55 protein-coding genes and 2 pseudogenes (1 of these 57 cut by a window edge) are annotated in these 55604 nt (G+C 74.7%); 25 read left to right on the forward strand and 32 right to left on the reverse strand.

What is annotated here, in order from left to right; all coding sequences use genetic code 11:
• The 11 genes from ACIQTO_RS30795 to ACIQTO_RS30845 all read right to left on the reverse strand — a co-directional run.
• Positions 1-1528: glycosyl hydrolase family 18 protein (locus ACIQTO_RS30795; RefSeq protein ID WP_402394872.1), on the reverse strand; the 1528-nt coding region annotated here is incomplete at its 3' end.
• Between the two features lie 531 nt (positions 1529-2059).
• Entirely contained in the window at positions 2060-2641 is a 582-nt protein-coding gene (locus ACIQTO_RS30800) for a hypothetical protein (protein WP_402394875.1), read from the reverse strand.
• 381 nt (positions 2642-3022) lie between these two features.
• A complete protein-coding gene (locus ACIQTO_RS30805; protein WP_402394877.1) occupies positions 3023-3646 on the reverse strand; it encodes a hypothetical protein in 624 nt (207 codons plus the stop codon).
• Positions 3647-3717: 71 nt separating this feature from the next.
• The gene (locus ACIQTO_RS30810) at positions 3718-4674 is read right to left on the reverse strand and encodes an ABC transporter substrate-binding protein (protein ID WP_402394880.1); all 957 of its coding nucleotides are present in this window, start codon (positions 4672-4674) and stop codon (positions 3718-3720) included.
• Positions 4675-4751: 77 nt separating this feature from the next.
• On the reverse strand, positions 4752-5456 hold the full coding sequence (locus ACIQTO_RS30815) for an ABC transporter permease (RefSeq protein WP_402394882.1): 705 nt from the start codon (positions 5454-5456) through the stop codon (positions 4752-4754).
• On the reverse strand, positions 5453-6121 hold the full coding sequence (locus ACIQTO_RS30820) for an ABC transporter permease (protein ID WP_402394885.1): 669 nt from the start codon (positions 6119-6121) through the stop codon (positions 5453-5455). Before ACIQTO_RS30820 ends, ACIQTO_RS30815 begins: the two co-directional genes overlap by 4 nt.
• Positions 6111-7274 (reverse strand): ABC transporter ATP-binding protein, encoded by a 1164-nt coding sequence (locus ACIQTO_RS30825; RefSeq protein ID WP_402394888.1) that lies wholly within the window; start codon positions 7272-7274, stop codon positions 6111-6113. The genes ACIQTO_RS30820 and ACIQTO_RS30825 overlap by 11 nt, the downstream gene beginning before the upstream one ends.
• A gap of 382 nt (positions 7275-7656) precedes the next feature.
• On the reverse strand, positions 7657-8043 hold the full coding sequence (locus ACIQTO_RS30830) for a rhodanese-like domain-containing protein (RefSeq protein ID WP_402394891.1): 387 nt from the start codon (positions 8041-8043) through the stop codon (positions 7657-7659).
• On the reverse strand, positions 8037-8588 hold the full coding sequence (locus tag ACIQTO_RS30835; RefSeq protein WP_402394893.1) for a cysteine dioxygenase: 552 nt from the start codon (positions 8586-8588) through the stop codon (positions 8037-8039). Before ACIQTO_RS30835 ends, ACIQTO_RS30830 begins: the two co-directional genes overlap by 7 nt.
• Before the next feature lie 175 nt (positions 8589-8763).
• The gene (locus ACIQTO_RS30840) at positions 8764-8841 is read right to left on the reverse strand and encodes a putative leader peptide (RefSeq protein WP_101948289.1); all 78 of its coding nucleotides are present in this window, start codon (positions 8839-8841) and stop codon (positions 8764-8766) included.
• A 47-nt stretch (positions 8842-8888) separates the two neighbouring features.
• Positions 8889-12110 (reverse strand): hypothetical protein, encoded by a 3222-nt coding sequence (locus tag ACIQTO_RS30845; protein ID WP_402394896.1) that lies wholly within the window; start codon positions 12108-12110, stop codon positions 8889-8891.
• Between the two features lie 464 nt (positions 12111-12574).
• On the opposite strand from ACIQTO_RS30845, the gene ACIQTO_RS30850 reads away from it, so the two are divergent.
• The 3 genes from ACIQTO_RS30850 to ACIQTO_RS30860 all read left to right on the forward strand — a co-directional run bounded on the left by ACIQTO_RS30850 (position 12575) and on the right by ACIQTO_RS30860 (position 15932).
• Complete coding sequence (locus ACIQTO_RS30850; protein ID WP_380571403.1) at positions 12575-13417, forward strand: nitrilase-related carbon-nitrogen hydrolase; 843 nt, start codon at positions 12575-12577, stop codon at positions 13415-13417.
• A gap of 14 nt (positions 13418-13431) precedes the next feature.
• Entirely contained in the window at positions 13432-14844 is a 1413-nt protein-coding gene (hydA, locus tag ACIQTO_RS30855; protein ID WP_402394899.1) for a dihydropyrimidinase, read from the forward strand.
• A 74-nt stretch (positions 14845-14918) separates the two neighbouring features.
• The gene (locus ACIQTO_RS30860; protein WP_402394902.1) at positions 14919-15932 is read left to right on the forward strand and encodes a TIGR03842 family LLM class F420-dependent oxidoreductase; all 1014 of its coding nucleotides are present in this window, start codon (positions 14919-14921) and stop codon (positions 15930-15932) included.
• Positions 15933-16016: 84 nt separating this feature from the next.
• Here ACIQTO_RS30860 and ACIQTO_RS30865 read toward each other — a convergent pair whose 3' ends face one another.
• The gene (locus ACIQTO_RS30865) at positions 16017-17255 is read right to left on the reverse strand and encodes a glycosyltransferase (RefSeq protein ID WP_402394905.1); all 1239 of its coding nucleotides are present in this window, start codon (positions 17253-17255) and stop codon (positions 16017-16019) included.
• 137 nt (positions 17256-17392) lie between these two features.
• On the opposite strand from ACIQTO_RS30865, the gene ACIQTO_RS30870 reads away from it, so the two are divergent.
• Complete coding sequence (locus tag ACIQTO_RS30870) at positions 17393-17659, forward strand: GlsB/YeaQ/YmgE family stress response membrane protein (protein ID WP_402394908.1); 267 nt, start codon at positions 17393-17395, stop codon at positions 17657-17659.
• 179 nt (positions 17660-17838) lie between these two features.
• Here ACIQTO_RS30870 and ACIQTO_RS30875 read toward each other — a convergent pair whose 3' ends face one another.
• The 6 genes from ACIQTO_RS30875 to ACIQTO_RS30900 form a co-directional block, all read right to left on the reverse strand.
• Positions 17839-18774 (reverse strand): ADP-ribosylglycohydrolase family protein, encoded by a 936-nt coding sequence (locus tag ACIQTO_RS30875; protein ID WP_402394911.1) that lies wholly within the window; start codon positions 18772-18774, stop codon positions 17839-17841.
• 169 nt (positions 18775-18943) lie between these two features.
• Positions 18944-19531 carry a TetR family transcriptional regulator gene (locus tag ACIQTO_RS30880; protein WP_402394913.1) on the reverse strand — a complete coding sequence of 196 codons (588 nt, stop codon included), beginning with the start codon at positions 19529-19531 and terminating at the stop codon, positions 18944-18946.
• A gap of 168 nt (positions 19532-19699) precedes the next feature.
• Entirely contained in the window at positions 19700-20635 is a 936-nt protein-coding gene (locus tag ACIQTO_RS30885) for an aldo/keto reductase (protein ID WP_402395060.1), read from the reverse strand.
• A gap of 350 nt (positions 20636-20985) precedes the next feature.
• A complete protein-coding gene (locus tag ACIQTO_RS30890) occupies positions 20986-21432 on the reverse strand; it encodes a (4Fe-4S)-binding protein (protein ID WP_402394915.1) in 447 nt (148 codons plus the stop codon).
• On the reverse strand, positions 21432-21734 hold the full coding sequence (locus ACIQTO_RS30895) for a GNAT family N-acetyltransferase (RefSeq protein ID WP_402394917.1): 303 nt from the start codon (positions 21732-21734) through the stop codon (positions 21432-21434). Before ACIQTO_RS30895 ends, ACIQTO_RS30890 begins: the two co-directional genes overlap by 1 nt.
• Positions 21735-21781: 47 nt before the next feature.
• Positions 21782-22627: a class I SAM-dependent methyltransferase gene (locus ACIQTO_RS30900; RefSeq protein WP_402394920.1), complete on the reverse strand. Its 846-nt coding sequence runs from the start codon at positions 22625-22627 to the stop codon at positions 21782-21784.
• 153 nt (positions 22628-22780) lie between these two features.
• On the opposite strand from ACIQTO_RS30900, the gene ACIQTO_RS30905 reads away from it, so the two are divergent.
• The 3 genes from ACIQTO_RS30905 to ACIQTO_RS30915 all read left to right on the forward strand — a co-directional run bounded on the left by ACIQTO_RS30905 (position 22781) and on the right by ACIQTO_RS30915 (position 27229).
• Positions 22781-24298: a sensor histidine kinase gene (locus ACIQTO_RS30905; protein WP_402394922.1), complete on the forward strand. Its 1518-nt coding sequence runs from the start codon at positions 22781-22783 to the stop codon at positions 24296-24298.
• On the forward strand, positions 24295-24954 hold the full coding sequence (locus tag ACIQTO_RS30910; protein ID WP_402394924.1) for a response regulator: 660 nt from the start codon (positions 24295-24297) through the stop codon (positions 24952-24954). Before ACIQTO_RS30905 ends, ACIQTO_RS30910 begins: the two co-directional genes overlap by 4 nt.
• Before the next feature lie 817 nt (positions 24955-25771).
• Entirely contained in the window at positions 25772-27229 is a 1458-nt protein-coding gene (locus tag ACIQTO_RS30915) for a M20/M25/M40 family metallo-hydrolase (protein ID WP_402394928.1), read from the forward strand.
• 206 nt (positions 27230-27435) lie between these two features.
• Here ACIQTO_RS30915 and ACIQTO_RS30920 read toward each other — a convergent pair whose 3' ends face one another.
• On the reverse strand, positions 27436-28005 hold the full coding sequence (locus tag ACIQTO_RS30920) for a winged helix-turn-helix domain-containing protein (protein WP_402394930.1): 570 nt from the start codon (positions 28003-28005) through the stop codon (positions 27436-27438).
• A 421-nt stretch (positions 28006-28426) separates the two neighbouring features.
• Between ACIQTO_RS30920 and def the strand changes: the two genes are divergently transcribed.
• From def to paaE, 6 genes are all read left to right on the forward strand, one after another.
• Positions 28427-29116 (forward strand): peptide deformylase, encoded by a 690-nt coding sequence (gene def, locus ACIQTO_RS30925; RefSeq protein WP_402394933.1) that lies wholly within the window; start codon positions 28427-28429, stop codon positions 29114-29116.
• Positions 29117-29434: 318 nt separating this feature from the next.
• The gene (gene paaA, locus ACIQTO_RS30930) at positions 29435-30601 is read left to right on the forward strand and encodes a 1,2-phenylacetyl-CoA epoxidase subunit PaaA (protein ID WP_402395062.1); all 1167 of its coding nucleotides are present in this window, start codon (positions 29435-29437) and stop codon (positions 30599-30601) included.
• The gene (gene paaB, locus ACIQTO_RS30935; RefSeq protein WP_329490494.1) at positions 30598-30891 is read left to right on the forward strand and encodes a 1,2-phenylacetyl-CoA epoxidase subunit PaaB; all 294 of its coding nucleotides are present in this window, start codon (positions 30598-30600) and stop codon (positions 30889-30891) included. The genes paaA and paaB overlap by 4 nt, the downstream gene beginning before the upstream one ends.
• A 17-nt stretch (positions 30892-30908) precedes the next feature.
• Positions 30909-31790 (forward strand): 1,2-phenylacetyl-CoA epoxidase subunit PaaC, encoded by an 882-nt coding sequence (gene paaC, locus ACIQTO_RS30940; protein ID WP_402394937.1) that lies wholly within the window; start codon positions 30909-30911, stop codon positions 31788-31790.
• Positions 31784-32293 carry a 1,2-phenylacetyl-CoA epoxidase subunit PaaD gene (gene paaD / locus ACIQTO_RS30945; protein ID WP_402394940.1) on the forward strand — a complete coding sequence of 170 codons (510 nt, stop codon included), beginning with the start codon at positions 31784-31786 and terminating at the stop codon, positions 32291-32293. The genes paaC and paaD overlap by 7 nt, the downstream gene beginning before the upstream one ends.
• A complete protein-coding gene (paaE, locus tag ACIQTO_RS30950) occupies positions 32294-33448 on the forward strand; it encodes a 1,2-phenylacetyl-CoA epoxidase subunit PaaE (RefSeq protein ID WP_402394943.1) in 1155 nt (384 codons plus the stop codon).
• On the opposite strand, the gene ACIQTO_RS30955 is transcribed toward paaE, so the two are convergent.
• Together ACIQTO_RS30955 and ACIQTO_RS30960 are read right to left on the reverse strand one after the other, a co-directional pair.
• On the reverse strand, positions 33436-34518 hold the full coding sequence (locus tag ACIQTO_RS30955) for an NAD(P)-binding domain-containing protein (RefSeq protein ID WP_402395064.1): 1083 nt from the start codon (positions 34516-34518) through the stop codon (positions 33436-33438). The two genes, paaE and ACIQTO_RS30955, sit on opposite strands and share 13 nt — an antisense overlap.
• A 196-nt stretch (positions 34519-34714) precedes the next feature.
• Entirely contained in the window at positions 34715-35086 is a 372-nt protein-coding gene (locus tag ACIQTO_RS30960; protein ID WP_380571384.1) for a YbjQ family protein, read from the reverse strand.
• 122 nt (positions 35087-35208) lie between these two features.
• Here ACIQTO_RS30960 and ACIQTO_RS30965 point away from each other — a divergent pair, with 122 nt between their 5' ends.
• From ACIQTO_RS30965 to ACIQTO_RS30975, 3 genes are all read left to right on the forward strand, one after another.
• Positions 35209-36144: a hypothetical protein gene (locus ACIQTO_RS30965; protein ID WP_402394946.1), complete on the forward strand. Its 936-nt coding sequence runs from the start codon at positions 35209-35211 to the stop codon at positions 36142-36144.
• An 83-nt stretch (positions 36145-36227) separates the two neighbouring features.
• Positions 36228-36749: a hypothetical protein gene (locus tag ACIQTO_RS30970; protein WP_402394949.1), complete on the forward strand. Its 522-nt coding sequence runs from the start codon at positions 36228-36230 to the stop codon at positions 36747-36749.
• Positions 36750-36849: 100 nt separating this feature from the next.
• Entirely contained in the window at positions 36850-37584 is a 735-nt protein-coding gene (locus ACIQTO_RS30975) for a peptidyl-tRNA hydrolase (RefSeq protein WP_402394951.1), read from the forward strand.
• Positions 37585-37700: 116 nt separating this feature from the next.
• Here ACIQTO_RS30975 and ACIQTO_RS30980 read toward each other — a convergent pair.
• Positions 37701-38112, reverse strand: a pseudogene (locus ACIQTO_RS30980) (IS5/IS1182 family transposase); the annotation flags it as partial.
• A gap of 219 nt (positions 38113-38331) precedes the next feature.
• Between ACIQTO_RS30980 and ACIQTO_RS30985 the strand changes: the two are divergent.
• Positions 38332-39909, forward strand: a complete 1578-nt coding sequence (locus tag ACIQTO_RS30985) for a hypothetical protein (RefSeq protein ID WP_402394953.1) — start codon at positions 38332-38334, stop codon at positions 39907-39909.
• Positions 39910-40088: 179 nt separating this feature from the next.
• On the opposite strand, the gene ACIQTO_RS30990 is transcribed toward ACIQTO_RS30985, so the two are convergent.
• Together ACIQTO_RS30990 and ACIQTO_RS30995 are read right to left on the reverse strand one after the other, a co-directional pair.
• Complete coding sequence (locus ACIQTO_RS30990; protein ID WP_402394956.1) at positions 40089-41288, reverse strand: MFS transporter; 1200 nt, start codon at positions 41286-41288, stop codon at positions 40089-40091.
• A gap of 127 nt (positions 41289-41415) precedes the next feature.
• Positions 41416-42012 carry a TetR/AcrR family transcriptional regulator gene (locus tag ACIQTO_RS30995; protein ID WP_402394959.1) on the reverse strand — a complete coding sequence of 199 codons (597 nt, stop codon included), beginning with the start codon at positions 42010-42012 and terminating at the stop codon, positions 41416-41418.
• Between the two features lie 216 nt (positions 42013-42228).
• On the opposite strand from ACIQTO_RS30995, the gene ACIQTO_RS31000 reads away from it, so the two are divergent.
• Both ACIQTO_RS31000 and ACIQTO_RS31005 read left to right on the forward strand, forming a co-directional pair.
• A complete protein-coding gene (locus ACIQTO_RS31000) occupies positions 42229-43146 on the forward strand; it encodes a sensor histidine kinase (protein ID WP_402394962.1) in 918 nt (305 codons plus the stop codon).
• A pseudogene (locus ACIQTO_RS31005) lies at positions 43146-43813 on the forward strand (response regulator). Before ACIQTO_RS31000 ends, ACIQTO_RS31005 begins: the two are co-directional and overlap by 1 nt.
• Positions 43814-43856: 43 nt before the next feature.
• Here the strand turns inward: ACIQTO_RS31005 and ACIQTO_RS31010 are convergent.
• From ACIQTO_RS31010 to modA, 3 genes are all read right to left on the reverse strand, one after another.
• The gene (locus tag ACIQTO_RS31010) at positions 43857-44924 is read right to left on the reverse strand and encodes an ABC transporter ATP-binding protein (protein ID WP_402394965.1); all 1068 of its coding nucleotides are present in this window, start codon (positions 44922-44924) and stop codon (positions 43857-43859) included.
• 94 nt (positions 44925-45018) lie between these two features.
• Entirely contained in the window at positions 45019-45900 is an 882-nt protein-coding gene (locus ACIQTO_RS31015) for an ABC transporter permease (RefSeq protein WP_402394968.1), read from the reverse strand.
• The gene (modA, locus tag ACIQTO_RS31020; protein WP_402394971.1) at positions 45897-46754 is read right to left on the reverse strand and encodes a molybdate ABC transporter substrate-binding protein; all 858 of its coding nucleotides are present in this window, start codon (positions 46752-46754) and stop codon (positions 45897-45899) included. Before modA ends, ACIQTO_RS31015 begins: the two co-directional genes overlap by 4 nt.
• A 401-nt stretch (positions 46755-47155) precedes the next feature.
• Between modA and ACIQTO_RS31025 the strand changes: the two genes are divergently transcribed.
• Entirely contained in the window at positions 47156-47341 is a 186-nt protein-coding gene (locus tag ACIQTO_RS31025) for a hypothetical protein (protein ID WP_402394974.1), read from the forward strand.
• A gap of 94 nt (positions 47342-47435) precedes the next feature.
• Here ACIQTO_RS31025 and ACIQTO_RS31030 read toward each other — a convergent pair whose 3' ends face one another.
• Positions 47436-47807: a hypothetical protein gene (locus tag ACIQTO_RS31030; RefSeq protein WP_402394976.1), complete on the reverse strand. Its 372-nt coding sequence runs from the start codon at positions 47805-47807 to the stop codon at positions 47436-47438.
• Positions 47808-48088: 281 nt separating this feature from the next.
• Between ACIQTO_RS31030 and ACIQTO_RS31035 the strand changes: the two genes are divergently transcribed.
• On the forward strand, positions 48089-48832 hold the full coding sequence (locus ACIQTO_RS31035) for an RNA polymerase sigma factor (protein WP_402394979.1): 744 nt from the start codon (positions 48089-48091) through the stop codon (positions 48830-48832).
• Positions 48833-48901: 69 nt separating this feature from the next.
• Positions 48902-49858 carry a hypothetical protein gene (locus ACIQTO_RS31040; RefSeq protein ID WP_402394981.1) on the forward strand — a complete coding sequence of 319 codons (957 nt, stop codon included), beginning with the start codon at positions 48902-48904 and terminating at the stop codon, positions 49856-49858.
• A gap of 152 nt (positions 49859-50010) precedes the next feature.
• On the opposite strand, the gene ACIQTO_RS31045 is transcribed toward ACIQTO_RS31040, so the two are convergent.
• The gene (locus ACIQTO_RS31045; RefSeq protein ID WP_402394984.1) at positions 50011-51441 is read right to left on the reverse strand and encodes a cation:dicarboxylate symporter family transporter; all 1431 of its coding nucleotides are present in this window, start codon (positions 51439-51441) and stop codon (positions 50011-50013) included.
• 173 nt (positions 51442-51614) lie between these two features.
• On the opposite strand from ACIQTO_RS31045, the gene ACIQTO_RS31050 reads away from it, so the two are divergent.
• Together ACIQTO_RS31050 and ACIQTO_RS31055 are read left to right on the forward strand one after the other, a co-directional pair.
• Positions 51615-53300 carry an ATP-binding protein gene (locus ACIQTO_RS31050; protein WP_402394987.1) on the forward strand — a complete coding sequence of 562 codons (1686 nt, stop codon included), beginning with the start codon at positions 51615-51617 and terminating at the stop codon, positions 53298-53300.
• Positions 53297-54040, forward strand: a complete 744-nt coding sequence (locus ACIQTO_RS31055) for a response regulator (RefSeq protein WP_402394990.1) — start codon at positions 53297-53299, stop codon at positions 54038-54040. The genes ACIQTO_RS31050 and ACIQTO_RS31055 overlap by 4 nt, the downstream gene beginning before the upstream one ends.
• Here ACIQTO_RS31055 and ACIQTO_RS31060 read toward each other — a convergent pair.
• From ACIQTO_RS31060 to ACIQTO_RS31070, 3 genes are read right to left on the reverse strand one after another with little or no spacing between them, the layout of a single operon-like run.
• Positions 54021-54398 carry a type II toxin-antitoxin system VapC family toxin gene (locus tag ACIQTO_RS31060; protein ID WP_402394992.1) on the reverse strand — a complete coding sequence of 126 codons (378 nt, stop codon included), beginning with the start codon at positions 54396-54398 and terminating at the stop codon, positions 54021-54023. The genes ACIQTO_RS31055 and ACIQTO_RS31060 overlap by 20 nt on opposite strands.
• A gap of 14 nt (positions 54399-54412) precedes the next feature.
• Positions 54413-54724 carry a hypothetical protein gene (locus ACIQTO_RS31065; protein ID WP_402394995.1) on the reverse strand — a complete coding sequence of 104 codons (312 nt, stop codon included), beginning with the start codon at positions 54722-54724 and terminating at the stop codon, positions 54413-54415.
• 28 nt (positions 54725-54752) lie between these two features.
• The gene (locus tag ACIQTO_RS31070) at positions 54753-55403 is read right to left on the reverse strand and encodes a class I SAM-dependent methyltransferase (RefSeq protein WP_402394998.1); all 651 of its coding nucleotides are present in this window, start codon (positions 55401-55403) and stop codon (positions 54753-54755) included.
• Between the two features lie 158 nt (positions 55404-55561).
• On the opposite strand from ACIQTO_RS31070, the gene ACIQTO_RS31075 reads away from it, so the two are divergent.
• Positions 55562-55604: the 5' end (the start) of a diaminobutyrate--2-oxoglutarate transaminase gene (locus ACIQTO_RS31075; RefSeq protein ID WP_402395000.1), read on the forward strand. Its footprint extends 1343 nt past the window's final position; 43 of the gene's 1386 nt are visible here — the first part of the coding sequence; it begins with the start codon at positions 55562-55564; the stop codon falls past the right edge of the window.

The raw sequence follows: 55604 nt of genomic DNA on the forward strand, positions 1-55604 counted from the left end.
CGCTGCCGGGGGTGACGGTGGCGGTGACGCCGGCCGGGGCGCCGGTGACGGTGAGGTTGACGCTCTGCGCGGAACCGGCCGTGACGGCGGTGGAGACGGTCGCGCTGGTGGAGGAACCAGCGGCCACCGTGCCGGAGTTCGGGTTCACCGCGACCGAGAAGTCGTTGCCGGGCTGGGTGCTCGTCACCTTCAGCGAGTAGCTGCCGGTGTGGGTGCCCGAGGCCCCGCTGCCGGTGATGGTGAGCGGGTACGTGCCCGCCGCGGCCGAGGCCGTGGTGGTGATGTTCAGGGTGGCGGTGCCGCCGGCGGTGACGCTGCCGGGGGTGACGGTGGCGGTGACGCCGGCCGGGGCGCCGGTGACGGTGAGGTTGACGCTCTGCGCGGAACCGGCCGTGACGGCGGTGGAGATCGTCGCGCTGGTGGAGGAACCAGCGGCCACCGTGCCGGAGTTCGGGTTCACCGCGACCGAGAAGTCGTTGCCGGGCTGGGTGTTGCTGGTGTACTGGGAGAAGATGTGGCTGAACTCCCAGGTGCCCTGGCTGATCCCGGAGCAGTCGTCCCGGCCGCCGGTGCCCGGGCAGCCGCCGTTGTCACGCTGGAGGGCCCAGAACGAGAGCGTGTTGATGCCCTTCGAGACCGCCCAGTTGTACACCGTGGTCGCGTTGGCCACCGTGAAGGTCTCCGCCGCGCCGAAGTCGTCGATGCCGACCATCTCGGTGATGCCGATCGAGCCCCACAGCTGGGCGGGGGTCCTGGTGGGGTAGAGCTTGGCCAGCTGGTTGTAGAGGCCGGTCGCCGCGGTCTGGGTGTCGGCGGCCATGTCGTGCGCGGCGTTGTCGTAGTAGTCGAAGGTCATCAGGTTGACGACGTCGATCCGCGCGTTGTTGGTGACCGCGTTCTTCAGCACCGCCAGGCCGCTGGAGGCCAGGCCGCTGGTGGTGGTCGGCAGCGTGTAGGAGAACTGGATCGAGCGGCCGTTGGCGGCGGCCCAGTCCTGCACCAGCTTGATCGCCTTGTTGCGGCGGTCGATGCCCGCCGTGTTGGTCAGCGAGTTGTCCTCGATGTCCAGGTCGATCCGGCTGATGTCGTAGGTGGTGATGACGTTCTCGAAGGCGGCCGCGATCTGGTTGACATCGGTGCAGCTGTCGGCCAGTTCGGTGCCGGTGTTGTCGGCGGTGTAGCCGCCGAACGACGGGATCACGTCGCCGCCGTTGGCCCGGATGGTGGCGATGTCCGCGCCGAAGGAGGACGAGGAGACCGGCAGCGAGCTGTCGCCGTTCCAGTAGGGGGTGCAGGAGCCCTTGGTGGCGGCCTGCAGGAACGCCATCGTGAGGTGCTTGGCACCGGACTGAGCGGCCAGCGCGGCCGGGCTCTGACCGGTCCAGGCCTCGAAGTACGGGGCGAACACCCGGGTCGGCAGCGGGGTCGCGGCCTCGGCCGAGGCCGTCCCGACGGCGACCAGGCCGGCCGACGCGGCCAGCGTGACACAGGCCGTCAGGGCAGCCTGGATCGTTCTGCGTAGACGCATGAAATTCTCCAACAGACGTGGTGGGGCAGGACGTTGGTGAAGTACTGGGGTGCGCTGCGGAACTGTGGAGCGGTGGAACTGTTGACCGCGGAGCCGCGGATCGGTGGCCGCGCGGTCGTCGAGCTGCGGAGCGGTGAACTGCGGAACGCGGTGGGGGCGTGCGGGCAGGCGGGCGTGCGGAACCCCGTGGACACGCGGAACGGACGGACGACGCTGCGTGGGCACGCGTACGCCGTGCGGGTCGGGGGCGGTGTGGAGCAGGGCAGGGCGATGCCTCAGCCGCCGGTGGTCACACCCCCACAGTGCATCCCGGTCGGATCGACATGCTTATGGTTGGACTAGACCACTCGTCTGTCAAGGCTCCTAACAGTTCGTCGGCGGAGTGATCCGGTCGTCGCGGGGCGAACCATCCGGTGCTGACGGGCGATGCCGCTCCGGCGTGACCGGCCCCGCGACTTCGCCGGAAAGGCGCGCCCGTCGGCCGGGCGGGACGGGTCCGGGCCGACGGGCGCCGTGCCGGCTGAGTGGACGTCAGGGAGTCCGGGAGAGAAGCCCGTCGACGATCTCGACGGCTTCGCTCGGACTGCGCCACCGGAAGGTGAAGTGGTGCTCCGCCATCCGGTGGACGGCGGAGGTCAGCCACGCGTCGTCACCGAGCAGCTCGGCCCGCTTCCGGCCGACGACGGTGCCGAGCAGCACGTCGAGGAGCGAGATCTCGCGGGCGGAGTAGAAGCCGCGGTGGTGGGTGAACTCGGGTGACCACAGGTCGTACGGGTGGCGGACCATGGACCGCAGGCAGGAACCGCGGGAGGACACCGCGGACTTGCTCAGCAGGCCGCCGATCCTGGAGCTGGAGAACCGGTCGACGGTGACCGCGACGCCCAGCTCCATCAGGCGGTCCCAGGTCACCAGGTGCGGGTCACGGCCCAGCACGCGGTGCACCAAACCCTCGGGCTCGAAGGTGAGATGGGCCCGGCGCTGGTGGTCCCCGAGGGTCCACCGGCCGTCGACCCGGACCAGCGGGCCGAGGCCGCCCTGGACGGACTCCGTGGCCCCGCCGGCGGAGGAAGCGGCCGCGGCGGGCGGGGTGGCGGCGTTCGGCTCGGTGGTCACGGTGCTCCTCGGGCAGGCGTCAGCGTCACGCCGACCAGTCTTCCCGGCTCACCCGATCGCGACAGTACACCGCGGCGCCTCCGGCCCGCACGGGAGTTCGGTCGCTGCCGTGGTGCGGTCGTGGCGCGGGAGGCCCACGGGCGCTGCGCGCGCGGGGCGCCGGCGCTGACCGCCTCGCCCCGTCAGACCGACCGGGGGCGGGGCGCTGCGCGCGCGGGGTGCCGTGGCCGCGCGCCGGTCGTTGCGCGCGGCCACGGCGGCCCGGTGCTCAGGACACCGGGCAGCTCAGGACACCGGGTTGTTCAGGGCGCCGGGTTGTTCAGGGTGCCGGGTTGTTCAGGGTGCCGGACTGCTCGGGGCGGCCTGCCGGTGGCCGGGGTGTCAGGACGGCGGGCAGAGGGTGGCGCGCAGGGCGTCGAGGATCTTCCCGGCCTTCTCGGCGCCGAAGCCCTGCGGGTGGTCGGGCGCGGTGAAGCGCTGGTCGGCCAGCTCGATCAACTTGGCCCGGTCCTTGGGGAACTGGTACATCGACTGGCACTGGTTGCGGGCCCGGTCGACGGCCTGGTCGGGCTTGTCGCCGACGATCGCCGGGTCGATGGCCGCCAGCGCGGCGACCACCTTGGCGGCGTCGTCCGAGCCCGGCTTGGCGGGCAGCCCGGCGTCGGCCGGCGGCGCGGGCTTGGGCGGCGCCTGGGTGGCGGGGGCGTCGGGTGCGCCGGGCGAGGCCGATCCCGGGGCAGGTCCGTCGGGACTGCCCGTGGCCGGTGCGGAGGGGGCGGTGGGCGTGGTCGGGCTGCCCGCCGCGGTGCCGGTGGCGGGCGCGCCGGTGCCGGTGGCTTCGGCGCTGCCGCCGGGAGTGGGAGTGCCCGGCGCGGACGCGGTGGCGGCGGCCGGTGCGGTGGGGGAGCCGGCCGCGGTGCCGCTCGGACCCGAGCCGGACGAACAGGCAGCGAGGCTCACCGCGGCGAACGCCGTGAGGGTGGCGGCGAGGAGACGAGTGCGCATTCCGCCACACTGTCATGTTCGCGCCGCTCAAGGGAAGATCCCCTGACGGCGAAGCGTCGGCGGCCCGGGGCTCAGCCCAGCCCGTTGGCCTTCAGCCACTCCTTGGCGACCGCGGACGGGTCCTCCTTGTCGACGGCGACCTTCTTCATCAGCGTCGCCAGGCCCGCGGTGTCGAGCTTGGCCGACACCGCGTTCAGCGCGGCGACCGCGGGGGCGCCGATCGCGGCCTTGTTCACCAGCGGGGTGACGTTCTGCGCGCCGAACAGGTTCTTCGGGTCGGCCAGCGGGACGAGCTTCAGCTGGGCGATCTTCGGGTCGGTGGAGAAGACGTTGCCGACCTGGATCGAGCCGTCCTTGACCGCGTTGGCGGTGGTCTCGCCGGTCGGCTTCCACTCCTTGAAGGTCAGCCCGTAGACGTCCTTGAGCGGCTGCTCCTGGCGCGTCTTGAACTCCGGCGGGCCGCCGATGGTGAACTCACCCGCCTTGGCGACCAGGTCCTCGATGGTCTTCAGCTGGAACTTGTCGGCGCTCTCCTGGCTGATGCTCAGGGTGTCCTTGTCCTCGGCGGGCGAGGAGTCCAGGATGGCCAGCGAGGCGGGCAGGGTCTTCGCCAGGGCCGCGTTGACGTCGCCCGTGGTGGGCGTGGCCGCCTTGGCACCGAGGTAGGAGAGCAGCGCGCCGTTGTACTCGGGCAGCACCGTCAGGCTGCCGTTCTGCAGCTGCCCGTACAGCACCTCGCGGCTGCCGATGTTGAACTTCTCCTCGACCTTGACGCCCTTGGCCTTCAGCGCCTGCGAGTAGATCGAGCCGAGCAGCACGTTCTCGGGGAAGTTGGCCGAGCCGACCACCACGGTGGAGCCGGACCCGCCGCCGGCCGTCGAGCCGCCGGTCGCGGCGGCCGAGTTCGAGGAGCCGCCGAGCGGGTCGCCGCCCGAGGAGGAGCAGGCGGTGGCGCCGAGGGCGAGCGCGGCGACCGTACCGAGGAGCAGGGCCCGGCGACCGCTTCGGCGGCGTGCGGATGTCGACATGGTGATACGTGTCCTTTCGGGGCGGATGAGAATCAGCGGGATCAGCGGGATCAGCGGGATCAGCGGGAAGAGCAGGATCAGCGGGTCCGGCGGGACGGGCGGGACGGGTGGGACCGACGCTGGGCGCGCAGTCCGGGTGGGAGCGCGAACCGGGCCAGCAGGGCGAAGAACAGCTGGGCGCCGACCGCGAGCAGCACCACGAGCAGCGCGCCGCCCACCGTCACGGCGTAGTTCCGCGTGGCCAGCCCGTCGATGACGTACCGGCCGAGGCCGCCGAGGCCGACGTACGCGGCGACCGTGGCCGTCGCGACGACCTGGACGGTCGCGGTCCGGAACCCGGCCAGCAGGGTCGGCAGCGCGGACGGCAGACAGACCTGCCGGAGCACCTGCGGGTGCGTCAGCCCGACCCCGCGCGCCGCGTCCCGGACGTCCGGGTCGGTCCCGCGCACCCCCTCGACGGCGGCGACCAGCAGCGGCGGCGCGGCGAGCGCGACCAGCGGGATCAGTACGGCCGTGTCGCCGACCCCGGCGAGCAGCACCGCGAGCGTCACCAGGCCGAGCGTGGGCAGCGCGCGGGCGGCGCCGGCCATCGAGGTGACGACGGTGGCGCCGCGGCCGGTGTAGCCGATCAGCAGGCCGAGCGGCACGGCCAGCAGGGCCGCGTAGAAGAGGGCCTCGCCGGAGAGCAGCAGGTGCTCGGCGACGCGGTGCAGGATCGAGTCCGGGCCGCTGCGGCGGTCCGGGGCGGAGAAGAAGTCACCCAGCCAGGAGAGCCAGTTCACCGGCCGGCCCCCGTCTCCCGGACGGCCCAGGGCGCGAGCAGCCGCCGGGCTCCGATCAGCAGCAGGTCCACGACCAGCGCCAGCGCGGCGATCAGCACGATGCCCGCCACGATCGGGGTCGGGAAGGTGCGTTGGAAGCCGTCGATGAAGAGGTAGCCGAGCCCGCCGCGCCCGACCAGTGCGCCGACGCTCGCCAGCGAGATGCTGGAGACCGCCGCGACCCGGAGCCCGGCGACCAGGTAGGGCACCGAGGCGGGCAGTTCGACGGCCGCCAGCCGGTGCCACGGTCCGTACCCCATCGCCGTCGCCGCCTGGCGGACCGGGTCGGGGACGGCGTGCAGGCCGTCCACGGTGGTGGGCAGCAGTACCGCGATCGCGTAGAAGGTGAGGGGGATCATCACGGTGGCCTGGGTGGCCAGCCCGGTGTAGGGGATGAGCACCACGAAGACCGCCAGCGAGGGCAGCGCGTAGACGACGTTGAAGACGGCGGCCAGCGGTTGGTAGAGCCGGGGGAAGCGGGCGCAGGCGAGCCCCATGGGGACGGCCAGCAGCAGGCCGATCAGCACCGGGAGCAGGGCGATCACCGCGTGGTCGGCGAGCAGGTTGCCGAGATAGCCGAGGTGGTCGCCGATCCAGTACCACCGGACGATCGGTTCATCGTCCACCGGTGACCCCGTCGATCTCGTCCGCCGCGTCGGCCTCCTCGGGCACCCGCGTCCGCTCCGCCGGGCCGGCCCCGGACGCCCGCCCGTTCGGTGCGGGTGCCGGTGCCGGTGCCGGTGCCGGCGGGGCCGCGAGGGCGGCCAGGACGGCCTCCCGGCTCGCCGTGCCGGTGGCCCGGCCGTCGGCGTCCAGCGCGACCGCGACCCCGGCGGGGGAGAGGACGGCGGCGTCCAGCGCGGTGCGCAGGGTGTCGGTCTCCGGGCGGTACCCGGCCGCCGGGCGCAGGGTGGCGGTCGCGGCGTCCCGGTCGATCCAGCCGATCGGACGGCGCTCGTCGTCCAGGGCCAGCTCCCACCCCCCGTGGCGCAGTCCGTCGGCCACCGGGCGGACGGCGACGGCGACGGCGGAGCGCAGGCCGAGCCCGCGCAGCCCCCGGTCCCGGCCGAGGAAGGCGGCGACCCCGTCGTCGGCGGGCGCGGTGAGCAGGGTGTGCGGATCGGCGAGCTGGGCGATCCGGCCCTGCTCGCGCAGCACCACGACCTGGTCGCCGAGCCGGACGGCCTCCTCGATGTCGTGCGTGACGAAGAGCACCGTCTTGTGCAGCTCGGACTGCAGCCGCAGCAGCTCCTCCTGGAGCCCGGCCCGGACCACCGGGTCGACGGCGCTGAACGGCTCGTCCATCAGCAGGACCGGCGGGTCGGCGGCCAGGGCCCGGGCCACCCCGACGCGCTGCTGCTGGCCGCCGGAGAGCTGGAACGGGTACCGCTTGCCGGTCTCGGGGGCCAGGCCGACCAGCTCCAGCAGCTCGGCGGCGCGGGCCCGGGCCCTCTTCCGGTCCCAGCCGAGGAGGTAGGGGACGGTGGCGATGTTGTCGATCACCTTGCGGTGCGGGAAGAGCCCGGCCTGCTGGATCACGTAACCGATGCCCCGGCGCAGCCTGGCGGGCTCCAGTTCGGCGACGTCCGTGCCGTCCAGGAGTACCCGGCCCGAGGTCGGCTCCACCATCCGGTTGACCATGCGCAGCAGCGTGGTCTTGCCACAGCCGGACGGGCCGACCAGGACGGTTATCCGGCCGGTGGGCACATCGAGGTCCAGGCTCCCGACGGCGATGGTGCCATCGGGGTGGCGCTTGCCGGCGCCGTCGAATCTGATCACGGGGAGTTTCCTCTGTCTCGGCGCCTTCCGTTGCTGGCGCCGACGGTGTCGGTCTGTCGGTCGTGGCGGTTTGTCGACATGTGACGGCCCGTGAAACGGCCGCACCTGTCGGATCAACCGCCCGGGCGTTCTTCCGCCCGCGTGGCTGCCCAGCATCGGACCGGCGGAAACTCCGATCAGACTATGACCTGAATCATCTCCTGTCCCTGATTTACCGTCCGCCCGGGGCAGCCGGGCCGGGGAGGGCGGGGAGGGCTCCGGAGCCACCGGGTGGGCCGCCGGGGCCCGGGACGCAGCCGCCGGTCGCCGGCCCGGGCCTCCGGGGCGGCTCGGGCCGCCGGGCCGGGCCGGGGCGTGTCGTGCCGGTGGGCCGGTCGGCCGCTCAGCCGCTCTGACGCGTCGGCAGCCCGGCGGCGGCCCAGCCGACGAACCCGCCGTCCAGGTCCGTCGCCCGGTGCAGCCCCAGCTCGCGGAGCGAGGCGGCGGCCAGGCTGGAGGCATAGCCCTCCGAGCAGACCACGATCACCTCCACGTCGTAGCCGGTGGCCTCGGGGATCCGGTGGCTGCCCGTCGGATCCAGCCGCCACTCCAGCACATTGCGCTCGATGATCAGCGAGCCGGGGACCTCCCCCTCGGCCGCCCGCTGTGCCGCCGGCCGGATGTCCACCAGCAGCGCGCCGTCCAGCTGCGCCTGGTAGGCCTCGCGGGCCCGGGGCCGGTGGACCCCTTCGCGGGCGCGCTCCACCAGGTCGTCGATCGTGGTCACCATTGCTCCGGTCCCTCCTGCGAGGTGCGGACCAGTCCGCCGGCCCGCAGTTCGTAGTGCGCCATCGAGCTCAACGGCGGTGAGTAGGCGTGCAGCGTGACCGCGGGGCCGGCGGCCGTGTTGCGGACGTCGTGCACGTATTCCGGGCCGAACGCCCGGGCGGTGCCGGCCGCGATCCGGCGGATCAGCAGGCCCTGGTCCGGCCCGCCGAGCGAGAGTTCCTCCAGCTCGCCCAGCGCGACGGCGAACGCGCCGCGCGAGCCGCCGTGGTCGTGGAACCCGGTGGACTGGCCGGGCAACCAGCTGATCAGCCACACCTCGTGGTCCTCGTCGGCCGCCAGCCGCCGGTACCAGCGCTCCTCGGTGGACAGCCGGACGTGGTGGATCCACTGGTCGGGCTGCTCGGCGAGGTCGCGGACGATCGCGCGCAGGGCCTTCGGGGTGAGCGGTGTGCGGGTCCGTTCGGCTGTGACGGTGGCGGGCGCGGAGGTGTCGGGGGCGGTGGCTTCGGGGCCGGCCGGGGTGCCGGGGGCGAGGTCCAGGCTCATGTGGGCGTCCTCGGGGAAGGCGGAACGAGCGGAGGGTACGACCGGGCCCGGCAGGGGGAGCAGGCGTGCGCGTGGCACGGGAGCGCCGGGCAGGGCGCGTCAGGAAGACGGGTACGGGTGCGCGGCGCGGGCCCTGGCGGACGTCACAGGGCGGGACCGGCGAGGAGGGTCGAGGTCAACAGGCACAGATGGAACTCGCCTGGCGTCGCAGATCGACGTGCAGGCGGCAAACCAGAGTGGTGCCGGAGTCCATGCGCCGGATCTTTCCCGACGCGACGGGCACGAGTCAAGCGAGCCCGATCACTCGTGCGTGGCGCGCCGGGGTGGCGGGGGCGCCGCGGCCGGGCGCGTTGCCGCGCTGGTCGGGGCCGTCGGGGCGGTCTGCGCGGTCGGTACGCGGGCCGCCGCGGGCGCGCGCCCCGGTCCGGCCAGCGCCGCCTTGAGCACGGGCGCCGCCTGCTCACCCAGATGGCGGCCGAGCGTCTGGTAGGCGTCGAACTGCCGGTGGTCGAACCACTGGTCGCTGGTGCTGTCGTTCGGGAACGCCTGGTTGGCCGCCGCGTAGGCGTGCAGCTCGTACGGCATGCCGGGGGTGAGGACGGCCTGGACGACGATCAGCGTGCCGTGGTGGCGCCACTCGTCGCCGTCGCCGCCGGCACGGTGGACGCCGTGCGCGCCGGGGCCGCCGGGCCCGGCCTCGTCGTCGCCGGGCACGTCGAACGGGTCCGGGTAGCGGATGTCGCCGGTGATCACCGCCCGGGCCGAGAGCCGGTCCGCCAGCCGCGCCGCCAGTCCGCGCAGCGACTGGTCGGCACTGCCGGGGATCAGCAGCTCCGGTTCGTGCAGGGTGATCACGATGCCGAGTTCCTCGCGGGCGAGGGTGATCGCCGCCGCCAGGCTGGCGGCGGCGGGGGCGTCCCCGCTGGCGTCCACGCAGACCGCCGTCCGCACCCGGTGCCGGAGCAGCTCGACCAGGCCGAGGTTCTCGTAGTGCCCGCCGTCGGTGGTGAGCAGGAAGCGGTCGTCCATCGGGAAGCGCCCGCACAGTTCGCGCAGCTGGTAGGGCAGCCGCCGGACGGCGGGCTGCGGGGGGAGGCGCCAGTCCCGGTCCGGCGCCCAGAGCGGTCCGAGCGCGGCCGGGTTGGGCAGCCAGGTGCCCAGCCGGGCGTTGGTGACGGCGAACAGGCCCTGGTAGCCGCGGGACTGACGGCCCATCGCCGAGGAGAAGGCGGCGCCCGAGACGGCCATCGCGGACTGCACGGTGAGGTCCCTGGCGATGTGCCGCCGGGTGCGCCGCTCCAGCAGGTCGGTGCGGGCGTAACCGACGTCCGGCCCGCCGACGTAGTCGTGCGAGAAGGTGAACGAGACCGCCCGGCGCCCCGGGGGCGTGCGGGAGCTGCCCGACAGGTTGGCCGCCGCCGCGAAGAGCACCTGCGGGACGTCGGGGTGCCGGGCGCCGTAATGGCTGAGCCAGGTCTGCTCGCGGTAGAAGTGGTACGGCCGGGCCAGCACCTCGCCGTCCTCGGTGGCGCGGCGGACGGCGAACGCGGAGGCCAGCCGGCGGCGGTAGAACGGGTGCAGGCTCATCCAGGTCTGGTCGAGGTTGAGCCCGACCGTGCCGAGGACGAACGGCAGCAGCACCTGGGCGGCGACGGGCCAGGCGTGACCGGTGGCGACCGCCCAGCCGAGCGCGAGCAGGGCCCCCGCCGACAGCGCGGCGAGCGCCGCCCACACCAGCAGGTACTGGACGAGCCGGTCGGCCACCCCGCCGCCGAGCCGCCGGGTGCCGCGCAGCAGCCCGCCCAGGGCCGCCGCGCCCTGCTCGACGACCCGGCGCCCGCGCCAGAGTATGCCGAGCAGCAGACTGAGGTAGCTGAGCAGGACGGTCAGGCTCAGGCCGGCGCCGGTCTGCCGGGCGCCCACGGCGAGCGACTGCTGCGCCCAGACCGCGCCCCAGGCCACCCCGGGCACCAGCAGCACCCCGGTGGCCAGCAGCGCGGCCAGCGCGAGGGCGCCGTGCGAGAGCCGCCGCAGCGCCCGCGGCAGCGGGGCGCCCCAGCCGAGCAGGGAGAAGGTCAGCAGCCAGAGCAGCCAGCAGAGCGCGGCGGCCACCAGCAGCCCGAGCAGCGCCAGCACGGCGGGCTCCCGGACGGTGAACGCGCCGAGCCGGGTGCTCCCGCCGGTGCGCAGGCCGACGGCGGCCAGCGCGTCCAGGTCCGTCAGCGGGACGAACTGGTAGAACCGGCTGAGCCCGAGGCCGAGCACCAGGACGGCGGCGAGCAGCAGGGTCAGTGCCGCGACCAGGCCGCGCAGCAGCGTCCCGAGGGCGACCAGCCACTGGCCGGCCCCGTCGGCGAGGTACTTGGCGTGACGCCGGAGGTGGTCCTCCTCCGGTGAGCCGGGCTCCAGGACGTTGTCCGCCGTCAGACCGGAGACGGCGCGCACCGGCCCGCCGGGCGCGGAGTCGCTGAGCGCGAGCTGCAGCGCCCCGGTGGTGTAGCCGCCGCCGGAGACGGAGACCAGGTAGCGGGCCCGCTTCAGCCAGGGCCGCAGCGCCTGCAGCGCGCCGAGCGTGACGCAGGCGGACCGGATGCCGCCGCCGGAGACGCAGAAGCCGAGCCGGGCGGGCTCCCGGCCGGGGGGCACCAGGGCACCGTTGCGCCAGCGGGCGTGGCGGTCGAGCGGGCCGTGCGACCGGTGGCCGGGCGGCCAGCGCCCGCCGTGGGCGGTGGCCACCGGCCAGGGCGGGATCAGCTCGGGGCCGGAGGTGTCCGGGTCGGCGTCCGTGGCGGTGGCGGTGGCGGTGGCGGTGGCGGTGGCGGTGGCGGTGTCCGGGTCGGCGTCCGTCGCGGTGGCGGCGTCGGCCGAGGTGGCCGGGCCGGGGTCGGCCGCGCGCCGGTGGCGCAGGATGCCGCGCACCGCGCGGTGCAGAGTGATCACCAGGACAGTCAGGGCGACCGCCCCGGCGGGCAGCAGGAGCAGCCACTTCACCGTGGCGAGCGCGGCCGCGGCGGCGAACGGCGCGTCGGAACCGGAGCGCGGGCCGGCCGGACCTGCGGCCGGACCGGTGCCGAGTCCGTCCAGCCCGGTGCCGAGCAGGACGTTCTCCGCGATGCCCAGCGCGCCCGCGAGCAGGCCGGCGCCCCCGGCGGCGAGCGCGGCCAGCCGCCAGTGCGGCCGGGTGAGCACGTACCAGCCCAGCAGCCCCGCCGCTACGAGGGTCAGGGTGGTGCCGCCGAGCAGCCAGGGCTCGGCCCGCAGCGCCGCCCGGTGGTCGGCGGCCCGCCCGGCGACCGCGGCCTCGGCGGCTGCCGCGGAACCGGCCAGCTGCAGCCGTACGCTCCGCACCGCCGGTGCCCACCGGGCGAACAGCGCGCTCCCCAGCGCGAGCGGCAGCGGCACGGCCAGGGCGAGCAGCAGGCCGGCCCAGGGCGGCACCGGGCCCGGCGTGGCGCCGGTGAGCGAACGCGGGGTGCCCGGGGGCACGCCGCGCGGCCCGGACGGATCGGATGCAGCCGTCACGTCGACCTCCCCCGTGGACCTCGCCCGGATCGCCGTCAGGAACTCATCGCGGGGAACCCGCCGCCGGGACTCGTCGTCAGGAACGCACCGCCGGGAGATCACCGTCGGGAGCGCTCCGGTGACGGACCGCAGCGGCACCCTCGGGCGTCTTACCCCGTCCCGCACCGTCCCGCACCCGGATTCACCCGAATGAGTAAGGAGTGTGCCAACGGGGTAGATGAGCGTTTCATCCCGTCCGGAAGCCCCCGCGTGTCCGCGCAACAGGATCGCCCCGGCCGCGTCACGTCCGACGTATTGTCAGGCCACCGAGGCCGGGCCTACCGTCGACGGACCACGTTCTACGCACGTAGATGTGTGCACCGCCGCATGTCGACACGTGCGGGAACCAGAGGCAGATCCGCCCCGTCAACCCTCAGACCGCGGGCCCGACCCCCAGGCCGGGCCACGGAGTTGCGGAGGTACCCATGTCGCAGATCGTCCGTGCCGCCCTCGTGCAGACCCGGTGGACCGGTGATCAGGAGACGATGATCGCCCTCCACGAGCGCCACGCGCGCGAGGCCGCCGCCCAGGGCGCGAAGATCATCGGGTTCCAGGAGGTCTTCAACGCCCCGTACTTCTGTCAGGTCCAGGACCCCGAGCACTACCGCTGGGCCGAGGCCGTCCCGGACGGCCCCACCGTCCGCCGGATGCGGGACCTCGCCCGCGAACTCGGCCTGGTCGTCGTCGTCCCCGTCTACGAGGAGGAGCAGCCCGGCGTCTACTACAACACCGCCGCCGTGATCGACGCCGACGGCAGCTACCTCGGCAAGTACCGCAAGCACCACATCCCCCAGGTCAAGGGCTTCTGGGAGAAGTACTACTTCAAGCCCGGCAACCTCGGCTGGCCCGTCTTCGACACCGCCGTCGGCCGGGTCGGCGTCTACATCTGCTACGACCGCCACTTCCCCGAGGGCTGGCGGGCCCTCGGCCTGGCCGGCGCCCAGATCGTCTACAACCCCTCCGCCACCAGCCGCGGCCTCTCCGCCTACCTCTGGCAGCTCGAACAGCCCGCCGCCGCCGTCGCCAACGAGTACTTCGTCGCCGCCATCAACCGCGTCGGCACCGAGGAGTACGGCGACAACGACTTCTACGGCACCTCCTACTTCGTCGACCCGCGCGGCCAGTTCGTCGGCGACGTCGCCTCCGACAAGGAGGAGGAACTCGTCGTCCGCGACCTCGACCTCGGCCTCATCGAGGAGGTCCGGCAGCAGTGGGCGTTCTACCGGGACCGCCGGCCCGAGGCCTACGGCCCGCTCACCGAGGCCTGAGGGAGCCGGACACCGTGACCCGCACCGTCATCCGCGGCGGCCTCGTCATCACCGCCGCCGACGAGATCCACGCCGACGTCCTGATCGAGGGCGAGCGCGTCGCCGCCCTCGCCGCCAGCGACAGCGACGCCGCCCGCGCCTGGACCGCCGACACCGTCATCGACGCCACCGGCCACTACGTGATCCCCGGCGGCGTCGACGCCCACACCCACATGGAGCTGCCCTTCGGCGGCACCGCCGCCTCCGACACCTTCGAGACCGGCACCCGCGCCGCCGCCTGGGGCGGCACCACCACCATCGTCGACTTCGCCGTCCAACCCGTCGGCGGCTCGCTGCGCGAAGGCCTCGACGGCTGGCACGCCAAGGCCGACGGCAACTGCGCCGTCGACTACGCGTTCCACACCATCGTCTCCGACGTCAACGACGCGGTCCTCAAGGAGATGGACGCCCTCGTCGACTCCGGCGAATCCACCTCCTTCAAGCTCTTCATGGCCTACCCAGGCGTCTTCTACAGCGACGACGGCCGCATCCTGCGCGCCATGCAACGCGGCGCCCTCAACGGCGGACTCGTCATGATGCACGCCGAGAACGGCATCGCCATCGACGTGCTCGTCGAACAGGCCCTCGCCGCCGGCCGGACCGACCCCCGCCACCACGGCGAGGTCCGCCGCGAACTCCTGGAGGCCGAGGCCACCCACCGCGCCATCAAGCTCGCCCAGGTCGCCGGCAGCCCGCTCTACGTCGTCCACGTCTCCGCCGCCGCCGCCCTCGCCGAACTCGTCCGGGCCCGCGACGACGGCCTCAACGTCTTCGGCGAGACCTGCCCCCAGTACCTCTTCCTCTCCACCGACAACCTCGCCGAGACCGGGGCCGACGGCTTCGAGGGCGCCAAGTACGTCTGCAGCACGCCGCTGCGCCCCCGGGAGCACCAGGAGGCGCTCTGGCGCGGGCTGCGCGCCAACGACCTCCAGGTGGTCTCCACCGACCACTGCCCGTTCTGCTTCGCCGGCCAGAAGGAGCTCGGCCGCGGCGACTTCTCCAAGATCCCCAACGGCCTGCCCGGCGTGGAGAACCGGATGGACCTGCTGCACCAGGCCGTCGTCGACGGTCACCTGACCCGCCGCCGCTGGATCGAGATCGCCTGCACCACCCCCGCCCGGATGTTCGGCCTGCACCCGCGCAAGGGCACCATCGCCCCCGGGGCCGACGCCGACGTGGTCGTCTACGACCCCACCGCCGTGCAGACCGTCTCGGCCGCCACCCATCACATGAACGTCGACTACTCGGCCTACGAGGGGCGCCGGCTCACCGGCCGCGCCCGCACGGTGCTCTCCCGCGGCACCGTGATCCTCGACGACGGCACCTGGCTGGGCCGTGCCGGCCACGGCACCTTCCTGCGTCGCGACACCTGCCAGTACCTCGTCTGACGACCCCGCACCGCCGTCGCCCGGGGCCGCCGCGTCGGCCCCGGGCGGCCGTACCCTTCCCTGGAGCGCTCCCGATGGACATCGGCCTCGTCCTGCAGACCGACCCGCCCGCCCGCCTGCTCATCGACCGCATGGTCCGCGCCGAACAGGCCGGGTTCAGCCACGGCTGGACCTTCGACTCCTGCGTCCTGTGGCAGGAGCCCTTCGTCATCTACAGCCGGATCCTCGCCGAGACCACGACGCTGACCGTCGGCTCGATGGTGACCAACCCCTCCACCCGCACCTGGGAGGTGACCGCCTCCCTCTTCGCCACCCTCAACGACATGTACGGCAACCGGACGGTCTGCGGCATCGGCCGCGGCGACTCCGCGATGCGGGTGGCCGGCCGCCACCCCGCCACCCTCGCCCGGCTCTCCGAAGCCATGTACGCCGTCAAGGAGTTGGCGGAGGGCCGCACCGTCGAGGTCGACGGCACCGAGATGCGTCTGCCCTGGGTCCGTGAGGGCGCCGCGCTGCCGATCTGGATGGGCGCCTACGGCCCCAAGGCGCTCGCCCTCACCGGCCGCCAGGCCGACGGCTTCATCCTCCAACTCGCCGACCCCTACCTCACCGAGTACATGATCAAGGCGGTCCGCGCCGCCGCCACCGAGGCCGGCCGCGACCCCGACGCCGTCACCATCTGCGTCGCCGCCCCGGCCTACGTCACCGCCGACGACTCCCCGGCCGCCCTCGCCCACGCCCGCGAACAGTGCCGCTGGTTCGGCGGCATGGTCGGCAACCACGTCGCCGACCTCGTCACCCACTACGGCGAGCACTCCGCCCTCGTCCCCGAGGCCCTCACCGAGTACATCAAGGGCCGCCAGGGCTACGACTACAGCCACCACGGCCGGGCCGGGAACCCCGACACCGCGTTCGTCCCCGACGAGATCGTCGACCGGTTCTGTCTCATCGGCCCGCCCGCCGCCCACCGGGCCCGCCTGGAGCACCTCCGCGCCCTCGGCGTCGACCAGTTCGCCGTCTACGCCATGCACGACGCGGTCGAAAGCACCATCGACGCCTACGGCACCGACATCATCCCCCGGCTCTGAGCGCGGACCCGCCCCGGACCGCCCCCCGTGCTGCCCGCCGGAGGTCTTGAGCCCCGCCCGGTGCGCGGTGCGCGGTGCGCGGGGTCAGGCGGAGAGGCGGTCGACGGCGGCCAGGACCTTGGCGGTGCCGTCCTCGGCGGCCAGCGTGGCGGCGACGGCCCGGGCGCGGTCGCGGTAGCGCGGGTCGTCGAGCGCGCGGCGGACGCCGGCGGCCAGCCGGGCGGCGGTGAGCGAGGGGAGCGGGACGGGGCCGGGGGAGGTGCCGAGGCGGGTGAGGCGGGCGGACCAGAACGGCGCGTCGAGCTGGGCGGGCACGGGGACGGCGGGCGTGCCGGCCCGCAGGGTGGCGGCGGTGGTGCCGGCGCCGGCGTGGTGGACGACGGCGGCCATCCGGGGGAACAGCCAGTCGTGCGGGGCGTCGTCGATGGTCAGGACGTCGTCGGAGTCGGCCGCGCCGAGCCCGCTCCAGCCCGCCTGGAGGACGACCCGCACCCGGGCCGCCCGCAGGGCGGCGAGGACGGTGGCGCTGAGCGCCTCCGGCTCGGGGACGACCAGGCTGCCGAAGCCGACGAAGACCGGCGGCGGACCGGCCGCCAGGAAGTCGGTGAGCCGGTCCGGGGGCCGCCACCCGGGTTCGGGGTGCGGCCACCAGTAGCCGGCCACGTCGAGGCCGGGGCGCCAGTCGGCCGGGCGCGGGACGACGACGGGGGAGAAGCCGTGCAGCACGGGGTGGGCCCGCCGGGCCCGGGCGATGCTGTGCGGCGCGAGCCCGAGCCGGTGGCGCAACTGGCGGACGGCGGGGGCGAAGAGCCGGTCGGTGGCCGCCTCCACCGCGTGGCCGGCGAGCAGGTTCCCGGTGCGGCCCAGCGACCGGGTGCCGGTCACGGAGGGCGCGAACTCCCGGGTGGGGGCGATCGGTTGCAGGTAGAGGCCGATGCTGGGAATGCCGGCGGCCTCGGCGGCGACCTGGCCGAGCGGGGTGGTCGCGCTGGTGGTGAGCAGGAGGTCGGTGCCCCGTGCGGTGGCCTCGACGATGCCGTCGCCGAGGGCGGGCATGAAGGAGCGGCCCAGGCGCAGGAGTCGGATGACGGACAGCGGTCCGGAACCGGTGCGCAGGAGCTGCTGGCCGCGGTCGGAGGCGAGCTCGGCGCGCGGGTCGACCGGGAGGCGGCGGAACTCCAGTCCGGCGGCGCGCACGGTGTCGGCGAAGGTGCTGTGGGTGGCGACGGCCACCTGGTGGCCGGCCGCGCGGAGGTGGGCGCCGAGGCCGGTGAAGGGGGCCACATCGCCCCGGGACCCGGCGGTGGCGATCAGGATGCGCATGGCCGCAGTATCGCGGCGCGGGCCGCCGGGCCGCGGGGTGCCACGCCCGGCGCACCGCAACCGCGGGGGCGCACGGAGGCGTCCTCGCCGGTGGGAGCGGTCGGACCGGACCGCCGTGACGGAGGGTGGGAGGACGCGTGGGCATACTCGCGTGGATCGTGCTGGGTCTGGTGGCGGGGGCGCTGGCCAAGCTGCTGCTGCCGGGGAAGGACCCGGGCGGCCTGGTGGTGACCACCCTGATCGGCATCGCCGGGTCCTTCGTCGGCGGCTGGCTCTCCTCGCGGTTCCTGCACCGGCCGGTGTCGGCGCACTTCTTCGACCTGGCCACCTGGGGCTCGGCGATCGGCGGCGCGCTGGTGCTGCTGATCCTCTACCGGATCTTCTTCGGCAACTCCCGCGACTGACGGGGCGAGCGGGTCCGCGCGGTGCCGGGTTCGCGCCGTGGGCTGGGGGCGCGCCGCGCAGGGTTGGCGCCGTGTCGGGTTCGTGCTGTCTCGGGCCGGTCACGACCGCGGGTGAGCCGTGTCCCGCCCCGGTCGCGACCGCTCCGAGCCGTCGGCCGATGCCGTTCCGGCCGGGTCGCTCACGAACCGGTCGCCCGTGACTCGGCCACCCGTGACTCGGCCACCCACGCCGGCAGCTCCTCCTGGGCGTCCAGCCAGGCGGCGCGGATCCCGGTGAGGCCGGTCCGGGCGGCGACCACGCCGGCCGCGATCGCGCAGGTGGTGTCCATGTCGCCCCACCCCTCCAGGGTGTGCCAGAGCGCGTCCGGCAGGGAGTCCAGGTGCGCCGCGGCCGACCAGAGGGCGAACGGGACGGTGTCCGGGGCGGAGATGCGGAGGCCGGAGCCCAGGACGTGCGCGGCGTGCCGGACGCTGGTGTGCCCGGGCAGCCGGGCGGCGATCCGCGCCCCGGAGCGGACGTCACTGTCGGGCAGCCGGTCGGCGACCTCGGTGAGCAGCTCGGCCCGGCCGGGCGGGTGCTGCCCCCGGCTGCGGGCGGCGAGCGCCGCCGCGAGCGCGACCGCGACGGCGCCCGCCACCGCCTCCGGGTGGAAGTGCGTGGTGAGCGCCTGCAGTTCGGCCTGCCGGGCGACGGTGTCCAGGTCGTCGGCGAACCACGCGCCGAGCGGCGCGACTCGCATCGCGGCGCCGTTTCCGTAGGAGCCCTGGCCGCCGAACTGCGCTGCGGTGACGGCCCGCCAGTCGCTGCCGCCGCCGATCGCGCGCAGCACGCCGTGCATCGAGGGGCCGTACTTGCGGCCGTAGGCGGTGGTGTACTCCTCGGCGAACCCGTCCGCCAGCGCGTCCTGGTGGACCTCACCGTGGCGGAGCAGATGGCGGACCAGGACGAGCGCCATCGCGGTGTCGTCCGTCCAGTGCCAGGGCGCCGGGCGGGGCAGCCGGGCGGCGAGCGCGGCGGGGGCCTCGTCGAGCGGGGCGGAGAACCAGCGGTCGCCGAAGGCATCGCCGAGGGCGAGCCCTCGCAGGCTGTTCAGCGCGGGACCGGTGGCACGCATGTCGTCCTCCTCGGGGGATCGATCGTGCGTGACAGCCTGCCTGGCGACGGTCCGGTGGGGCGAGCGCCTTTCCGGGAGGTGCCCGGGGGTGCCGGTCCGGTCCGGGGGCCTGGCGGGTGCCCGGTCAGTGGGTGCCCGGCCGGCCGGTGCCTGGTCAGCCGGTGCCCGGTCAGCGGGCGAGGAGGCCGCCGAGGAGGAGCGTCCAGAGGGCGGCGAAGCGTTCCGGTGTGCGCGGGTCGGACCACTCGGCGGCGTACGCGGGGTCGTGGAAGTGCGCGGTCGCCTCGAACAGGGCCCGGGCGGTCGGGCCCACGGGGGTCGCCCCGAACTCCGCGGAGGCCAGCCCGTCCTGGACCATCCGGCCGATCTGCCCGACCAGGGTGTCGATGTGGGCGTCGACGGTGCCGCTGTTCTCCGCGACCAGGACCAGGTACGTCGCGAACAGCTCCGGGTCGTCCAGCGCCTTCTTCCGCTTGGCGGCGAACAGCGTCTCCAGCCAGCGGTGCAGGCGCTCGACCGCCGGTCCGGGCTCGGCGGTGATGGCCGCGAGGCTGTCGTGCGCCTGGTCGAGCCAGCGCTGGGTGACGGCCTCGCGCAGCGCCGCCTTGCTGGGGAAGTGGCGGTAGACGCTGCCGTGGCTGACGCCCAGGGTGCGGGCGACGTCCACCACGGTGGCCTTGGCCGGGCCGAACCGCCTGAGGACCTCCTCCGTCGCGCCCAGGATCTGCTCGGGGGTGAGTGCGCTGTCGGTGGCCACGGGGAGGTACGTCCTAACGGGGTGGTGCGTCCGCCGCCGGGGAGGCGGCGGTGCTGCGGCTGGCGGGCGGTGCGGCGGCCGGGCGGGCGCTCGGCCCGGCGGCGCGGGGGTGGCGCCGCCGGTGAGGCCCGGTCCCGGCGGCGGGCCGGCGACCGCCGGGGGCGCCGGTCAGTGCTCGCTGTCGAGGTGGGCCATCTGAGCCGCAGCGTACCTGTCCCCGGCGGCGGACCCGGCGGGGACGGCGGCCTCGATGGCGGCGAGGTCGGCCGCCGTGAGGCTGACGTCCAGCGCGCCGAGGGCCTCGGTGAGCCGGTCGCGACGCCGGGCGCCGACCAGCGGCACGACGTCCTCGCCGCGCGAGGCGACCCAGGCGATCGCGACCTGGGCGACGCTCGCGCCCCGCTCGGCGGCGACCGCGCGCAGGGCCTCGACCAGCTGGAGGTTGTGGGTCAGGTTGTCGCCCTGGAAGCGGGGGCTGTGGCCGCGGAAGTCGGTGCCCGCCAGCGCCCGCTCGTTGCTCCAGTGCCCGCTGAGCAGCCCGCGCGAGAGCACGCCGTACGCGGTGACGCCGATGCCCAGCTCCCGGGCGGTGGGCAGGATCTCGGCCTCGACGGACCGCGAGAGCAGCGAGTACTCGATCTGCAGGTCGCTGATCGGGTGGACGGCGGCGGCCCGGCGCAGCGTGTCGGCGCCGACCTCGGAGAGGCCGATGTGGCGGACGTAGCCGGCCTTGACGAGGTCGGCGATCGCGCCGACCGTCTCCTCGACCGGGACGGTCGGGTCCAGCCGGGCCGGGCGGTAGACGTCGATGTGGTCGGTGCGCAGCCGGCGCAGCGTGTACGCGAGGGCGGTCTTGGTGGCCGCCGGGCTCGCGTTGTAGCCGAGCCACTGGCCGTCGGGGCTGCGCTGGGCGCCGAACTTCACGCTGATCTGCACGTTCGCGCGGTCCCGGCCGCGCAGCGCGTCGTGGATCAGCAGCTCGTTGTGGCCCATGCCGTAGAAGTCGCCGGTGTCGAGCAGGGTGATGCCCGCGTCGAGCGCGGCGTGGATGGTGGCGATGCTCTCGGCCTCGTCGGCCGGGCCGTAGAGGTCGGACATGCCCATGCAGCCGAGGCCGAGGACGGAGGTGGTGGGGCCGGTGGCGCCGAGCGGGCGCTGGGGAGTCCGGGGGGTGGTGGACACGAGGGGCTCCTGGCGGGGTGAGGGGTGGGGTGGGGGGTGAGGGGGCGGCGGGGGTGACCGCAGGGGGCGCGGCGGCCTGACACGGTCCACTGTGGCACGTCGACTGACAGATTTCAAAGTTTGTCAGCCGTCATCTGTCAGCTGTCACTCGCAGCCGGCCGGATCCGCCCCCGGTGCCGGCGTTCGTCCCGTGTGGTGACCGTCCGGTGCGCGTCCGTCGGCCCGACGGGTGCCTCGGCGGTCGGCCTCGGCCGCTGTGCCCGCCGACGGGCTCACCCGTCCGCCGCACCACCGCACGCCCCGCTCCGGTCGCAGTACGGCTGTTCGGCGCTGCGCCCGCACCCGCACAACATCGCCCTCGGCGGCTCCCGGACCGCACCGTCGGCGCCCGCCACCCGCAGCTCACCGCGGACCAGCAGCCGCCCGTCCGGTGTCCGCCGCACCGTCGTCGGCCGTTGTGGCACCTCCGGGCCGCCGTCCGCCGCCCGGTAGGTCAGCGCGCCCGTCGGGCAACGCCGCACCACCTCGGCGACCAGCCCCGGCTCCGCCGCGTCCGGCGAGATCCACGGCCGCCGGGCCGTGTCGAACACCGCCGGCAGGCCGCGCACACACTCGGCCGCGTGCCGGCAGACCCGCGGATCGAAGGTCACCGCGATCTCCGCGCCCCGGTACGTCCGGGCGTCCCGACGGTGTGCCGCGGCCTCGTCCCCGCCGCCCATCAGTCGTTCACCCGGCTGCGGTTCTCGTAGGCAAGCTCCGTGTACTCGGGATGCCGCAGCATCCAGCCCTTGATGAACGGGCAGGTCGCCAGTACCGCCAGACCGCGCTCGCGCGCGTCGTCCAACGCCGCCCGGGCCAGCGTGCCGCCGATCCCCTGCCCCTCGAACGCCGGCTCGACCACCGTGTGCGGGTAGACCACCAGCCGGTCGCTGCGGATGTATTCGGCGAAGCCCGCCAGGACATCGTCCACCCGGGCCTCGAAGCGGCTCTCGGCTTCGACATCGCGCACCGTGACGGTCATCGCAGGCTCCTCACAGCCGGACACGGAGCCGGGCCGGCCCCGGTCCATCATCGAGCGGCGGCGGCCGCCCCGCCCGTCGGCCCGCCCGCCGCCGTGGCCGCCGGGGCGGGCAGGCGCTCGCCCCGGTCTCCGCCCCGGTCTCCGCCGCCCGGGGCGCGCAGCAGATGGGCCCGCGCCGGTGGCAGATTGCGCCACACCGTCCGGCTGCCCAGCCCGTACGTCGCCTCGAAGTGCCGTAACTGCCGGACCACCGCCCGGTGCCGGGCGCCGCGCCCGGGCCCGGCGACCAGCGTCCGCGCGGCCGTCGTGCCCAGGTAGCCGAACCAGGTCAACTCACCGCCCGGCACCAGCAGTCGCAGATAGAGCTCCAGCAGGTGCCGGACCTGCGCGGGCGTGAAGTTGGTGAACGGCAGACCCGAGACGATCACGTCGTACCGCTCGCCCGCCGGCCCGCCGCCGTCCGGTGCCGGCGGCCGGCCCTCCGGGAGCTCCTCCACCCGGCACTGCGACAGCCGCAGCCCGATCTCGGGCCCGCGCCGGGCCAGCTCCGGATCCTCCCGCAGCCGCCCGGCGAACCGCGGGTTCGCCTCGACGACGTGCAACCGGTCTCCCGGGCGCAGCACTCGGGCCAGCCGCCTGGTCACCGCCCCCGTCCCGGCGCCGACCTCCAGCACCGAGAGCGGCCGGTCCGGCCGGCTGGTCACCGGAACCACCAGGGCGTTCACCAGGCCCGGCCCGCTCGGCGCCAGCGCGCCCGTAGTGTGGAACGTGCGCAACGCCTCGGTGAGGAACAGCAGTCGGTCGTCGCAGGCCCGAACCGGACCGGTGCGGGAGGGGCGGTGGCGGGAGGTTGGCTGATCGGTCGTCATGTCCGTGGTGGTGTCTGCCGTCATGACACCGACGCTAGGGATCCCCGGGCCGGTCCGAATCTGCCGATCTGCCGCGCCGGACCCCGACGAAAGTCCAGGGTGCCGCTGGTCGTTCGTCAGGGGTCGAGCCCTCCGGGCAGGCTCTAGCATCGGCCCAGGCCGACGGGAGGAGACCGCGTGACCACAGGCCGTGCGGACCACCCGCGCCCCCGAATCCACCCCCGCCACCCGGGCGACCCCCACCGTCCGGACCGCCGTCCCGGCCACCGGGCGGAGCACCGGCCGGACCGGCGTCCGCCCGCCGCCCTGCTCGGCTGGTACGCCCCCGGCCGCCGCCGGTCGACCGAGACCCTCCTCCTGCTGACCGTCCTCGCCCTCGCCGCCGAGGAGGGCTTCACCCAGTGGAAGAGCGCCGACGGCCCCCACCACGTCCTGCGCACCGCCGCCGCCACGCTCGCCGCCCTGTCCCTGCTCCTCGCCCGCCGCCACCCGACGGCCTCGGCCGTCCTTCCCGTCCTCACCGCGGGGCTCCTCAACCGCGCCTTCCCCGGCCTGTTCAGCGTCTACCACCTGGCCGCGACCGGCCGGTTCGCCCCCGCCGCGGTCGGCGGCGCCACCATCGCGCTGATCGGCGCGGCCCGCGCCGACTCACTCCCCGCCTGGGTCGGGACCACCGCCTCACAACTGCTCATCCAGGCCGCCGCGTTCTCCCTCGGCCTCTGGCAGCACGGCCGTCGCGTCCTGATCGAGACCCTGCACACCCAGGTCGACGTGCTGCGCCGCGAACGCGAGTTCCGCGCCGAACAGGCCCGCTCCGCCGAACGCGCCCGGATCGCACGGGAGATGCACGACGTCCTGGCCCACCGCCTCAGCCTGCTCGTGCTGCACGCCGGGGTCCTGCGCGACCAGGCCCGGGCCGGCACGGTCGCCGAGGACCCGGACCGGCTCGCCCATCGACTGGAACTCCTGCGCACCGCCGCCGCCCGCTCGCTCGACGACCTGCGGGACGTCGTCGGCGCACTCCGGGCCGAACCCCGGCCACCGGACGAGCCCGACCTTCCCGAGCCGAGCGGTACCCCGGCCCACCCGCCGGGCACCGAGGGCGCTTCGGCACGGCACCCACCCCCTGCCGGGCCGCTCACCGGCGGGCCGTGCTCGCCGCGGTCTTCCGCGATGCCCACACCGATGCCACCGACACCACCGATACCCGCGCCGGTACCCGCGCCAGTGCCCGCACCGGCCCTGCGCGACCTCACCGAACTCGTCGGCGAGGCCACCGCCGCCGGGCAAACGGTCGAACTCGCCCTCGACGGTGACCCGGAGACCGTACCCACCACCCACCGCCTGGCCGTTCACCGCCTGGTCCAGGAGGCGCTCACCAACGCCCGCAAGCACGCGTACACCGCCCCCGTGACGGTCCGGGTCCGCTACGGCGCCCCGGCGACCACCGTCGAGGTACGCAACGCGGCGGGCGAACCGGCGCCATCGGGAGCCGGCACCGGTGGCGGGTACGGCCTGGTCGGGCTCGCCGAACGGGTCGGTGCGCTCGGCGGCCACCTCGACGCCGGGGCCGACGGTCACGGCGGCTACCGACTCGCCGCCCGGCTCCCGTCCCCCGAGCGTCCGGCGACCCTCGTACCCCGGCCGACCGCGTCACCCCAGCCGTCCCCACCACCACCGAGAGAGGGCTCATGATCCGCACCATGGTGGTCGACGACGACGCACTGGTCCGCCTCGGCCTCGTCGATCTGCTCGCCCAGGACCCTGCCCTCACCGTCGTCGCCGAGGCCGCCGACGGGCTGCAGGCCGTCGAACTCGCCCGCCACCGGCGCGTCGACGTCGCCCTGATGGACATCCGGATGCCCCGCCTCGACGGCATCGCCGCCACCCGTCGGCTGCGCGAGCTCCCCGACGCCCCGCGCGTGATCGCACTGACCACCTTCGACCTGGACGAGTACGTCTACCAGGCGCTCGCCGCCGGCGCCGACGGCTTCCTCCTCAAGGACACCCCGCCCGCCGAGATCGCCCGCGCCGTCCACATCGTCGCCGGCGGCCAGGGCATGCTGCACCCGGCCGCCGCCCGCCGCCTCATCGACCGCTACCACCGCACGGGCGCCCCGCGCGCGGTCGCCGCCCGCGGCCGGACCGCCGGGCTGACCCCGCGCGAGACGGACGTCCTGCGCGAACTGGCCCGTGGCCTCTCCAACGCCGAGATCGGCGCCGTGCTCGGGATGCGCGAGAGCACCGTCAAGGCGCATGTCAGCCGGATCCTCTCGGCGCTGGGCGTCGGCAACCGCGTCCAGGCCGCCCTGCTCGCCCGCGACGCCGGAGTCGTCGACGACCCGGGCTGACCGGAGCCGACCCGGGTTGTCCTGACCGTCCCGGTCGATTCCGGCTGACTCCGGAGCGCCACCGGACCGGCCAACACCGGCCAACACTCCACCCACGCGCTCCCTCACGCTCCCACCCGGTCACCGCCACCCCCGCCACCTCCACCACCCCCGCCGGCCCCACCGTGGCCGCGCCCAACGCGGGTTCCTCCGCGCACCGCACCCGCGCGTCCGGCCGTCGCCCCACCGTCGCCGGCCGCCCGCGTCCTGGTACCGAACGCTGAGCCGCTGTCACCCATCCGGCGTGGAAATCCCGCGCCTTGGCCGTTTGCGCTGCCGAACCCGGACACGGGGTCCATGGTGGAGATGGGCGCGATCCGGCGACCGCGCTCGCGCGCCGATCCAGGCCCGCGCGCCGTGCGCCCGCCGCTGTTCTCCGACGGGCGCCCGAGGCAGGGCCCGGCCCCCGGCGCGCTGGGAGCAGGGCCACCTCGCAGGAAACCGAACGGTTCTTCTAGGCTCACATCTCGGCTTCCCTGTGGCGGTGCCGTTGCTGCGCCCGCCGCATCGAAGCCGCCGTCCACGGGGGCTCCGGGCCGACCGGGGCCTCCGGATCGAGCGAGGAGGACGCAATGCCAAGCATGCCGCCCAGCCGTTCCACCGTACTTGGGCCAGACGGGCCGACCTGGCAGGTCGCACGCCGGGCCGGGGCCGCGCGCCCCGGCTGGTCCGGTCACCCGGGCTGGTCCGGCCGGCCGGTCCGGCCGCTGAATACCGGCGGCGGCCGCGGAGGCGAGCGTTGAGTCCTCAAACCGTCCGGCCACGCGAAACGTCGGCCGTGACCACCGAAGCCGCCGGCGGCCCCGCGTCCGCCAACACCCCTGTGACGCTCGCCACAACCCCGGTCGCGGCCCCCGCTGCCGCCACGGCCACGGCCGCGGCGGAAGTGACAACGGTCGCCGCCGCTACGGCCGCCGCCGCAGTCGTGGTGGAGGCCGCGCAGGCCGCGACGCCGGTCACGCCCGCCCCGCCGGCCCGCCCCGCCGCATCCGCCCGGGCGGCAACCGTGTCGCCGCCCGGCCCGTCGGCCACCGAGGGCGAACCCCAACCCGGCCCCACCGCCGCCCTCCCCGGACTGCCCCAGGCCCTCAGCTCCCGCGCCCGCACCCTGGCCGGAGCCGTCCGACGCCGCTGCGCCGATCTCGCCCAAATCGAGTCGCCCAGTGGTGACGCGCCCCGACTCGACGCCCTTGCCGAGGAGTTGAGCGCAGGATTCCGCGCCACCGGTGCCACCGCCCGGCGTGAGCCCGGCCCCGCCGGCGACCACCTGGTGCTCCAGTGGGACGGCCAGGACGAGAGCCTGCCGCACCTCCTCGTGGTCGGCCACCACGACACCGTCTGGCCCGTCGGCACCCTCGACGACTGGCCGGTCACCGAACAGGACGGCACCCTGAGCGGTCCCGGCGTCGTCGACATGAAGGGCGGACTCGCGATCCTGGAGGGCGCGTTCGCCCTGCTGGCCGATCTGGGCCAGCGCCCGCACCGCACCGTCCGGCTGGTGGTGGTCTCGGACGAGGAGGTCGGAAGCCCCGACGGCAAGCGTCTGGTCGAGCGCCAACTGCGCGGCGCGGCCGCCGTTCTGGGGCTCGAACCGCCGCACCCGGACGGCCGGCTCAAGACCGCCCGCCGGGGCAGCACCCGGGTGCGGCTCACCGTCACGGGGCGGGAGGCGCACGCCGGTAACGACGCCGGGGAAGGCGTCTCCGCGGTGGACGAGCTCGTCGACCAGCTGGTCGCGGTCCGCGGCCTCGCCTGCCAGCCCGGTACGGAGCTCAACGCCGGGCGGATCAGTGGCGGCACCCGCGCCAACGTGGTCGCCGGCCGGGCGGAGGCCGAACTGGGTCTGCGCTTCTCCACGGGGGAGGCGCAGCGCCGCACGCTCGACAACCTCGCCCGGCTCACCGCGCTGCGGCCCGGGGCGCGGGTGCGGACGGAGGTGCTGTCCAGCCGGCCGGCGTGGCCGGAGCGCACCGCCAACCCGCTGCTGCGGCACGTCCGATCGCTCGCGGCGGTGCTCGGGCAGCAGCTGGACGGCGGCCCGGCCGGTGGTGCCGGGGACACCAACCTGCCGGGCTCGCGGGGTCTGCCCACGCTGGACGGCTTCGGCGCGGTCGGCGCCGGAGCGCATGCCCGGCACGAGTACATCCGGATCGATCAGCTGGCTCCCCGGATCGCGCTGCTGGCGGCGCTCCTCGCGGTGCCGCTGCCGCGCCTGCGGGACCGGTCGGAGGGGTGAGCCCGGCTCTGCCGCGGTAGCGGCCGGCCAGGCAAGGCGGGCCCGTCGTCCGAGTGCGTTCGGACGGCGGGCCCGCCGCGGTTCGGGGTCGCGGCTGTGCCGGCCCGCCGCCGTTCGGGACCAGGGTCGTCGGCGCTGCGGCCGGGCGCCCTCCCGGGTGGGGTCCGCCCGGGTGGCGTCGTGCCGCCGGGTCGTCCCCGGTCCGCTCACCGGTCGGTCGGTCGTCCTGCCTCGTCGGCCGGGTCGAGCGGGTGGAGCGGGTCGAGCAGCGGGAAGAGCCGGGTCGTGGCGGCCACCGGGCGGGTGTCGGGGCGGGGGCCGCGGTGCCGGTAGGGGGCGAGCAGGGCGCGGACGGCGGCGCCGAGGTCGGCGAGTTCGCCGGGGGTGAGGTGGAGGACGTCGCTGGAGGCCTGGTCCTGCTGCCACTCGGCGGGGGCGAGCGATCGATGGGCGAGCCAGCGTCGGTAGTCGACGCCCTCCGGGCCGGTGTCCGACTCCTGGCCGGACCGGGTGGAGGCCGTCGGTCCGGAAGGGGCGGTGGTGGTGCGGAGGGTCGGTTCCTCGGCCGCCCCCGGGGGCATCAACGAGCCCTCCCAGCGCAGCCGCCAGGGGCGGGAGCGGCCGTCCCCGGTGGGGGCCTCCTCGATCAGGCCGTAGCGGGCGAGCTGGCGCAGGTGGAACGAGCAGGTGCCGGAGCTCTGGTGCAGCAGCTGTGCGGCCTGGTTGGAGGTGATGCTGCCCCACTCGGCGATGAGGTCCAGCAGGGCGACGCGCACCGCGTGATGCGGCAGCGGTGCGGGGCTCCGCGGCCGCCCGGGGGCAGACCCGGCGCCGGGGGAGCCGGCGGCCGGGGCGGTGCCCGGAGGCGAGGACGCGGGTGCGGGCGAGTCCGACCCGGTGCGTGGGGCGTCCGCAGGATTCTCGTCGGTGGTCACTTTGCAAAGATGCTACTTTGCAAAGCGCTTGGCAAGTTCACCGCACTGGAGCCGGTGTCATGGCGGGTGCCGTACCGGCACCCCGATGACGCATGCCTGTTTGCAAAGAGATGGCTTTGCAAAGTGTGGGCGGTGGACCGTGTGCTGCCAGCCAGCCAGCCAGCCAGCCAGCCAGCCAGCCAGCTAGTCCGTCCGCCCATCCAGACGGGTGGACGGACGAGCGGGCGGGCAGCACACGACCCGACGGGAGTGGAGGAGTGAGATGACGGGACAGCTGCGGGCATCGGCGGGTACGGAGGTACGGGTGCGCGTACGGGTGCAGGGCGAGCCGGTCGCGGCGTACCCGGAGGTGCCGCCGGAGACGCTGCGCGGGGAGGTGCGGCGGATCACCGTCGTCGGGGAGGAGGTACTGCACCGCAGGTGCCGGGCGGTGCGGGAGGAGGAGTTCGGCACGCCGGAGCTGGCCCGGCTGGTGGACGACATGTTCGCCGCCATGTGGGTGGCCGAGGGGGTCGGGCTCGCGGCCAACCAGATCGGGGTGGACCTCCAGGCCTTCGTCTGGGACTGCCTCGACGAGGAGGGCGTCCGGCACGTCGGCCACATCCTCAACCCGGTGCTGGACGAGACCCCGGCCGGCACCCGCAGGCTGGTCGGCGCGGACGAGGGGTGCCTCTCCGTCCCCGGCCCGCACCTGGAGCTGGACCGCCCGGACGTCGCCGTGGTCCGCGGTCGCGACCTGGAGGGCCGTCCGCTGGTCGTCGAGGGCCGGGGCTACTTCGCCCGCTGCCTCCAGCACGAGACCGACCACCTGTACGGCAGCCTCTACATCGACCGGCTCACGCACCGCGGCCGCCGTACCGCGCTGCGGCGCATGGAGGACCGCAAGGAGAAGGTGTTCGCCAAGCGCGCCGCCCGCGCCGAGGAGCTGGCCCGCCTCCGGGCCGGTCGGTAGAGCCGGACCGGTAGGCGCGACCGGTAGGTGTGATCGGTAGGGCCGGCGGTCGGCTGAGCCGCCTGCCGGCCCCGGCCCCCGCGCGGCCGCGACCGGCGCTGCTCGCAGCCCCACTCTCAGCCCCGCGACCCGGTCCGGCGGCCCCGCGACCCGGTCCGGCCTGGTTCCCTTGTCAGGGCGCCACCTCACCGCGCACAATGGTACCGACCGAACGGTCAGTCGGTTGCCGTGAGGGCGGCGACCGGGCCCGGCACGGCGCGTTGCCGGACGCCGGTGCACCGGACGGCGATGCATCGGACACGGATGCACCGCACACCGATGCACCGGCTGCCGGGCGCGCGACGCAGGGACAGGACGCGAGAGGGGCCCGTGGTGACAACAGAGGTGGCCGAACCGGTCCCCGCGCAGACGCAGGAGGAGCGGTTCGAGGCGGTCGTCGCCGCCGAGCAGCGGATCGAGCCCAGGGACTGGATGCCCGACGCCTACCGGGCCACCCTGATCCGCCAGATCGCCCAGCACGCCCACTCCGAGATCATCGGCATGCAGCCCGAGGGCAACTGGCTCACCCGAGCCCCGTCGCTGCGCCGCAAGGCGATCCTGCTCGCCAAGGCCCAGGACGAGGCCGGGCACGGCCTCTACCTGTACGCCGCCGCCGAGACCCTCGGCGTGGACCGGGCGGAGCTGACCGAGAAGCTGATCTCCGGCCGCCAGAAGTACTCCTCGATCTTCAACTACCCGACCCTCACCTTCGCGGACGTCGGCGTGATCGGCTGGCTGGTCGACGGCGCCGCGATCTGCAACCAGGTGCCGCTCTGCCGCTGCAGCTACGGTCCGTACGCCCGTGCGATGGTCCGGATCTGCAAGGAGGAGTCCTTCCACCAGCGCCAGGGCTACGAGCTGCTGATGACGCTGATGCGCGGCACCGAGGCCCAGCGGGAGATGGTCCAGGACGCGGTGGACCGCTGGTGGTGGCCGTCGCTGATGATGTTCGGCCCCTCGGACGAGAACTCGCCGAACACCGCCCGCTCGATGGGGTGGCGGATCAAGCGGCACACCAACGACGAACTGCGCCAACGCTTCGTCGACATGACCGTCCCGCAGGCGGAGCACCTCGGGGTCACCCTCCCCGACCCCGGGCTGCGCTGGAACGCCGAGCGGGGCGGCTGGGACTTCGGTGAGCCGGACTGGTCCGAGCTGACCCGGGTCATCCAGGGCCAGGGCCCGTGCAACGCCCAGCGGGTGGACCGCCGCCGGGCCGCCCACGAGGACGGCGCCTGGGTCCGCGAGGCCGCCACCGCGTACGCGCGGAAGCGCCGGGCGGAGAGCGGCACCCCGGGCCGGCCGCAGGCCCCCGCACCGCAGGCCCCCGCACCGCAGGCCCCCGCACCGCAGGACCGCGCAGCGCGGGCCGAGGCCCCGAGCGGGCAGACCGCGCCGAACACGCCCATCGCGCCGAGCGCGCAGAGCGAGGAGAACGGAACGTGACCGAGTCCAAGGCCGGCTGGCCGCTCTACGAGGTGTTCGTGCGCCCGCGGCGCGGGCTGAACCACGTCCACGTCGGTTCGCTGCACGCGGCCGACGACCGGATGGCCCTGCTCGCCGCCCGTGACCTCTACACCCGGCGCAACGAAGGCGTCAGCCTCTGGGTGGTGCCGTCCGCGGCGATCACCGCCTCCACCCCGGACGAGCGCGACCCGTTCTTCGCCCCCAGCGGCGACAAGGTCTACCGCCATCCGACCTTCTACGACATCCCCGAGGATGTCCCGCACATCTGACGGGGAGCAGCAGAACCATGACAGACGACCACGTCTACCTGAGCCTCTCCGAGGCGTCCGCCGAGCCCGAGGGCGAGGGCCGCTGGGCGTACGGGACGGGCTTCGCCGACCCGCTGCTCGGTGTGGACACCGCCGTGCCGGCCGGCCTGGACGGCGCCGACCTCGCCGCGTACTGCCTGATGCTGGGCGACGACGCCCTCGTCCTCGCCCAACGGCTCACCGAGTGGTGCACCCGGGCGCCCGAGCTGGAGGAGGAGGTCGCGCTGGCCAACCTCGGCCTCGACCTGCTCGGCCAGGCCCGCCAGTTGCTCACCCGGGCCGGCCAGGCGGACGGTTCCGGCCGCTCCGAGGACGACCTGGCGTACTGGCGCGAGGAGCGCGACTTCCGCAATGTCCGCCTGGTCGAGGCGCCGAACGGGGACTTCGCGTTCTCGACCGCCCGGCTGCTGGTCTTCGCCACCGCCCGCGGCGCGCTGTACGAGGCCCTGGCGGCGCACCGCGACCCCGTGCTGGCGGCGGTCGCGGCCCGGGGCGTCAAGGAGCTGGCCTACCACCGCGAGTACGCGACCGCCTGGACGCTGCGGCTCGGCGACGGGACGCCGTACTCGGCGCAGCGGATGCAGGCCGGGCTGGACGCGGTCTGGCCGTTGGTGGAGGAGTTGTTCACGGCGCATCCGGTGGAGCTGCGGGTCGGGGTGGATCCGGCCGCCCTGCGCGAGCCGGTGCTGCGCTCGCTGGCCGCCGTCCTCGCCGAGGCAGGGCTGAGCCTGCCCGAGGTGCCGGGGCTGGCCTCGGTCGGCGGCCGGGCCGGACGGGACGGTGTGCACACCGAGGCGCTCGGCCCGCTGCTGGCCGAGTTCCAGGTGCTGGCCCGCGCGCACCCGGGGGCGACATGGTGACGACGGCGGCGCGCGGCCGGGCCTGGGAGATCGCGGCGACCGTCCCGGACCCGGAGCTGCCGATGCTCACCCTCGCCGACCTCGGGGTGCTGGCCGAGGTCGAGGAGGGTGGCCCGACCGTGACCGCGTGGCTGACCCCGACCTACTCCGGCTGCCCGGCCGTCGCCGAGATGGCGGCCGATGTGGACCGCCGGTTGCGGGCGGCGGGCTATCCGGACGTGCGGGTCCGGCTGCGGCTGGACCCGCCGTGGTCCACCGATCTGATCACCGGGGAGGGCCGCCGCAAGCTCGCCGAGGCGGGCATCGCCCCGCCCCGTCCGTCGTCGGCGGGTCCGTCGTCCCCCGGTCTGCTGGCCCTCGGCCCGACCCGCCACCTGGTGGCCTGCCCGCTCTGCGGCAGCGCCGACACCGAGGAGCTGTCGCGCTTCGGTTCCACCGCCTGCAAGGCGCTGTGGCGCTGCCGCGACTGCCGCGAGCCCTTCGAACGCGTCAAGGAGATCTGAATGGCCGCCCGCCCCGATCAGGCCGCCCGCCCGGACACGGCCGCCGGCCCCGATCAGGCGGCCCGCGCCGCCCGCCCGGACACGGTCGCCCGCCGCCCGGCCTTCCACCACCTGCGGATCGCCGAGGTGGAGCGGCTCTGCGAGGACGCCGTCGCGGTGACCTTCGCGGTGCCGGACGGGCTCGCCGAGGAGTTCGCGTTCCGTCCGGGCCAGACGTTGACGCTGCGCCAGGTGGTGGACGGCGCCGACGAGCGCCGGTCGTACTCGATCTGCGCCCCCGTCGGCGGCCCGCTGCGGATCGCCGTCCGCGAGGTGCCCGGCGGCCTGTTCTCCCGCCGGCTGGTGCGGGAGGCGCGGGTGGGCGAGGAGGTCGAGGTGCTGACCCCGTCCGGGCTCTTCAGCCCCGCGCTGGACGAGCCCGCGGACCACGTGCTGGTGGCGGCCGGCTCCGGCGTCACCCCGATGCTCTCCATCGCCGCCTCGGTGCTGGCCGCCGACCGCACCTCCACCGTCACCCTGCTCTACGGCAACCGGCGCAGCGACACCGTGATGTTCGCCGACGAGCTGGCCGACCTCAAGGACCGCTACCTCGGCCGGTTCCAGCTGGTGCACGTGCTCTCCCGGGAGACCCGGGACGCCGAACTGCTCAGCGGGCGGCTGGACCCGGACCGGGTCGAGGCGTTGCTGACCGCCCTGGTGGACGTGCCGGCGGTCGGTCACTGGTGGCTCTGCGGTCCGTTCGGGATGGTCGCCGGGGCCAAGGAGCTGCTGGCCGGGCTGGGCGTGCCGGCCGCGCGGATCCACCAGGAGCTGTTCCACGCCGAGGACGAGCCGGCCGCCGAGCGGGCCGAGCGGCCCGAGGGGGCGGACGACATCGCGCACAGCGAGGTCACCGTCGTCCTCGACGGGCGCGGCAGCACGCTCTCGCTGCCGCGTGACCGCTCCGTCCTGGACGGTGCCCAGCGCTCCCGCCCCGACCTGCCGTTCGCCTGCAAGGGCGGGGTCTGCGGCACCTGCCGCGCCCTGGTCACCGAGGGCGAGGTGGAGATGCGCCGCAACTTCGCCCTGGAGGAGAAGGAGCTGGCCGCCGGCTACGTGCTGACCTGCCAGGCCCGCCCGCTCACCGACCGGGTGACGGTCGACTACGACCGCTGAGAGGGCACCGCGGCCTCCCCGGTGGGTGATCCGAGCAGCGCGACGAGATCGCGGACGGCGGCCCGGCCCGCGCGGTTGGCACCGACGGTGCTGGCGGACGGGCCGTAGCCGACCAGGTGGACGCGGGGGTCGGCGGTGGCGCGGGTGCCGGTGAGGGCGATGCCGCCGCCGGGGGAGCGCAGGCCGAGCGGGGCGAGGTGGCCGATCTCGGGGCGGAAGCCGGTGGCCCAGACGATCGCGTCGACCGCGAGTTCCTGCTCGCCCCAGGCGACCCCGTGCTCGGTGAGGCGGTCGAACATCGGGCGGCGGTGCAGTGCGCCCAGCTCCTCGGCGCGGCGGTAGGCGACGGACGGGCCCAGCCCGGTGACGCTCACCACGCTGCGCACCGGCAGGCCCTGGCGGACCCGCTCCTCGACCTTGGCGACCACCGCGCGGCCGTACTCCGGGGTGAACGGGCCCTCGTGGTGGACGGGCGGGGTGCGGGTGACCCAGACCGTCTCGCCGACGGCCGCCACCTCGGAGAGCACCTGGACCGCCGAGGCGCCGCCGCCGACCACCAGGACGCGCTCGCCGGCGAACTCCTCCGGCCCCCGGTACTCGGCGTAGTGCAGCTGCCGCCCGGCGAAGTGGCCGGGGTAGTGCGGTACGAAGGGGCGGGTCCAGGTGCCGGTGGCGTTGATCAGGGCCCGGGTGGACCAGGTGCCGGTGTCGGTCTCGACCAGCAGGCGGGAGTCCGGCCGGTCGGACTCCGGGCGGACCGCCCGGACGTGCACGGGGCGCACCACCGGGAGCGCGTGCTTCGCCTCGTACGCCGTGAAGTACCCCGGAACCACCTCGCGGGCGGGCGCCCCGGGGTCGGGCTCGGGAAGTTCGAAGTCGGGCAGGTCGTGGAAGCCGTGCACGGTGGCCATCCGCAGCGAGGGCGCGCGGTGGGCCCAGGCGCCGCCGGGGGTGGCACCGGCGTCGAGGACGACGAAGCCGCCGTCGGCATCGGCCCGGTAGGGGGCGAAGCCGCGGCGGCGCAGGTGGTAGGCGGCGGACAGGCCGGCCTGCCCGGCGCCCACGACCAGGACGTCGACCCGCCGTACGGCGGTCCCGGTGGTGGCGCCCGCCCCGGTGGTGGGCCCGGCCCCGGTCGCGCCGACGTTGGTTGCACCGTAAACAGTCACGCCGGTGAAACATACGGCGGGGAGGGAGTGTTCCCGGCGCGGTGCGCGCCGCCCACCGCGCCGGGACGCCCGGGCGCCGCAGGCCCGGGCGGCCGGCTCAGGTGGCCGGGGAGATCACCACGGCGGTGCCGTAGGCGCAGACCTCGGTGCCGACGTCGGCGGCCTCGGTGACGTCGAAGCGGAACATCAGCACCGCGTTGCCGCCGCGCGCCTTGGTCTGCTCGACCAACCGTTCCATCGCCTCGTTACGGCTCTCCACCAGGGTCTTCGTCAGTCCCCGCAGCTCGCCGCCGACCAGCGACTTCAACGAGGCGCCGATCTGGCTGCCGATGTGCCGGCTGCGGACCGTCAGGCCGAAGACCTCGCCGATGACGTGGTCGACCCGGAAGCCGGGGATGTCATTGGTGGTCACGACCAGGACCTGGGCGTCCGGGCGCTGCCCGCCGCCGAATTCGTCGATGTTAACCATGGGGTCATCCTGCGGGCTGCGCGGTGCCGGTGGACAGAGGCATGGCCGGGAACCGGCGGAGAAGGCGCCGAGATGCCGGACGGACCGGTGATCGGTCGGCGGAAAGGCCGTACCGTAGCCCCATGGGCGAGCGAAGCGATCATCCACAGGGGCCGGGCGCGGCGGAGGACTCGGGCGCGCAGGAGATCGAGGCGACGGTGGTGCTGGGCCTGCGGATCACCAACTGGCCGGCGTTGCGCGCGGCCGCGGTCGCGGCCGTCGAGGAGCTGGACTTCGAGGGCATCGACCCGGCGGGCCAGCGCCGTGAGCTGTTGCGCGAGGTGTCCGAGGACGCCAACGCGGCGCTCGGCGCGCTGCTGCACCCGGACCGGCTGGTGGCCGCGATCCCGGGCGTCGAGGCGATCGGCGGCACGCTGGAGATCAGCGTGACCGAGGACTTCGCGCCTGATTTCGCCGAGCTGTTCCCGCTGGACGGCGGCGAGGACGAGGACGGCGGCGGCGGGGCCGGCGACTGGACGCTGACCCCGCGCACCGCCTGCCTCCTCCACGCCCAGCTGCTCGGCCTGGCCGACGCCGGGTACGACGACCTGGAGGAGCACGAGGACGAGCCGGTCGCGGACGGCGACGAGACGGACTGGACGGTGTTCGCGCGGCTGCCGCAGCGCACCTGGCGCCAGCACCGCAACTGGCGCCGGGCGATGGCCCGCGCCTTCGACGACCTCGCCGACGACCTCGCGCTCGGCGAGTGGCCGCTGCCGCGCTGCCTGGCCGAGGAGATCGCGCTGCGGATGGCCCTGGTGGACGCCCGCACGCTGCTCGGCGCGCAGCCGGAGTCGGTCGCCGACATGATGGGCGACCTGCCGGCCGACCTCTACGACTACGACTGGGACGGCTGCCACGACGAACTCTTCGGGGTCTTCGGACCGGACGACGGCGATCCGGAACTGAGCGCCGAGCAGCGCACCGAGCTGCTGCTCGCGGCGACCCATCCGGAGGGCTGGTTCCTGGTGTACGAGGACGCCGAGGAGCGGGACTCGCAGCGCGGCTACCGGCGCTGACGCGGCGTACCGCCGACGGCCCGGGCCGTCGGCGGTACGGGTGCGGCCCGGCGGGGTGCGCGGGGGCCGGTTAGGCTGCGGGCATGTCCGATATGTCCAATGGTTCCGACGGATCCGCGACCGGGGCCGGCGTCACCGACGCCCCCGCCGCCGACGACCGGGTACTGGCGCGGCTGATGCTGGGCCTCGAAGGCGTCGAGGCCGCGCAGCACGGGCGGACGGCGCAGGCCCGGGAGAGCTTCGAGCGGCTCTGGGACGCGCTCGGCGAGCAGGGCGACGTGTTCCACCGCTGTGTGCTCGCCCACTACCTGGCCGATCTGCAGGCCGATCCGCGGGCCGAGCTGGAGTGGGACCGCCGGGCGCTGGCCGCCGCCGACTCGCTGACCGCCGAGCGCGCGCAGACCTACACCTCCGCCCCGCAGGTCCGGGCGTTCTACCCGTCGTTGCACCTCAACCTGGCCTCCGACCACCTCAAGCTCGGTGAGCCGGACCGGGCGCGCGAGTACTTGGAGCGCGCCGTGCGGAGCCTCGACGCCCTGCCGGAGGACGCCTACGGCGCGGGCATCCGGGCCGCCGTCGACGAACTGCGCGGGCGTCTGCGCTGACCGGGCCGCCCGCCGCCCGCCGCCCGTCGCCCGCTGTTCGTCGTCCGCGTGGGGCCACCTGCCGTGATCGTCGCGCGGCGGGGGCTGGCATGCTGGACGGGTGACTTCTCCGTTCGACGCCCCCGTCCCCGCCCCTGCCCCCGAGGACCGCGACGCCAAGCCGCAGTACGTGCTGCCGCTGCTCGTCCGGCTGGAGCGGGACACCCCGCCCGGGCGGACCGACGCGCTGGAGACCTCGGCGCGGGCCGTGCTCACCCTGCTGTCCGACCCCCGGGTCACCGCGCCGGACGGCGAGTGGGCGGAGCGGGTCGAGGCCTGGGAGGACGCCCGGATCCGCAAGGTCGTCCGGCGGGCGCGCGGCGGCGAGTGGCGCCGGGCCGGCGAGCTGCCGGGCATCACGGTGACCGGGCGGGAGGCGGAGGTACGGGTGTTCCCGCCGGTCCCGCTCGACGGCTGGCCCAAGGAGCTCGCCAAGCTCCAGGTCTCCGGGACGGACCTGGAGGAGAGCGGCCCGGTCGCCGCGCCCGCGGCGGGCCTGCCGGTGCTCTGGCTCAACCCCGAGCTGGAGATGAGCGCAGGCAAGACGATGGCCCAGACCGGCCACGCCGCCCAGCTCGCCTGGTGGCGGCTGGACGACACGCAGCGCAAGGAGTGGGCCGGCGCCGGCTTCGCGCTGGCGGTCCGGACGGCCACCCCCGAAGTCTGGACGGAGCTGGTGGCCAGTGGTCTGCCGCTGGTCCAGGACGCGGGCTTCACCGAGATCGCCCCGGGGCCAACCGTCGCGGTCGAAGGAGGCGAGCGCTACTGCCCCCTCCCGCGCCTTCGTCGCTCGTGATGCACCACCCGGTCCCCGACACGGCGACGTAGCAGGCCAGGTGCGCGCGTCCCGGCGGTGGCATGGCTCCGGCGGGTCTTCTTGGAGGGGTAGGGGCTGGCGCCCCGCCAACGGGCACGGATCGTGCGGCTGGAGTACGCCTGGTCGGCCGGGACCCGGTCGGGCCGTGTCCTGAGCCGCCCGGGAGCCGCCCGGGAGCCGCCCGGGAGCCGTCAGGGGAACGTGGACGGCGTTCATCACGGACACGAAGACAGCGGAGTCGTTGATGTTCCCGGGCGTCAGGACGATGGCCAGGGGCAGTCTGCGGCCGTCGACGGCGAGATCGACCTCAGCGGCCGGCCCCCGCGGGACCGCCCCAGCGCCCGGCGAGCCCGCGAGCCTTCCGGGGCCCAGTCCGTCCCCGGTATCCGCCCCTTCGGCGGGCACCGGCAGCATGTTGGTGCGCCCGGTTGATGGTGGAGTCGACCGGGACGTCCGCTGCACCGCGCCGACGGCGCCGTCGCGGACCTGGACGTGCTCCAGCAGCCGGTACCCCGGCAGTCCCGCCCCCAGTCCAACGGCGCCCTGACTGGAACGAGCCTGCCGCCGGCCGGGATGAGGATTCCCGCGAGTGCCACTGAGCGGTGATCAGATATCTGTGCGGGCGATCCGGTGCGGCTGCGACAATGAGGAACGAGCAGCAGACGCGGCCGTGGGAGCAGCAGACGCATCCGGTCCGCCTGGCAGGAACACGCGATCTGGGGGACCGTGCCGAAGAAACGCAACGCCGCCCAGCGCATCGGGGCGATCGGAGAGGACCGGTTCCGGCTCTCCTGCCAGGAGAACTTCATCATTCCCAACAAGGTCGAACACGACTTCGGGTTCGATTTCCTGTGCCAGCCGGACCTGGCCGCGGGCTTCGGCCGGACCGGGCCGGTATCCGGAGTCTTCGTCGGCTTCAGCGTCCGCGCGACGGATCGGGACGGCGGGCGGATCAGGCTGAATCGGGCGGATGCCGAGTGCCTGCTGGCAGCCCAGTTCCCGACCGGTCTCGCCTTGGTGAAGCTGAACGGGCCGGAGTCCGCGGCCGTCTATTTCCGGATGATGGACGCCGCCTTCATCGTGGAGCTGTCCCATTTTCTGGCGTCCGCCAAAGAGTCCACGCACTTCACCCCCAAGGACATGCGGCCCGTGGCGGAGATCCGGGACGCGATCAGGGAGGTCAGTGCCCTCGGTTACCTTGAGCAGGTGCGTGCCGACGCTGCCCGGAAGATTGCCGAACCGATCACCGGACCAGTCCAGATCCAGGTCCACCGCGATGCCGACAGCCAGGCAACCCTCATCACATCCCTGGACCTGTACGCGTGGTTCGAGCAAGGAACACCCGCTGAGCGGGAGGCGCTCTACCTGGCCACCTTCGGTGAACCGGAGCGACGTGACCGAAGGATGCGCGAACTCGCGCTGAGCGGCAAGGTCATGGGGGGCCTGGCGCACCTGCCCCAGCCGTACGTACTGGCAGGTTTCGTCATGGACCATCCCACCAGGGTGTGCGTCCAGACCACTCCTGTGTCCGCGGAACTGCCGGTGCTGCGTACCGCCAACGAGCACCACTTCGGTTACGTCCATCCTGCGGGCTTCGCCCTGACCGTTTCCGCCCGGGTCGAGAAGGACGGTCAGTACGTGCACCTGATGCGGGCGCTCGCCGACCCGGACAGCGACGCTCTCCTCGGCGACCATCCCGTCCTGCTTGACTTCCTCACCACCTGCCACCCCGAGTCGGTCTTCAGTTTCGACAACGGCGACGGACCGACTCTCGATGTGACGTACTTCGATGGCTTGGGCGATCTGGCCCGGTGCGCGGCGGCCTACCGCGCTGCCCAGAGCCTGGACGGCTGGGACGCGGTGCCTGTCATGGTCAAAGACATGGCCGGCCCAGAATCCCGGAACTCCCTGATGTTCCTCGGCTCGGCAGCCGACCCGCAGACCCGGCCCCTTCCCCGGGGACTCCTCCTGGCGGCGCCGGAGGTGCAGGAGAAGGACTGCGACACCGCGTCCGGGACTGTTGAGGTCCCGGTTGTCTGCAACCTGGCCGACTCCAGCCTCGTCGCCTGGTTCTCCGGCCATGGATCCGTGCTCTTCCATGATGGTGATCCGTGCGGATTCAAGGTGCCTGCCTTCCGTGTTGACACCATCGAGGTGCTTCCCCGGGTGCCGAGCCGGTCCCTGTTCCCACAGGTCCTGCTCGGGCCGCGGACGCTGATCTATGACAAAGGACGGTGGCAGGAGAGCGACGCCGAAACAGGGCAATGGGCAGACGACGTTCGCCTTCGTTTCCAGCTGGACTAGCCAGGCGGCGCCCTCGCCACAGTCGGCGGTGTCCGCCGCGTACGCCTACCGGCGACCGCGCCCGGGTACGACCGGGCGCCTGAGCGGCGGTCCACGCGTGCGCGGCTCCTGCCGCACAGACAGCCGCGACTGGGCGGCCGGCTGGGATGCCGGCCGCCCTGTCGCGTGCGGCCCCCTCCTCAGACCTGCTCGGTCTGCCTGGCGGGGGCGTCGGTGGCCGGGGCCGCGGCGACCGGCTCCGGGGCGGGCCGCCGGGCCAGGTCGGGCAGCACGGTGGCCAGGCCGGCGACGGCCATGATCGCCCCCAGCCAGAGCGGTGCGCGCAGCCCCCAGGTGCCGATCACCATGGCGCCGATGGAGGAGCCCAGGATGATGCCGAGGGTGATGAAGGAGGAGTGAACGGTGTTGACCAGCGGACCCGCGTTGCCGGTGCGCTGGACGCGGGTCGCCATGGCCGGGTTCATGGTGACGCCGACCAGGCCGATCCCCATCATGCAGATGATCGCGGGGGTGGGCAGGTCGGCCAGGAGGGCGAAGCCGGCCAGGAAGACGGTGTTGAGCACCAGGCCGACGGCGAGCACGGGCACGGTGTGCTGGTCGGCGAAACGGCCGACGATGTTGTTGCCGACGACCGTGGCGGCGCCGTAGGCGATCAGCAGGACGGGGACGGTGCCGGCGGAGAAGCCGGCGAGGTCGGTGAGGATCGGGTTGAAGTAGCTGAAGGCCGAGAAGGTGGCGCCGATGATGAGCGTGCTGGTGGTCAGCACCAGCCACAGCTTGGGCTTGCGGAAGACGCCGATCTCCTCGCGGAAGCTGCCGCCGCCCTGGGCCCACTCGATGCGGGGCACGCCGAAGAGGGTGGCCACCGCGGCGATCACGGTGATCACGGTGATGGTCCAGAACGCGGCACGCCAGCCGAAGTGCTCGCCGACGAGGGTGGAGATGGGCAGGCCGAGCAGGGTGCCGAGCATCAGGCCGTTCATCGCCACCGCGATCGCGCGGCCGCGGACCTCGGGCCGGGTGATCTGGGCGCACAGGGAGATGCCCACACCGAAGAAGGCCTGCGAGGCGATGCCGGTGACGATGCGTGCGGCCAGCATCGTGGCGTAGCCGCTCGCGGTGGCGGCCAGCACGTTGCCCGCCAGGAAGACCGCGAACAGCACCATCAGCGCCGTGCGGGGCGGGAGCTTCATGAGGGCCATGGTCAGGAACGGCCCGCCGGTCGCCATGGCCACCGCGAAGGCGGTGATGAGGTATCCGATCTGGGGGATGGTTGCGTTCAGGCCGTCGGCCATCTGCGGCATCAGTCCGGCAACCACGAACTCACTGGTCACCATGGCGAAGATGCCGAGTGCCAGGACGTATACGGCGCGGGGCACGGGGTCCGTCTCCTTCCGTCGGGCCGCCCGGTGGTAGGGCCGGGTGGTGTCGCGGGCTCATTTTGTATCGATCAGTTCAAAATTTGGGCAAGGGAAAGCGCTGCCCAGGGTCGGGCAGCGCTTTCCGTCAGGCGGTCAGGGCGTCCAGGATGATGTCGGCGATCGACTCCAGTGCGGCCCGGTCGGCGCCGCCCTGGCTGGAGATCCGCATGCCTCCGATCGCCGCGTTGACGAAGCGGGCCAGTGCTCCGGCGTCCCTGGAGGACGTGACGCTCCCGTCCCGCCGGCCCTCTTCGAGTACCGCGCGCAGGGAGGCCAGCCGGAGCGCGGTGTCCCGTTCCAGCATCCCCGCCGCCCGGGAGTCCCGGCCGGCCAGCTCCACCGTGGTGTTCACGGTCAGGCAGCCGAGACTGCGGCCGCCCGCCCGGTGCTCCGTCTCGCCGTCCACCACCATGGCCAGCAGGGTGCGGACGCGCTCGGCGGCGGTGAGCCGCCGGTCCTCCAGGACGGCCAGCTGCGCGCTCGTCGTGGAGTCGATGTAGCGGGCCAGCGCACGCTCGAAGAGATCGTGCTTGCTCTTGAAGGTGTTGTAGATGCTGCTGCGCCCCAGGCCCGTGGCGTCACACAGGTCCTGGGTGGAAGTGGCCTCGTAGCCCTTGCTCCAGAACGTGCGCATCGCCGCGTCCAGGGCCCGCTCCTCGTCGAAGGTTCTCGGTCGGGCCATGGGTCGAACGTAGCAGATTTTGAATGGGTCGGTCCAATACTGCCTCTCGGGCGGTCACGGGGCCCCCGCCTGGTAGCGGGCGCCCAGTACGGCGCGCGGCGACCACGGACGCCGCCCCGTACGGAAACATCGCGTCCGCCCGTGCGAGCGCGCCGGGCCGTACCTCCTCGGTGCCGCCCCGACCGGCGCCGGACGGCGGTGTGGCTGATCGGGCGGGTGGCACTCGGAGCGGCCGTCGGCTGCCTCTCCGTGCTGGTCCCGGCCGCCGTCTTCGACCTGCTCCTCCACCCCGCGCCGGAGGTGTTCGGCCTCCGGCTGCCGGAGCACCGGGGGATCCGCTGGTACCCGCTCGCGGCGCCGCCGCTGCTGTTCGCCCTGGGCTGGCTGATCGTCTGGGCCGGCCGTCTCCAACTCGCCATGGCGGTGCGGTTGCTGGGGCCCTCCCCGGCGGAACGGCTGGCCGCCGCCGAGCTGCGGGCCGAACGGCTGCTGGAGCGCAACCGGTTGGCCCGGGAGCTGCACGACTCGATCGGCCACGCCCTGACGGTGACGGTCATCCAGGCGGGCGCGGCGCGGGTGGTCGACGACCCGGAGTTCGTCGCCAGGGCGCTCGAAGTCATCGAGGAGACCGGCCGGCAGGCGATGGAGGACTTGGAGCGCACGCTCGTCCTGCTCCGCGAGACCCGCGACGGAGTCGGTGCCGACGGCGCTCCCGGGAGTGCGGACGCCGTGGCCACCGAGCGTCCCGGCCTCGACCAGGTGCCCGCGCTCCTCGACACCGCGCGCTCGGCCGGCAGTCCGGTCGAGGCGTGGATCGAGGTGCCGACGGCGCACCTGCCCGGGGTGCGCTCCCGAGAGGGCTACCGCATCGTCCAGGAGGGCGTCACCAACGCCCTCAAGTACGCACCCGGTGAGCCGATCACCGTCCGGATCGCTTTGCACGACGGGCTGTTGGAACTGCGCTGCGCCAACGCACTGGTGCCGGCCGCCGCCCGCGCGACACCGCGCCGGGGCGGCAAGGGGCTTCGTGGCATCCGGGAACGGGCCGCGCTGCTCGGCGGCGAGGCCTCGGCCGGGGCGGAGTCCGGGCAGCGGGTGCTGGCCGTGCGGATGCCCCTACGCTCGGGCGCGTGATGATCGGCATTCTGCTCGCCGACGACGAGGAACTGGTCCGGGCCGGGCTGCGGGCCGTGCTGGAGGCGCAGGGCGATCTGCGGGTGGTCGGCGAGGCGGCGGACGGTGCCGAGGCGGTCGCCATGGCGCGCGAACTGTGCCCGCACGTGGTGCTGATGGACGTGCGGATGCCGCGGCTGGACGGGCTCGCGGCGACCCGCGCGCTGGTGCGCCCGGTGGCACCCGGGGAGCCCGGGGGCAGCCGCCGAAGATCCTGGTCGTCACGACCTTCGAGAACGACGACTACGTCTACCAGGCCCTGCGTGCGGGTGCCGACGGCTTCCTGCTGAAGCGCTCCCGCCCCGCCGAGATCGCCCACGCCGTCCGCCTGGTCGCGGCGGGTGAGTCGCTGCTCTTCCCCACCGCGATCCGCCGTCTCGCCGCCGGTCAGGGCAACCGGGTGGCCCGGGACGCGATGGCCCTCGCCGCGCTGACCGAGCGCGAGAGCGAGGTGCTGCGCCTGGTGGCCCGGGGCCTGACCAACGCCGAGATCGCCGAGCGCCTGTTCCTCGGCGTGCAGACCGTGAAGACGCACGTCAGCAGCGTGCTGGCGAAGCTCGGGGCCCGGGACCGCACCCAGGCGGTGATCGCCGCGTACGAGTCCGGCTTCGTGGAGCCCTCGGAGTAGGCGGGCGCGCCCGGGCCGTGCCCGCCGGATCGGCCCGGCCGGCTCAGGCCGGGTAGGCGTGGGTCTGGACGGCCTTGACCGAGGCCCAGACGGTCGTTCCGGTCGCCAGGTCGAGTTCGGCCGCGGCGGCGGGGGTGAGGTCGGCCGCCATCGGGAGGGTGCCGACCAGATCGGCGCGGACCTGGTCGCCGTGCAGGTCCAGGCCCGCGACCTCCAGCTCCCAGACGTTGCGCGCGCTGCCCTGCGGCGCCTTCCGGTGCAGCGTGACGGCGGCCGGCGGGAAGGCGACGAACGCCGGGCCGGCCAGCTCCTCGGACGTGGCCAGCTCGGTGCCGTCGGCCAGCGTGACCCGGCGGCCGTCCGCGACGCCCTGGTACAGGTTGAGGCCGACCAGGCGGGCGATGTAGTCGGTGCGCGGGCGCCGGGCGATCTCGGCGGGGCTGCCGGACTGCACCTCGCGGCCGCCCTCGATCACCACCAGCCGGTCGGCCAGCACCATCGCGTCGAGCGGATCGTGTGTCACCAGCACCGCCACCGCCTCGAACTCGGCCAGATGGCGCCGCAGTTGCGAGCGGACATCGAGCCGGGTGCGGGCGTCCAGGGCGGCCAGCGGCTCGTCGAGCAGCAGCAGCCGCGGGCGGACGGCCAGTGCCCGGGCGAGCGCGACCCGCTGCGCCTGGCCGCCGGAGAGCCGGCCGGGGCGGGTACCGGCGTGGTCGGCCAGGCCCATCCGTTCCAGCCAGCCCGCGGCCTCGGCCCGGGCCTCGCGCTTGGGGCGGCCCTGGCAGCGCGGGCCGAACGCGACGTTGTCGAGTGCGCTGAGGTGCGGGAAGAGCAGGTAGTCCTGGAACACCACGCCGACCGGCCGTTCCTCGGCGGGGGTGTGCAGCCGCTGCGCCGGGTCCTCCAGCACCCGGCCGTCCAGCCGCAGGTGGCCGTCGGTGAGCGGGAGCAGCCCGGCGAGCGCGCGCAGCGCGGTGGACTTCCCGGCGCCGTTCGGCCCGAGCAGGGCGACCACCTCGCCGGGGGCGGCGGTGAGCGCGAGGTCGAGGCTGAAGGCGGCGCGCTCCACCCGCAGCCGGGCGTCGAGGGCGTGCTTCGCGGCAGTCATCGTGGCGGTGTCCTGGGGGAGGTACGGGGCGCCGGCGCGCCCGGGGTGACAGCGCGTGGGGCGGGCGCCGGGCGGGCGGGGTGCGCGGTGCCGGTCACGGCGTGGACAGCCAGCGGTCGCGCAGCCCGGCCAGGACGGCGATGGAGACCACCAGCAGGACGAGCGAGAGCGCGATCGCCGCCTCCGGGTCCGACTCCATGGCCAGGTAGACGGCGAGCGGCATGGTCTGGGTCCGCCCCGGGAAGTTGCCCGCGAAGGTGATCGTCGCGCCGAACTCGCCGAGCGCCCGGGCCCAGGCCAGCACCGCGCCGGCGCCGATGCCGGGGGCGATCAGCGGCAGGGTCACCCGGCGGAAGGCGGTCAGCCGGGAGGCGCCCAGGGTGGCGGCCGCCTCCTCGTAGCGCGGGTCGGCGGCCCGGAGCGCGCCCTCGACGCTGATCACCAGGAAGGGCATCGCGACGAACGCCTCGGCGATCACCACGCCGGTGGTGGTGAACGGCAGGGTGATCCCGAAGGCGGAGTCCAGCCAGGAGCCGACGATGCCGCGCCGCCCCAGTACCAGCAGCAGCGCCACTCCGCCGACCACCGGCGGCAGTACGAGCGGCAGCGTGACCAGCGCCCGGACCAGCCGGCGCCCGGGCAGTTCGGTCCGCGCCAGCACCCAGGCCAGCGGCACCCCGAGCACCAGCGACACCGCCGTGGCCGCCGTCGCGCAGAACAGCGAGAGCCGCAGCGCGTCCCACACCTCGGTGCTGGTGAGCTGTTCGGAGAGGGTGCTCCAGGGGGCCCGGATCAGCAGCCCGACCAGCGGCAGGGTCAGGAACGCCAGCCCGAGCAGCGCCGGGAGCAGCAGCGCGACCGGGACGCGGCGCGCGCGCCGCCGCCGGTGCCGCCGGCCCGCTCGCGCGGGCTCGGCGCCGGAGGCGGCGCGGGCGTCGGGACCGGAGGCGGGGCTCCGGGTGGTGCGGCGGCTCACGGGGCCTGGAAGCCCGCCGCGGTGAGCACCTGCTGGGCCTCGGGCGACTGGATGTACGCGACGAAGGCGGCGGCGCCGTCCTTGTTCGGGGCCTTGGCGAGGGCGGCGATCGGGTAGTCGTTCACGGCCTTGGAGGCCTCGGGGAACTCCACGCCGTCGATCTTCGCGGCATCGGCCTTCACATCGGTCCGGTAGACCAGCGACGCGTCCACCTCGCCCAGCTCGACCTTGGTCAGGGCGCCCTTGACGTCCTGCTCCAGGGTGACCGGGGTCAGGTTGACGCCGGCGGCCTTGAGCGCGGTCAGGGCGGCGGCGCCGCAGGGCACCTCCTTCGCGCAGAGCGCGACCTTGACGCCGGGGGCGGCGAGGTCGTTCAGCGTGGCGAGGTGCTTGGGGTTGCCCTTGGGCACGGCGATGGCGAGGGTGTTCTTGACGAAGGTCTTCGGCTCGCCGGTGGCGCCACCCGCGTCGGTCACCGTCTTCATGGTGGCGGGGCTGGCGGCGGCGAAGACGTCGGCGGGGGCGCCGGCGTTGATGCTGGTGGCGAGGCTGGAGCTGCCGCCGAAGTTGAACGTGACCTTGGCGCCCGGGTTGGCCGCCTCGAACTTCTTGCCGAGGTCGGTGAAGGTCTCCTTGAGCGAGGCGGCGGCGAAGACCGTGATCGGGCCGGATACCTTGGCGGCGCCCGACGACGCCCCGGTGGTCGCCGCCCCGGAGGCCGATGCCGCGGTGGACGACCTGTCGGAGGCCTTGTCGCCGCCGTCGCTGCCGCAGGCGGTGACCCCGAGGCTGAGGGCGAGGGCCGCTGCGGCGGCGACGGCGAGTCTGCGGGTGTCGGCGGTGCGGGTGCTCATGGGTCTTCCCCTCCTGGGCGCGCCGGAAGGGGCGCGGGGATGCTGCCGCAGGTGCGGCCATTACGCCGATCATAGTGCTGCAAATACCAGGAAAAATCGCCTGTCGCATTGCACAGGCGGGTACCGCCGGGGTTCATGCCCCGGCTGTGGGAAGGCTCAAACCGGGGGCGCGGCCGGCCCGTCCCCGCCCGCCCGCGCGCCGCCCGCCGCGCCCCCGGACCGGCCTGCGGGGAGCCGCCCGGGCCGCCGGAATCCCTTCGCGCGCGGGTGCCCCGACGGGCCGGGGTGAGCACCGGTCGCGAGCGCGTGTCCGTAGGCCCGGATGCCCGTGCGGCCGTCTGCCCGTGCGCCCGTGCGCCCGTGCGCACCGCCGGCCGACCGGGCTCGACGGCGCCGGTCCGATGGAGTTCGTCTTCCCGCTCGCGGTCGGGATCGGGTCGTTCCTTTTCCTCACCGCGGCCTTCGTCACGCTCTCCCCGACGACCCAGGACCGCGCCGCCCACCGGGAGGCGGGTGAGCTGACCATCGAGGAGTTCCCGCCGGCGCCCGCCCGCCCGACGCCGGAGCGGCACCACCGCGCGGCCTGACGCCGCCCGCCGACCGCGCGCTGTCCGCCCGGGTGCGGCCCAGGGGTGCGGCCCGTCCGCGGGCCGCACCCCTGGGCCGTGCCGCGGCGGAGGGTCAGCCGCGGGTCTGGAACACGATCCTGGTCCAGCTGGAGCCGGGGCAGTTGCCCCAGACCGCCCACGGTTCCGAGCGGGCGCCGATCCAGAGCCCCGTGGTGGAGGTGCCGTTGGCGCAGTAGGTGATGGTGCGCAGCTCGCCCGAGTAGATCCGGCAGTTGCCCTCCCAGCGCCAGCCGTAGTCGGCGGTGATGACGCAGCGGTAGGAGGCGGTGACGGCCTGGGCCGACAGGGCCGAACCGGCGGTGATGGACTGCTCGGCGGCGGCCGGCGCGGCGACGGTCGGCAGCGCGGTGGCGCCGACCGCGCCGAGGGCGGCGGCGGCCACCATCCCGAACTTGGCGATGTTCCTGGCGATACAACCCGACATGGTGCACTCTCCTCGGTCGTGGTGCCCGTCCCGGCCGGGTGGGTCGGAGCCCGAACGCCCCGGCTCCGCCCGGCTGATGACGCATTGCACACGAATGACTGCGCAGAGTGAGAGGACGAACTATGATGTGATGTGCGTCACAGGCGGGTTGTCGACCGGATCGTCAACTGCGCCTTCGGGGTGCCGATTTCCGAGGGAGCGGCATGGAATCCAGCGGTCGGTGCCGGGGTGGGCGGGAGCCGGATCGCGGCCCCGCTCCCAACTCGGCCGAATTCAACCGGGTGTTCACGGAGCTGTTGCCCCGGCTCCGTCGCGCGGCCGTCTCGCTCACCGGGAGCCCGGTCGCCGCCGACGATGTCGTCCACGACGCGTACCTGAGGATCTCCCGCCGCCCCGAGCGCTTCCTCGGTCATCCGCAGCCCTATGCCTACGCGTTCACCACGATGGCGAACCTCGTGCGCGACCAGTGGCGGCGTGAACGCCGCCGGGTGCCGCTGTCCGAGTCGGCGGCGGACGACCACGCCGTGGCCGATCCGCTCGGCGGGGGGCTGGGGGAGTTGCTGGCGTGCTGGGAGGTGGCCAGGCTGCTGGACTGCCTGACGGCGAAGCAGGCCCGGGTGGTGCGGCTGGTCGATCTCGCCGGGTACAGCGTCGACGAGGCCGCCGCCCTGCTGGGCGTGCACCGCTCCACGCTGGCGGTCACCCGGCGCCGCGCGCTGACCCGGCTGCGGGTGGTCCTGGAGCGGGAGGGCGGGCGCGGGCGGCGCGCTGCCGGCGGCGGGCGCGGCGGCGGGCGCGGCGCCGGGGGTGGCGCCGGGGGTGGGCGTCGTGCCGAGACCGGGCACGAGCCCGGCCGGCCGGGTGGGCGCCCCGGCCGGAACCCGGTCGAACGCCCGGTCGAGCGTGTTGACGATCACCCGGGCGGGCACGAGCGCGAGCGTGAGCGCGGCTGCGAACGCCGCGCCGAGGCGGGCCGGGTCCGGCCCGTCCACGACGGCTCGCCGCGTGCCGTCGGGTGGTGGTGAGTGGTGGCCGACGCACCGAACTGACGACAAGTCAGCTGATGCGAGGCCCCGGCCCGTACGCTGCGCATCGTGATCACGTACGAGGAGCATCGGCTCCGCATCCTGGCCGAGGACGGCCGCTGGCCCGAGCTGCTCGGCCACTACCGGCGGGCCCGGGCCCTCGCCGCGGCACGCGACGGTGAGGTCCGGGCGGCGGCGGAGACGGCGCCGCTCGGCCACCTGATCGCGTACGCCGCGCCGCCCGAGCTGGCCGTCCGACTGTTCGACCACGACGGGGGTCCCGGCACCGCGGCCGGGCCGGCCGACCACGACGCCGGTCCGCTCTGGGAGGTGCTGGCCACCCGGCACTCCTGGCTGCGGCTGGCCCCGCTGCTCGGCCCGGCGCCGGTGCGCCGGCTGGTCGCGCACACCCGGGTCCTGATCGGCGAGGACCTCTCGTACGGGGCCGAGCCGGATCCGGAGGGCATCCCGCTGCAGTTGGAGCCCTGGGAGTCGGCCGGCTGGGGCGAGGGCGTGCGGGTCCGGGAGTACCTGCCGGCCGGTGGCTCGCGCAGCGCGCTGCTGACGCTGCCCGCCACCCGCGAGGGCCTCGGCCCGGTCCTGCTGCCCGAACGGGGCGGGAGGCTGCGCGGACAGCGCACCACCCGGACGCTGGCCGCGCTGGCGGACTGGGTGGAGGTGGTCTGCGCCCGGGGGCCGGCGCCGCAGGCCGCCGCGCTGCTGGCGCCCGGGCGGCGGGTCACCGGCGGGTACCTGCCCTTCGCGCTCGTCTACCCGGTGCTGCTCCAGGCCGGGGCGGTGGACCGGGCGCACGGGTCGGCGCAGGGCCGGTTGGCGCTGTGGCGGGCGCTCGGCGCGATGGCCGGCGCCGGTGGACCGCACCGCGCGGAGGTGAACGCCCTGGTGGCCCGGATGCGCTGCTTCACCTGGTGCGACCCGGAGGACGGGCTGCGCCACCTGCACGTCGCGGTGGAGGATCCGGCGAGCGGCCTGAGCTGGGCGGTCAGCGGATCCGACGAGCTCTGACGGGCGCCCGGCGGCGCGGCGCCGCCCGCCGGTCACGGGGCCGGCCGCCGGGGGCGGTCCCGGCCCCGAGCAGGACGGACCCCCGGCCCGGCGCCGCTCGGGGGGTTGAACGAGGCGCCGGACCGGGGGAGTGAGGGGGAGCCGCGACGGGCTCAGACGGCCGTCCTGCTCGGGGCGCCGCCCTGGGCGGGGACGGGATCCGGCCGCGGGTCCGGACCGTCGGAGGTCCCGGGGGCAGCGGCCTCCGGCGTGCCGGGCGCGCCGTGGGTGTCCACCAGCGTCCGCTCGTCGAACGGTACCGCGCCCGCCAGCACCTGCCGGGCCCGCTCCCGGTCGAACTCGCCGGTCCAGTGCCCGATCAGCACGGTGGCCACCGCGTTGCCCGCGAAGTTGGTCAGCGCCCGCGCCTCGGACATGAAGCGGTCGATGCCGACGATCAGGCCGACGCCGTCCACCAGCGCCGGCTTGTGCGACTGCAGGCCGCCCGCGAGGGTGGCCAGACCGGCGCCGGTGACCCCGGCCGCGCCCTTGCTGGCGATCACCATGAAGACCAACAGCGACAGCTGCTCGCCCACCGACATCGGCTTGTCCATCGCCTCGGAGATGAAGATCGAGGCCATCGTGAGGTAGATCGCGGTGCCGTCCAGGTTGAAGCTGTAGCCGGTCGGCACGGTGATGCCGACGACCGGACGGCTGACGCCCAGGTGCTCCATCTTGGCGATCAGCCGGGGTAGCGCGCTCTCCGAGGACGAGGTGGAGAGGATCAGCAGGAACTCGCGGCCGAGGTAGCGCAGCAGCGTGAACACGTTCACCCCGGCGACCAGCCGCAGCAGCGTGCCGAGCACCACGACGACGAAGAGCCCGCAGGTGAGGTAGAAGCCGATCATGATCACGGCGAGGCTCTTCAGGGCGGCCGTACCGGTCGCGCCGACCACCGCCGCCATCGCGCCGAACGCGCCGATCGGCGCCACCCACATGATCATCGACATGACCCGGAACACCAGCCGCTGCACGTGCTCGATCCCGCGCAGTACGGGCGCGCCGGCGGGGCCCATCGCCTGGAGGGCGAAGCCGGCCAGCAGGGCGACCAGCAGGGTCTGCAGCACCTTGCCCTCGGTGAGGGCCGAGAACATGGTGGTCGGGATCATCCCGAGCAGGAAGTCGGCGGTGGACTGGGCGCCTCCGGCGGCCGCCTGGGCGTGGCCGGACTTGGCCAGCGCGGCGGTCAGGTGCAGCCCGCCGCCGGGCTCCAGCAGGTTGCCGACCAGCAGGCCGATGGCCAGCGCCACGGTCGACATGGTGAGGAAGTAGCCGAGGGCCAGTCCGCCGACCTTGCCGACCTTCGCCGCCTTGGTCACCGAACCGATGCCCAGCACGATGGTGCAGAAGATCACCGGGCTGATCATCATCTTGATCAGATTGACGAACCCGGTCCCGATCGGCTTCAGCTCGACCGCGAACGACGGCGCGGCCAGTCCGACCGCCACGCCCGCGACCACCGCCGCGATCACCGCGAGGTAGAGGTAGTGGGTGCGGTCCCGGCGTCTGCCTCCCGCCTGCGGTCCTGCTCCGGTGATCGACATCCGCGGCTCCTTCGCCCTGCAGTCCTGGCGGCCCCGGGTGGTGGGCCGCTCCGACTATGGGCCGCGCCGTGACGGAGGTCACGTTTGCGTTCATAGAGTTCACGCCCCGCGCGGCCCCGGGCGTACCGGGCGGGGCCCGGGCCGGGGTCCGGCGGTGGTGCACACTGTCAGGCATGTCCGCGCGAACGCTCCCCTCGCCGCGCCGGCCGGTGCGCAGCCTGGCCGGACAGCTCTTCGTCGTCCAGGTGGTGATCGTCGCCGCCGTGGTGGCCGGCGGCGCCGTGCTCGCCTACCTGTTCACCGCCGACCGCACCGAGGACGCGGCCCGCCGCCAGGTCACCGCGGTCGCCCGCTCGGTGGCCGACTCCCCGTCGGTGCGCGCGGCCGTCGCCGGGCCGGACCCGACCGCCGTCCTCCAGCCCTACGCCGAGCAGGTCCGGGTGGACACCGGGGTCTCGTTCATCACCGTGATGGACACCGCGGGGGTGCGCTGGACGCACCCGCTGCCCGAGCAGATCGGCCGGACCTTCCTGGGCCACATCGACTGGGCGCTCGCGGGGGAGACCCGCAGCGAGACGTACACGGGCACGCTCGGGCCGTCGGTGCGGGTGGTCACCCCGGTGCTGGACGACCGGCACCGGGTGGTCGCGCTGGTCAGCGCGGGCATCACGGTGCAGTCCATCTCCGCGCAGCTGCGCGGACCGCTGCTCGCGCTGGTCGCGGTCGCGGTGGCCGCGCTCGCCGTCGGCGGGCTCGGCACCTACCTCGCCAACTCCCGGCTGCGGCGGCACACCCACGGCATGGGCCCGGCCGAACTCAGCCACCTCTACGAGTACCACCAGGCGACCCTGCACTCGGTGCGCGAGGGCCTGGTGCTGCTCGACCGCAAGCACCGGGTGGTGCTCTGCAACGACGCCGCCCGCGAACTCCTCGCGCTGGCGGGCGAGGTGGAGCGGCGGCCGATCGACGCGCTGGGGCTGCCGGAGGCCCTGGTGGCGGCCGTGCTCGGCGAGGAGCCGGTCCGGGACGAGGTGCAGCTGACCGCCGAGCGGGTGCTGGTGCTCAACACCTCCACCATCGGCACCGGCCTCGGCCGCGTCGTCACCCTCCGCGATCACACCGAACTGCAATCCCTCACCGGCGAGTTGGACTCGGTGAAGAGCTTCACCGAGGCGCTCGGCGCACAGGCGCACGAGGCCGCCAACCGGCTGCACGCGGTTGTCTCGCTGATCGAACTCGGGCGCCACGAGCAGGCGGTGGAGTTCGCCACCGCCGAACTCGCGCTCGCCCAGCAGCTCACCGACCGCGTCGTCGCGGCCGTCGGCGAACCGGTGCTGGCCGCCCTGCTGCTCGGCAAGGCCGCCCAGGCGGCCGAGCGGGGCGTGGAGTTGACGCTCACCGAGGACAGCCGGATCGACGACGGGGTACTGCCCCCGGACCTCGCCGCCCGCGACCTGATCACCGTGCTCGGCAACCTGGTCGACAACGCGGTGGACGCCGCGATCGCCGGCGCCGCCGACCGCCCGGACCAGCCCGAGGTCACCGTCACCGCCCGGGTCGACGGCGACCACCTGCTGCTGCGGGTCGCCGACACCGGCGCCGGGATCGACCCGGGCGCGATGGACGACGTGTTCCGGCGCGGCTGGAGCACCAAGCAGGACGGCCGCGGCCACGGCCTCGGGCTCGCCCTGGTCGCCCAGACCGCCCGGCGCAACGGCGGCACGGTCGAGGTCGGCCGGGACCGCGGCGCGGTGCTGACCGTCCGGCTGCCGCTCAGTCGCCCGCCACTGGGCTGCCCGCCGCTGAGCCGTCCGTCGCTGGGCCCGCGGCCGCCGCGGCGCGCGGAGGTGGCGTCGTGAACCGCTCCCCGGACCGGCCCGACATCGCCGTCCTGGTGGTCGAGGACGACCCGGTGGCCGCCGCCGCCCACACCCTCTACGTCCAGCGCGAACCGGGCTTCCACGCCGTCGGCACGGTGCACAGCCGCGCCGACGCGCTGCGCTTCCTGGACCGCGCCCGGGCGGCCGGCCGGCCCGTCGACCTCACCCTGCTCGACCTCTACCTGCCGGACGGGCACGGCCTGCAGCTCTGCGGCACGCTGCGCGCGGCCGGCCACACCACCGACGTCATCGCCGTCACCTCGGCCCGGGACCTCGCGATGGTCCGCCAGGCCGTCTCGGCGGGCGTCGTCCAGTACCTGCTGAAGCCGTTCGGCGCCGCCGCCCTGCACGACCGCCTGGAGCGCTACGCCCGCTACCGCGACACCCTGGGCCGCACCGGCGAGGCCACCGGCCAGGACGAGGTCGACCAGGCCCTCGCCCTGCTGCGCACCCCCGAACGCACCGCCCTCCCCAAGGGATTGAGCGCCCCCACGCTGGACACCGTCGCCGCCGTCCTGCGGGAGGCCCGCACCGGGATCTCCGCGGCGGCCGCCGGCACCGCCGCCGGGGTCTCCCGGATCACCGCCCGCCGCTACCTGGAGCACCTCGTGGACACCGGCCTCGCCGCCCGCGAACCGCAGTACGGCAACGTCGGCCGCCCGGAGCTCTGCTACCGCTGGACGGGCGGCGTGGGAGGCGTCAGACCGGGATCAGCATGATCCGCTTGTCGCAGAGCTTCGCCATGTCGTCCAGGTCGCTGGTGAGGAGCCGGACGGGTCCGGGTTGCGCCATGGCAGTGGCCGCGACGACGGCGTCGATCGCGTACTTGTGGCCATGCCGCCCGGCGGCCACGAGCAGTGCCATCGCCTGCCGAGTCACCTGCCGGGTCACCTCCTCGACATTGAGGCGGGAGACGACGAAGTCCCAACGGGGCTGTGGCTGCTGCGGATTCATCGCCTCGATCAACGTGAGCGTGCTGATGACCACCCGGGCGCCGTGAGTCTTGGCGTGGTCGATCCGCGCCATCACCAGCGGATCCTCGGCGACAGCCAGGGACAGGCCCTGGCTGTCCAGCACGAGTGCCCCCGGCGTCAGCTTGCCAGGGACTCGCTGGTCACCTGTTCGGCGAGCCACTGTGCGTACCTCCGCTCCGCTTCCTCGGCCTCGCGGGCCGCCTGGGCCCGGGCGGTTTCGGGGATCTCGCCATTGCGACGCACGTAGTCGTCGACGAGTTCGGCAAGGTGCTCGCGCTCTATCGCCTGTCTGACCGCTGCGGTGACGTAGGCGCTGAACGAGCCCTTGCCCACGCGGGCGCGGACCTCCTCGGCGACGTCCTCGGGCATGGAGACGCTGTACTTCTTCACCGGGCGCGAGGTCGGCGCGGCATCCATCTGCTCGGACATGCGGCCAGGTTACCACCGGCAGTGTCAACTACGGGTTGACCCGGGTCGCCCGTGCGAGGTAAAGCTCGTCCGTATCCGTACAGCTTTCCAGCCGCCAGCCGGTGGCGGTCAGCAGCGGGCGCAGGTTGGGCTCGGCGCGGCGGTCCTCGGGGGTGAGTTCGCGGCCGTGGCGGGCGGCCAGCGCGGCCCGGCCGATGGGCTGGAAGAGGGCGAGCGCGCCGCCGGGGCGGGTGACGCGGGCGAGTTCGCGCAGGGCGCCGTCCAGGTCGCCCAGGTGGGAGATCAGCCCGGCGGCGAAGACGGCGTCCAGGGAGGCGTCGGCCAGCGGGAGCCGGGCGCAGTCGGCGGTCAGCAGGGCGGCGGTGCCGTGGTGGCGGGCGTCGGCCACGCGCAGCATCTCGGGGGTGACGTCGGCGCCGATCACCCGGCCTTCGGGTCCGACGGCCGCGCGCAGCAGGGGGAGTGCGCGGCCGGTCCCGCAGCCGGCGTCCAGGACGCGGTCGCCCGGGCGCAGGCCGAGGGTGGCGATCGCGGCGGCGAAGCGCGGGCCGTCGTCGGGGAACTTGGCGTCCCAGTCGGCGGCGCGGGTGGCGAAGAACGCGCGGGTGCGGGCCAGTTCGGCGGCGTGCTCGGCGTCGGGAGTGCCGGGTGGGGGCGCGGGTGCGGGAGTGGGCGGCATGGGGGCGAGAGTAGCGCGCGGACCGTGACCCGCGGGCCGTTCGCTCGTTGGGCAGGCGGACGCCGCGTCACCCGCCCGGGTGGTTCTGGCCCCCCGGGGCCCGTCCGGCCAGGTCAGGGAAGTAAAGTTAGGCTTACCTAACTTATTGGGAGTTCGCCTTGACGCTCGCCGCCGTCCCCGCCCCCGGGTCCGCCGCCGTCC

The organism is Kitasatospora sp. NPDC091207, from assembly GCF_044768625.1.
GTDB lineage: Bacteria > Actinomycetota > Actinomycetes > Streptomycetales > Streptomycetaceae > Kitasatospora.

What these genes read in the sequence shown, in the direction of transcription:
- modA (WP_402394971.1), bottom strand. Translation starts at nt 46,754, where the DNA reads ATGAGCACCCGCACCGCCGACACCCGCAGACTCGCCGTCGCCGCCGCA.
- ACIQTO_RS30875 (WP_402394911.1), bottom strand. Translation starts at nt 18,774, where the DNA reads ATGCGTGCCACCGGTCCCGCGCTGAACAGCCTGCGAGGGCTCGCCCTC.
- ACIQTO_RS31065 (WP_402394995.1), bottom strand. Translation starts at nt 54,724, where the DNA reads ATGTCCGAGCAGATGGATGCCGCGCCGACCTCGCGCCCGGTGAAGAAG.
- ACIQTO_RS30910 (WP_402394924.1), top strand. Translation starts at nt 24,295, where the DNA reads ATGATCCGCACCATGGTGGTCGACGACGACGCACTGGTCCGCCTCGGC.
- ACIQTO_RS30900 (WP_402394920.1), bottom strand. Translation starts at nt 22,627, where the DNA reads ATGACGGCAGACACCACCACGGACATGACGACCGATCAGCCAACCTCC.
- ACIQTO_RS30895 (WP_402394917.1), bottom strand. Translation starts at nt 21,734, where the DNA reads ATGACCGTCACGGTGCGCGATGTCGAAGCCGAGAGCCGCTTCGAGGCC.
- ACIQTO_RS31045 (WP_402394984.1), bottom strand. Translation starts at nt 51,441, where the DNA reads ATGTCGATCACCGGAGCAGGACCGCAGGCGGGAGGCAGACGCCGGGAC.
- ACIQTO_RS30865 (WP_402394905.1), bottom strand. Translation starts at nt 17,255, where the DNA reads ATGCGCATCCTGATCGCCACCGCCGGGTCCCGGGGCGATGTGGCCCCC.
- ACIQTO_RS31010 (WP_402394965.1), bottom strand. Translation starts at nt 44,924, where the DNA reads ATGACTGCCGCGAAGCACGCCCTCGACGCCCGGCTGCGGGTGGAGCGC.
- paaC (WP_402394937.1), top strand. Translation starts at nt 30,909, where the DNA reads ATGACAGACGACCACGTCTACCTGAGCCTCTCCGAGGCGTCCGCCGAG.
- ACIQTO_RS30890 (WP_402394915.1), bottom strand. Translation starts at nt 21,432, where the DNA reads ATGGGCGGCGGGGACGAGGCCGCGGCACACCGTCGGGACGCCCGGACG.
- ACIQTO_RS30830 (WP_402394891.1), bottom strand. Translation starts at nt 8,043, where the DNA reads ATGGTGACCACGATCGACGACCTGGTGGAGCGCGCCCGCGAAGGGGTC.
- ACIQTO_RS30850 (WP_380571403.1), top strand. Translation starts at nt 12,575, where the DNA reads ATGTCGCAGATCGTCCGTGCCGCCCTCGTGCAGACCCGGTGGACCGGT.
- paaD (WP_402394940.1), top strand. Translation starts at nt 31,784, where the DNA reads ATGGTGACGACGGCGGCGCGCGGCCGGGCCTGGGAGATCGCGGCGACC.
- ACIQTO_RS30805 (WP_402394877.1), bottom strand. Translation starts at nt 3,646, where the DNA reads ATGCGCACTCGTCTCCTCGCCGCCACCCTCACGGCGTTCGCCGCGGTG.
- ACIQTO_RS30960 (WP_380571384.1), bottom strand. Translation starts at nt 35,086, where the DNA reads ATGGTTAACATCGACGAATTCGGCGGCGGGCAGCGCCCGGACGCCCAG.
- ACIQTO_RS30995 (WP_402394959.1), bottom strand. Translation starts at nt 42,012, where the DNA reads ATGGCCCGACCGAGAACCTTCGACGAGGAGCGGGCCCTGGACGCGGCG.
- ACIQTO_RS30965 (WP_402394946.1), top strand. Translation starts at nt 35,209, where the DNA reads ATGGGCGAGCGAAGCGATCATCCACAGGGGCCGGGCGCGGCGGAGGAC.
- ACIQTO_RS30810 (WP_402394880.1), bottom strand. Translation starts at nt 4,674, where the DNA reads ATGTCGACATCCGCACGCCGCCGAAGCGGTCGCCGGGCCCTGCTCCTC.
- ACIQTO_RS30835 (WP_402394893.1), bottom strand. Translation starts at nt 8,588, where the DNA reads ATGAGCCTGGACCTCGCCCCCGGCACCCCGGCCGGCCCCGAAGCCACC.
- def (WP_402394933.1), top strand. Translation starts at nt 28,427, where the DNA reads ATGACGGGACAGCTGCGGGCATCGGCGGGTACGGAGGTACGGGTGCGC.
- ACIQTO_RS31070 (WP_402394998.1), bottom strand. Translation starts at nt 55,403, where the DNA reads ATGCCGCCCACTCCCGCACCCGCGCCCCCACCCGGCACTCCCGACGCC.
- ACIQTO_RS30885 (WP_402395060.1), bottom strand. Translation starts at nt 20,635, where the DNA reads ATGGGCATGTCCGACCTCTACGGCCCGGCCGACGAGGCCGAGAGCATC.
- paaA (WP_402395062.1), top strand. Translation starts at nt 29,435, where the DNA reads ATGCACCGGCTGCCGGGCGCGCGACGCAGGGACAGGACGCGAGAGGGG.
- paaE (WP_402394943.1), top strand. Translation starts at nt 32,294, where the DNA reads ATGGCCGCCCGCCCCGATCAGGCCGCCCGCCCGGACACGGCCGCCGGC.
- ACIQTO_RS31050 (WP_402394987.1), top strand. Translation starts at nt 51,615, where the DNA reads ATGTCCGCGCGAACGCTCCCCTCGCCGCGCCGGCCGGTGCGCAGCCTG.
- ACIQTO_RS30840 (WP_101948289.1), bottom strand. Translation starts at nt 8,841, where the DNA reads ATGGACTCCGGCACCACTCTGGTTTGCCGCCTGCACGTCGATCTGCGA.
- ACIQTO_RS31030 (WP_402394976.1), bottom strand. Translation starts at nt 47,807, where the DNA reads ATGTCGGGTTGTATCGCCAGGAACATCGCCAAGTTCGGGATGGTGGCC.
- ACIQTO_RS31025 (WP_402394974.1), top strand. Translation starts at nt 47,156, where the DNA reads ATGGAGTTCGTCTTCCCGCTCGCGGTCGGGATCGGGTCGTTCCTTTTC.
- ACIQTO_RS30970 (WP_402394949.1), top strand. Translation starts at nt 36,228, where the DNA reads ATGTCCGATATGTCCAATGGTTCCGACGGATCCGCGACCGGGGCCGGC.
- ACIQTO_RS30860 (WP_402394902.1), top strand. Translation starts at nt 14,919, where the DNA reads ATGGACATCGGCCTCGTCCTGCAGACCGACCCGCCCGCCCGCCTGCTC.